At 35.5% G+C, this 42,958-nt stretch carries 46 protein-coding genes and 2 tRNA genes; 7 read left to right on the top strand and 41 right to left on the bottom strand.

Translation table 11 applies throughout. The features are described from left to right. Window positions 1–431: 431 nt before the first annotated feature. The 8 genes from rpmG to DW196_RS08440 all read right to left on the bottom strand — a co-directional run bounded on the left by rpmG (window position 432) and on the right by DW196_RS08440 (window position 9,249). Window positions 432–581, bottom strand: coding sequence for a 50S ribosomal protein L33 (gene rpmG / locus DW196_RS08475; protein ID WP_071457069.1), 150 nt, complete (start codon window positions 579–581; stop codon window positions 432–434). Window positions 582–725: 144 nt separating this feature from the next. After that, on the bottom strand, window positions 726–2,843 hold the full coding sequence (locus DW196_RS08470; RefSeq protein WP_118250942.1) for a penicillin-binding transpeptidase domain-containing protein: 2,118 nt from the start codon (window positions 2,841–2,843) through the stop codon (window positions 726–728). 184 nt (window positions 2,844–3,027) lie between these two features. Then, window positions 3,028–3,522, bottom strand: coding sequence for a dihydrofolate reductase (locus DW196_RS08465; RefSeq protein WP_118250941.1), 495 nt, complete (start codon window positions 3,520–3,522; stop codon window positions 3,028–3,030). A gap of 27 nt (window positions 3,523–3,549) precedes the next feature. After that, window positions 3,550–4,497, bottom strand: coding sequence for a thymidylate synthase (locus tag DW196_RS08460; protein WP_118250940.1), 948 nt, complete (start codon window positions 4,495–4,497; stop codon window positions 3,550–3,552). Between the two features lie 23 nt (window positions 4,498–4,520). Then, window positions 4,521–6,410, bottom strand: coding sequence for an ABC-F family ATP-binding cassette domain-containing protein (locus DW196_RS08455; RefSeq protein ID WP_118250958.1), 1,890 nt, complete (start codon window positions 6,408–6,410; stop codon window positions 4,521–4,523). A gap of 161 nt (window positions 6,411–6,571) precedes the next feature. Beyond that, window positions 6,572–7,126 carry a ribosome hibernation-promoting factor, HPF/YfiA family gene (gene hpf, locus DW196_RS08450; protein WP_071457073.1) on the bottom strand — a complete coding sequence of 185 codons (555 nt, stop codon included), beginning with the start codon at window positions 7,124–7,126 and terminating at the stop codon, window positions 6,572–6,574. 132 nt (window positions 7,127–7,258) lie between these two features. Further along, on the bottom strand, window positions 7,259–7,948 hold the full coding sequence (locus tag DW196_RS08445; protein ID WP_118250939.1) for a ComF family protein: 690 nt from the start codon (window positions 7,946–7,948) through the stop codon (window positions 7,259–7,261). Then, window positions 7,945–9,249 carry a DEAD/DEAH box helicase gene (locus DW196_RS08440; protein WP_118250938.1) on the bottom strand — a complete coding sequence of 435 codons (1,305 nt, stop codon included), beginning with the start codon at window positions 9,247–9,249 and terminating at the stop codon, window positions 7,945–7,947. The genes DW196_RS08445 and DW196_RS08440 overlap by 4 nt, the downstream gene beginning before the upstream one ends. A gap of 97 nt (window positions 9,250–9,346) precedes the next feature. Between DW196_RS08440 and DW196_RS08435 the strand changes: the two genes are divergently transcribed. After that, window positions 9,347–10,270, top strand: a complete 924-nt coding sequence (locus tag DW196_RS08435; protein ID WP_118250937.1) for an alpha/beta fold hydrolase — start codon at window positions 9,347–9,349, stop codon at window positions 10,268–10,270. A gap of 41 nt (window positions 10,271–10,311) precedes the next feature. Here the strand turns inward: DW196_RS08435 and DW196_RS08430 are convergent, their stop codons facing one another. Then, window positions 10,312–10,866 (bottom strand): hypothetical protein, encoded by a 555-nt coding sequence (locus DW196_RS08430; protein WP_118250936.1) that lies wholly within the window; start codon window positions 10,864–10,866, stop codon window positions 10,312–10,314. A 50-nt stretch (window positions 10,867–10,916) separates the two neighbouring features. Between DW196_RS08430 and DW196_RS08425 the strand changes: the two genes are divergently transcribed. After that, window positions 10,917–11,561, top strand: a complete 645-nt coding sequence (locus tag DW196_RS08425; protein WP_118250935.1) for a YigZ family protein — start codon at window positions 10,917–10,919, stop codon at window positions 11,559–11,561. Window positions 11,562–11,585: 24 nt separating this feature from the next. Here the strand turns inward: DW196_RS08425 and DW196_RS08420 are convergent, their stop codons facing one another. The 28 genes from DW196_RS08420 to DW196_RS08285 form a co-directional block, all read right to left on the bottom strand. Further along, entirely contained in the window at window positions 11,586–12,293 is a 708-nt protein-coding gene (locus DW196_RS08420; RefSeq protein ID WP_079344997.1) for a GntR family transcriptional regulator, read from the bottom strand. A 135-nt stretch (window positions 12,294–12,428) separates the two neighbouring features. Further along, window positions 12,429–12,620: a hypothetical protein gene (locus DW196_RS08415; RefSeq protein ID WP_071457081.1), complete on the bottom strand. Its 192-nt coding sequence runs from the start codon at window positions 12,618–12,620 to the stop codon at window positions 12,429–12,431. Window positions 12,621–12,722: 102 nt separating this feature from the next. Further along, a tRNA-Gln gene (locus DW196_RS08410) sits at window positions 12,723–12,794 on the bottom strand. Between the two features lie 5 nt (window positions 12,795–12,799). Then, window positions 12,800–12,880: transfer RNA gene (locus tag DW196_RS08405), tRNA-Tyr, on the bottom strand. A 78-nt stretch (window positions 12,881–12,958) separates the two neighbouring features. Beyond that, on the bottom strand, window positions 12,959–13,165 hold the full coding sequence (locus tag DW196_RS08400) for a DUF2969 family protein (protein WP_118250934.1): 207 nt from the start codon (window positions 13,163–13,165) through the stop codon (window positions 12,959–12,961). Window positions 13,166–13,245: 80 nt separating this feature from the next. After that, a complete protein-coding gene (locus tag DW196_RS08395; RefSeq protein WP_118250933.1) occupies window positions 13,246–13,896 on the bottom strand; it encodes a CBS domain-containing protein in 651 nt (216 codons plus the stop codon). A 4-nt stretch (window positions 13,897–13,900) separates the two neighbouring features. Continuing rightward, on the bottom strand, window positions 13,901–14,605 hold the full coding sequence (locus DW196_RS08390; RefSeq protein WP_118250932.1) for an ABC transporter ATP-binding protein: 705 nt from the start codon (window positions 14,603–14,605) through the stop codon (window positions 13,901–13,903). Then, complete coding sequence (locus DW196_RS08385) at window positions 14,605–15,381, bottom strand: ABC transporter ATP-binding protein (protein WP_118250931.1); 777 nt, start codon at window positions 15,379–15,381, stop codon at window positions 14,605–14,607. The genes DW196_RS08390 and DW196_RS08385 overlap by 1 nt, the downstream gene beginning before the upstream one ends. Beyond that, window positions 15,374–16,327 (bottom strand): branched-chain amino acid ABC transporter permease, encoded by a 954-nt coding sequence (locus tag DW196_RS08380; protein WP_071457851.1) that lies wholly within the window; start codon window positions 16,325–16,327, stop codon window positions 15,374–15,376. The genes DW196_RS08385 and DW196_RS08380 overlap by 8 nt, the downstream gene beginning before the upstream one ends. A gap of 9 nt (window positions 16,328–16,336) precedes the next feature. After that, a complete protein-coding gene (locus tag DW196_RS08375; protein WP_071457085.1) occupies window positions 16,337–17,212 on the bottom strand; it encodes a branched-chain amino acid ABC transporter permease in 876 nt (291 codons plus the stop codon). 63 nt (window positions 17,213–17,275) lie between these two features. After that, window positions 17,276–18,448, bottom strand: coding sequence for an ABC transporter substrate-binding protein (locus tag DW196_RS08370; RefSeq protein WP_118250930.1), 1,173 nt, complete (start codon window positions 18,446–18,448; stop codon window positions 17,276–17,278). 147 nt (window positions 18,449–18,595) lie between these two features. Continuing rightward, complete coding sequence (gene yidD / locus DW196_RS08365; RefSeq protein WP_071457087.1) at window positions 18,596–18,880, bottom strand: membrane protein insertion efficiency factor YidD; 285 nt, start codon at window positions 18,878–18,880, stop codon at window positions 18,596–18,598. 60 nt (window positions 18,881–18,940) lie between these two features. After that, window positions 18,941–19,120, bottom strand: a complete 180-nt coding sequence (locus DW196_RS08360) for a DNA-directed RNA polymerase subunit beta (protein WP_071457088.1) — start codon at window positions 19,118–19,120, stop codon at window positions 18,941–18,943. 30 nt (window positions 19,121–19,150) lie between these two features. Beyond that, window positions 19,151–20,449 carry a UDP-N-acetylglucosamine 1-carboxyvinyltransferase gene (gene murA, locus DW196_RS08355; RefSeq protein ID WP_118250929.1) on the bottom strand — a complete coding sequence of 433 codons (1,299 nt, stop codon included), beginning with the start codon at window positions 20,447–20,449 and terminating at the stop codon, window positions 19,151–19,153. A 102-nt stretch (window positions 20,450–20,551) separates the two neighbouring features. After that, on the bottom strand, window positions 20,552–20,794 hold the full coding sequence (locus DW196_RS08350) for a DUF1146 family protein (RefSeq protein ID WP_071457090.1): 243 nt from the start codon (window positions 20,792–20,794) through the stop codon (window positions 20,552–20,554). A 54-nt stretch (window positions 20,795–20,848) separates the two neighbouring features. Further along, the gene (locus tag DW196_RS08345) at window positions 20,849–21,268 is read right to left on the bottom strand and encodes a F0F1 ATP synthase subunit epsilon (RefSeq protein ID WP_071456700.1); all 420 of its coding nucleotides are present in this window, start codon (window positions 21,266–21,268) and stop codon (window positions 20,849–20,851) included. Between the two features lie 18 nt (window positions 21,269–21,286). Beyond that, window positions 21,287–22,690, bottom strand: coding sequence for a F0F1 ATP synthase subunit beta (gene atpD / locus DW196_RS08340; RefSeq protein WP_071456699.1), 1,404 nt, complete (start codon window positions 22,688–22,690; stop codon window positions 21,287–21,289). 21 nt (window positions 22,691–22,711) lie between these two features. Further along, window positions 22,712–23,626 (bottom strand): F0F1 ATP synthase subunit gamma, encoded by a 915-nt coding sequence (locus tag DW196_RS08335; protein ID WP_071456698.1) that lies wholly within the window; start codon window positions 23,624–23,626, stop codon window positions 22,712–22,714. Window positions 23,627–23,642: 16 nt separating this feature from the next. Continuing rightward, the gene (gene atpA / locus DW196_RS08330) at window positions 23,643–25,181 is read right to left on the bottom strand and encodes a F0F1 ATP synthase subunit alpha (RefSeq protein WP_071456697.1); all 1,539 of its coding nucleotides are present in this window, start codon (window positions 25,179–25,181) and stop codon (window positions 23,643–23,645) included. Between the two features lie 36 nt (window positions 25,182–25,217). Then, on the bottom strand, window positions 25,218–25,757 hold the full coding sequence (atpH, locus tag DW196_RS08325; protein WP_158080136.1) for an ATP synthase F1 subunit delta: 540 nt from the start codon (window positions 25,755–25,757) through the stop codon (window positions 25,218–25,220). Further along, entirely contained in the window at window positions 25,750–26,271 is a 522-nt protein-coding gene (atpF, locus tag DW196_RS08320; protein ID WP_071456695.1) for a F0F1 ATP synthase subunit B, read from the bottom strand. The genes atpH and atpF overlap by 8 nt, the downstream gene beginning before the upstream one ends. Before the next feature lie 59 nt (window positions 26,272–26,330). Then, window positions 26,331–26,543, bottom strand: coding sequence for an ATP synthase F0 subunit C (atpE, locus tag DW196_RS08315; protein ID WP_071456694.1), 213 nt, complete (start codon window positions 26,541–26,543; stop codon window positions 26,331–26,333). Between the two features lie 37 nt (window positions 26,544–26,580). Next, window positions 26,581–27,303: a F0F1 ATP synthase subunit A gene (gene atpB / locus DW196_RS08310; RefSeq protein WP_071457823.1), complete on the bottom strand. Its 723-nt coding sequence runs from the start codon at window positions 27,301–27,303 to the stop codon at window positions 26,581–26,583. A gap of 459 nt (window positions 27,304–27,762) precedes the next feature. After that, window positions 27,763–28,227 (bottom strand): SsrA-binding protein SmpB, encoded by a 465-nt coding sequence (smpB, locus tag DW196_RS08305; protein WP_118250928.1) that lies wholly within the window; start codon window positions 28,225–28,227, stop codon window positions 27,763–27,765. Window positions 28,228–28,237: 10 nt separating this feature from the next. Further along, entirely contained in the window at window positions 28,238–30,586 is a 2,349-nt protein-coding gene (gene rnr, locus DW196_RS08300; RefSeq protein WP_118250927.1) for a ribonuclease R, read from the bottom strand. A gap of 8 nt (window positions 30,587–30,594) precedes the next feature. After that, a complete protein-coding gene (locus DW196_RS08295; protein ID WP_118250926.1) occupies window positions 30,595–31,338 on the bottom strand; it encodes a carboxylesterase in 744 nt (247 codons plus the stop codon). 81 nt (window positions 31,339–31,419) lie between these two features. Beyond that, a complete protein-coding gene (gene secG, locus DW196_RS08290; protein WP_071456690.1) occupies window positions 31,420–31,656 on the bottom strand; it encodes a preprotein translocase subunit SecG in 237 nt (78 codons plus the stop codon). A 93-nt stretch (window positions 31,657–31,749) separates the two neighbouring features. Beyond that, a complete protein-coding gene (locus DW196_RS08285) occupies window positions 31,750–31,926 on the bottom strand; it encodes a 2-hydroxymuconate tautomerase (protein WP_079345035.1) in 177 nt (58 codons plus the stop codon). A gap of 199 nt (window positions 31,927–32,125) precedes the next feature. On the opposite strand from DW196_RS08285, the gene DW196_RS08280 reads away from it, so the two are divergent. Together DW196_RS08280 and DW196_RS08275 are read left to right on the top strand one after the other, a co-directional pair. Further along, the gene (locus DW196_RS08280) at window positions 32,126–32,950 is read left to right on the top strand and encodes a transporter substrate-binding domain-containing protein (protein ID WP_118250925.1); all 825 of its coding nucleotides are present in this window, start codon (window positions 32,126–32,128) and stop codon (window positions 32,948–32,950) included. A gap of 2 nt (window positions 32,951–32,952) precedes the next feature. Beyond that, a complete protein-coding gene (locus tag DW196_RS08275; protein WP_071456687.1) occupies window positions 32,953–33,600 on the top strand; it encodes an amino acid ABC transporter permease in 648 nt (215 codons plus the stop codon). Window positions 33,601–33,651: 51 nt separating this feature from the next. Here DW196_RS08275 and DW196_RS08270 read toward each other — a convergent pair whose 3' ends face one another. Beyond that, the gene (locus DW196_RS08270; protein WP_071456686.1) at window positions 33,652–35,619 is read right to left on the bottom strand and encodes a sucrose-specific PTS transporter subunit IIBC; all 1,968 of its coding nucleotides are present in this window, start codon (window positions 35,617–35,619) and stop codon (window positions 33,652–33,654) included. A 215-nt stretch (window positions 35,620–35,834) separates the two neighbouring features. Here DW196_RS08270 and DW196_RS08265 point away from each other — a divergent pair, with 215 nt between their 5' ends. Beyond that, window positions 35,835–37,313 carry a sucrose-6-phosphate hydrolase gene (locus DW196_RS08265; protein WP_118250924.1) on the top strand — a complete coding sequence of 493 codons (1,479 nt, stop codon included), beginning with the start codon at window positions 35,835–35,837 and terminating at the stop codon, window positions 37,311–37,313. A 16-nt stretch (window positions 37,314–37,329) separates the two neighbouring features. Continuing rightward, window positions 37,330–38,313, top strand: coding sequence for a LacI family DNA-binding transcriptional regulator (locus DW196_RS08260; protein ID WP_118250923.1), 984 nt, complete (start codon window positions 37,330–37,332; stop codon window positions 38,311–38,313). A gap of 39 nt (window positions 38,314–38,352) precedes the next feature. Here DW196_RS08260 and DW196_RS08255 read toward each other — a convergent pair whose 3' ends face one another. From DW196_RS08255 to DW196_RS08245, 3 genes are read right to left on the bottom strand one after another with little or no spacing between them, the layout of a single operon-like run. Continuing rightward, a complete protein-coding gene (locus DW196_RS08255) occupies window positions 38,353–39,063 on the bottom strand; it encodes a lactate utilization protein C (protein ID WP_118250922.1) in 711 nt (236 codons plus the stop codon). Next, window positions 39,056–40,528: a LutB/LldF family L-lactate oxidation iron-sulfur protein gene (locus DW196_RS08250; RefSeq protein WP_118250921.1), complete on the bottom strand. Its 1,473-nt coding sequence runs from the start codon at window positions 40,526–40,528 to the stop codon at window positions 39,056–39,058. The genes DW196_RS08255 and DW196_RS08250 overlap by 8 nt, the downstream gene beginning before the upstream one ends. Next, a complete protein-coding gene (locus DW196_RS08245) occupies window positions 40,528–41,286 on the bottom strand; it encodes a (Fe-S)-binding protein (RefSeq protein WP_071456681.1) in 759 nt (252 codons plus the stop codon). The genes DW196_RS08250 and DW196_RS08245 overlap by 1 nt, the downstream gene beginning before the upstream one ends. A gap of 439 nt (window positions 41,287–41,725) precedes the next feature. Here DW196_RS08245 and DW196_RS08240 point away from each other — a divergent pair, with 439 nt between their 5' ends. After that, window positions 41,726–42,940: an iron-containing alcohol dehydrogenase gene (locus DW196_RS08240; RefSeq protein ID WP_118250920.1), complete on the top strand. Its 1,215-nt coding sequence runs from the start codon at window positions 41,726–41,728 to the stop codon at window positions 42,938–42,940. Window positions 42,941–42,958: the final 18 nt, after the last annotated feature.

Here is a 42,958-nt window from a genome sequence, read left to right as displayed (position 1 = left end):
ATTCTCTGTGAAGTGTCAGATAAGTTGGGCGACGTTCAACTTCAGGCAATTGACTAATGGTTTGATACGTTCCGTTTTTAACGGATTGATAACATCCACATTTCTGGCATTGCTTATCTTTATTCACTAATCTTCCTGTCATCATGTTAACTGAGCGGTTGTTTCTCACTTAATGAGACAATCAATCCCCATTAAAAATAAGAGAATCATCGGTTAAATTGAGTAGTTTTCTTGTATTATTATTCATAGGGGTATTCTCCTTTGTAATGTTAGTTATAGCCGACTTAATTTTACCAATAAGAATATCCCTTTTTCTATGCCTAAAACCAAAAATCACATTGATAGCATTTAATCTATCAATATGATTTAGCGTAGAGACAAAAAAGCTAGAACCCTTACTACACAAGGCTTCTAGCTTATAATAGAAAAAATTATTTTGTTTCACGGTGTAACGTCACTTTACGTTCACGTGGACAATATTTTTTAACTTCTAAACGTTCAGGATTGTTACGTTTGTTTTTATTTGAAAGATAGTTTCTTTCTTTACATTCTGTACATTCTAAAGTAATATTTACGCGCATTATTTTTTCCCTCCGAAATAAATTAAGATATTCAAGTATCACTTGACACTTGAATATCATATCATGTTTTAATTGAAATTTCTAGTCTTTTTCGTAAATTCGTTAAGGAGTTCTACTTTACAGATTACAATACGTTTTTTAATTTTATTGTTTATTATACTCTTCATTATAGGCATTAATAACTTCTTTTAGTATTAACCTATTTGTCGCCATGTCATCATCACTAATTTGAGGAATCATCACGCTAACTGCTACTTTTGGATCATTATATGGGGCATACCCAACAATAGTACTATTAATAACGGAAATCGTTTTATTCGTTTTAGGATCTACTGCAAAGGTTTCAGCAGTACCTGTTTTAGCAGCAATCGGAAGACTAGCACCCTGTAAAACAGTTCCTGTTCCCATTGACCCGTTAACTACTTGATACATTCCTTCTTGAATAATCTCAAATTCGTTTTCTTTTCCTTCAATCTTATTCATTACTTTTGGCTCTATTAATTCTTTTTCTTTTCCTAAATCACCATTATCGCCATTGCCATAAATACCTTTCACAACATGTGGCGCGTAACGTGTACCACCATTTGCAATAGTAGACACATATTGAGCTAACTGCATTGGAGTATAGGCTTCATAGTTACCAAAAGATAAATCAAGAGCATTTGCCATAATGCCTGGTAAGAAGTTTCCATTTTTATCTTTGTAGTTTGTGTTTAGTACACCCACCGATTCTTGTGGAATATCAATACCTGTTTTGGTACCAAGACCGAATTCTTCATATGTTTTACGCAACTTATCAAACACACTAATATCCATTGGTAACGACATTCCTGGTGAGTACTCAACCCCCATCATTCCTAATGCAATACGCATCATATACACATTTGAAGACACTTCAAGTGCTTGTTCAGTTGTCAAAGGTATAGAAGAATAGTGATTAAATAGTGATGATTTCGTTGTGCCATCACTAAATACGAGTGGTTCGTCGACCATTGTTTGATTACCTTTTATGATACCATTCTCATATCCTGCCATAACAGTTGCTGCTTTAATTGACGAGCCTGGAACAAACGCTTTATTAATTGTTCCAAGCGAATCATCAATTAATTCCCCTGTATCAGGGTCTTTACTTAATCCGACCATCGACAACACATCACCATTATTCGGGTCTGTTACCACAACATATACCCCTGGTGAATAAGTTGCTTTACCTGCTTGCTCCAATGACTCAAACTGACGCTTAGCAATTTCTTCCACTTTTCTTTGGAAATCTAAATTAATCGTTAGCATTAAGTTATCGCCTTTTTCACTTGCCTTAACCTCTGTTTTAGAAACTATTTTTTGATTTTTATCTGTCACGACTTCTGATTGACCTTTTTTACCTTTTAAAGTATCTTCATAAGATTTTTCTAGGTAACTTAGCCCAACACGATCATTTCTTTGATACCCTTTTTTAAGGTATTCATCAATCTCATCTTCAGGTAATCCTTGTTTTTCTGTTGAAACTGTTCCTAAAATCGAACGAATTTGGTCTTTTTCTGGATAATCTCTTTTCCAATCTGTTCCAGCTGATAATCCTGAAATAGCAGCTGTATTTTCCCCTACCTTAGCAATTTCTTCGGGCGTGACATTATCATTTTTAATGGTCACTGGTTGTAAAGCTGCCGCTGAATTGATTCGTTTAAAAACAGATGCTTCTTTCATTTGCTGTTCATCAAAGTTTATTTCATCATTATTGACTTTATCCACTGTTTTTGCGTATAAATCACTATTAGATAACTCTTGGCCATTAGAACTTACTTTATCACTAACGGTTAATCGTTTCTGGGCTTTTGCTAGGTTATCTGGATTAGCTAACCAATAATCTTTTTTATCACGCTCAGTTAGTTTATCTGGCTCAATATCAATCAATTTAACGATGTCTTGACTTACTTTTCTAATATCATTTGCGTTCATTCCAGCAGATCGTGTAAAAAGAATTGCCTGTGTTGCTTTATTTCCGACTAAAATATTTCCATTCGAGTCATAAATATACCCCCTAGGTGCATTCTCTTCTACTATTTTCTTTTGCCCACTTGCGACAATGTTTTTGTATTTTTCTTGATTTTTAATTTGCAAATCAGACAATTTTACTATTAACATCGTAAATAAAATAAACACAATAAAAAACAAAATATCTAGTCGAATTGGAACATGAGATTTTGTTTTCTTTGTTTGTTTATTTTTACTAGATAAAAATTTGCCCTTATTTCTTTGATTCATTCATTAATTCTCCTCATTAATGAAAGTATTAAAATACTCCATTATTGTCTAATCATGTCATAAAGTATCTCATTTGTTAATCTATTTTTCAATAAAAAATAGACGACTTGATATTTTTTTAATATTTACTCCATGATCTAACTAAAAAGACTGTGAACTCATATATTCTACAGTCTTTTTATCATCATTTTTGGTGGCGTTGGTATGTCTCAAAATCATGTGGATATGGATTATCATCGTTAACAGAGCCTTCGCTGGTACTAACAATATTCCACTCTCCCCAATCAATATAAGGAAAATAAGTATCTCCTTCAAATGTCGATTGAATCAACGTACGATATAATACATCAGTGTAAGGCAAGAATGTTTTATAAATCTCACCACCACCAGTGATAAAAGTAATCCCATCAAATTCTTCAGCATATTTCAATACATCATCTACCGAATGCATGACAATCGCACCATTTCCATCATAAGATTGGTCTGATGTTAACACAATGGTTTGACGATTTGGTAATAGATTTTTGCCCATCCCTTCAAACGTTTTACGTCCCATAACAATTGTGTTGTTTTCTGTCATTTGTTTGAAAAATTGTAAGTCATCTGGTAAATACCAGGGTAGTTTGTCATCTTTCCCAATTAATCCATTTTCATCTTGAGCCCATATTGCTGCTATCATAATTCTTTATTTCCTCCCAAAATTCCCCTACACCGCAATCGGTGCCTTTATACTTGGATGTGGCTGGTATCCTTCAATCTTGATATCATCCATGTCAAAATCAAACACTGATTGTTTTTCTTTATTTAACCAAAGTGTTGGTAACTCTCTTTGTTTTCTTGAAAGTTGTTCTGTCATTTGCTCGATATGATTACTGTACAGATGAGCATCCCCTAATGTATGAACAAACTCTCCCACTTCAAGATTTGTTTCATGTGCAATTAAATGGGTTAATAAAGCATAACTTGCAATATTAAACGGAACACCTAAAAAGACGTCTGCACTACGTTGATACAATTGACAACTCAATTTTCCATCTGCTACATAAAATTGGAATAAAGTATGACAAGGTGGCAAAGCCATTGATGGCACGTCTTCTGGATTCCACGCTGAGACAATCAAACGTCTTGAGTCAGGCGTGGTACGAATCATGTCGATGACATCTCTTAATTGATCAATTGTGTCACCTGTTGATGTTTTCCATCGTCGCCATTGAGAACCATAAATATTTCCCAACTCACCATATTTCTTGGCAAATTCATCGTCATGTAATATGTTTTCGATAAACAGGGTCATCTCTTTTTGATAGACTTCATTAAACGCGTCATCCACTAAACAACGACGACCAAAATCGGTCATATCGGGTCCTTTGTAGTCTTCACTTTTGACATATCTCTCAAATGCCCATTCATCCCAAATATGATTATTATTTTCTATAAGGTATTTGATGTTAGTATCACCTTTTAAAAACCATAATAATTCACTTTTTACTAGTGAGAATGGCACACGTTTTGTTGTGAGTAAGGGAAATCCTTTACTTAAATCAAAACGCATTTGATACCCGAAAAGACTTTTGGTTCCAGTACCAGTTCGATCAGTTTTTTCGTGTCCTTTTGTTAATATTTCTCGGCCTAATGCTAAATATGATTCTTCCATAATAACCCCTCAAAAATAATCTATTAATCGACAAACTCGCTAAGGTATTCCCAGCGTTCTAATTTTTCTTCTAACGTCTGTTCAGTTGATGTTAGTGTGGCTTGCAATTCCTGTAATTTTACCGCGTCACTGCTATTGTCTAACATTTGTGTGTTTAACGTTTCAATCGTTTCTTCTAACGTTGCGATGTCTTCTTCAATGGTTTCCCATTCGATTTTTTCTTTATAAGTTAATTTCTTTTTCTCAGAGTCATCTGAGATTGGCGTGTCAATTTTTTTGTTACGAACTGACTTCACCTTTTCATTGGATGCATTTTGATCAACTCGCTCAACGTAATCACTCATTGACCCAAAAAAGGTCGTCATATTTCCTTGACCATTGAAAATTAATAACTTATCCATCGTTTTATCAAGGAAGTATCTATCATGACTGACTGCAATGGCAGCACCTTGAAAATCGGCTAAATAATCTTCTAAGATAGTCAACGTCTCGACATCTAAATCATTTGTTGGTTCATCTAATAATAACACATTTGGCTGCTGAATTAAAATACTCAAAAGATACAACCGACGTTTCTCTCCACCAGAAAGTTTACTTATGAGTGTACCATGCACTTGTCTTGGAAATAGAAATCTCTCAAGCATCTCTGTCACGCTGATGACAGAACCGTCTTGCTGTTTCACTTCTTCGGCAATTTCTTGTAAAAACGAAATAATTCGTTTACTCTCATCAAGATTGTCGTTTGTTTGCGTATAATAACCAATATTTACAGTCTCACCTAACTCAACTACCCCACTATCAAGTGGGATTCGTCCGGCAATAATGTTTAATAAAGTTGATTTTCCTGAACCATTTGCGCCAGTAATACCCAGACGTTCATGAGATTGAACTAATAATTCAAAGTCTTTTAATATAATACTTTGATTGATTGTATAGTTGGCGTTCTCAATTTCAATGACTTTTTTACCAAGTCGTTTTGTTCCAGCTGAAAATTCCAGACTTCCTTTATCACTTGAGCCACTTACTTTATCTTTTAAATCATGGAATCGATTAATTCTAGCTTGTTGTTTGGTTCCACGCGCTTTAACCCCAGCACGCATCCAAGCCAGTTCTTGTTTAAATAATTGCTTATTTTTATGTAGGCTTTTTTTCTCATTTTCTTCTCGTTCTGAACGTTGTAATAAGTAAGATTGATAATTACCTGTGTACTCATATAATTTTCCATCAGATAACTCAAAAATACGGTTTGTTACACGATCTAAAAAGTAACGATCATGCGTAATCACGATAAGCGCACCTTGATAATGTGTTAAATAATCCTCTAACCATTGGATTGTTTGATAATCCAAGTGGTTGGTGGGCTCATCTAAAAGAAGTAAATCAGGTGATTGGATTAAGACTTGTGCCAATCCTAAACGTTTTTGCTGACCACCTGAGAGTTCTGATACTTTTTTATCTAAAAATAAAATGCCTAATTTATTTAAAATAGTTTTTGCACTTGTTTCAGCTAACCACGCATCTTCTTTATTCATGGCTTCTTCTGCTTTTTCGTAAGCTTTTTGCACTGCAACATTCTCACCATCTTGTGCTAAATCGACCAAGGCTTTTTCATAAGCATGAATAGCTTTCATCACTGGCGTATCATCTTCAAATACTGCATCTAATACAGAAATATCTTCTGAAAAAACAGTGTCTTGTGATAAATAACCAATTTTATAATCATTTGGATAATCAATTGACCCTTTTTCTGAATGATCTTTTCCTGATAATATCTTCATCAATGTCGATTTACCCGTTCCATTGATTCCAATTAACCCAATACGATCTTTTTCTTTAATCAAAAAAGAAACGTCATTCAATAATTGCTTAGTTCCATAATTTTTATCTAAATTATCTGCTCGTAACAGCTTCATTTGATCACCCATCTTCATTTAATCCTAACTAGTTTATCAGATTTATCTTACCTCCACAAGTTGACAACACTTACTCAACTGTTTTATCTACCATAAGTATATAGAAAAAAACATCTCGTAGAAAGTTTTTCCACTTTCTACGAGATGTTATCTTATATTTTTTAGTTTGTTTCAATTAAGCCATATTTGCCATCTTTACGTTTGTAAACGATGCTTGTTCCATTTGTTTCAGCATCTTCAAATATAAAGAAGTTGTGACCTAACATGTTCATTTGTAATACAGCTTCTTCGCTATCCATAGGTTTTAATGATAAACGTTTTGTACGAACAATTTCTAAACTTGGTTCGTCCATTTTTTCTGTAGAATCATTCGGAGCAAATACCAATTCTTTTGTTACATCTAAAGCTGTTTCTCTTGATTTACGGTTAATTTTTGTTTTATACTTTCTAATTTGTCGTTCTAATTTATCGACAACTAAATCAATACTTCCATATAAATCTGGAGAGGTTTCTTCAGCTCTTAATACAAGATATGGTAATGGAATAGTTACTTCCACTTTAGCATTTTTATCAGAATAAACTTTTAAATTCACATGTGCCGTTGATTCAGGCACATTTGTAAAATATTTTTCTAATTTGCCAATTTTTTTCTCTACATATTCTCTTATGGCTTGAGTAACTTCAATGTTCTCGCCTCTTACATTGTATCTAAACATAACTATTACCCCTTTCATCTATCACTAAAACTAGAAAAATAAGGTTTTTTTAATTCCCTTCATCTTTCTACCCCTATTATATCGAACTTGTCATAAAATGACAAATACTTTAGTAGAAAACGCTTTATTGTATCATCTTGCTAAAGAAAACGTTATGACTTTTTTAGCCTTTTTATCCATAAGATAACGTTTTGCTTGCATCATCGTGTTTCCAGTCGTATACACATCGTCTACCAAAACAATCACTTTTCCATCAACGCTATGAGTATCTTTTTTTGATATGTTAAAAAACATACTAGTTTTAAGTCTATCCTGTCGTGATTTAGCTGATTGTTTTTTATGATGTTTTGATTTTTTTAAGATTAACTGATAGTCAATCTTTGCCTCATCTAGTAACAAAGCCACTTGATTAAACCCTCTGTCTAAATGACGCTTTTTTGATAATGGCATGGGAATTACCACATCATACGACAATTCACTCAATCTGTTTTTGATATCCTCACTAAAGACAGCAGCAAGCGATTGATTGCCTTGAAACTTATATTGCGACATAAAGTCACTCATAGTATCGTCATACTTAAATAAGGCGATATGCGGTTCTAATATCATACCTTGAGCTTGCCAATACTGACAATCTGTACAAACCTTTGTCTTACTCTCACCATCACAGTACTGACATTGTCCACATTGTCCTGTCTCTATTGGCGTAAACTTATCTTTACATGATTCACAGCAGGCTATAGATGTTGTCATATCTCCAAAAAGTAGTTTCTTTAAACTCATCTGTCTGATTATATCTCGTCCACAAAGTACACACATCATAATGGTGACCGCCTATTCATCTGCTTGATCTCTTTTATAGCTTGTTTTATCGCAGTCGTTTTTCCTTCGTGTAAGAACAGCACCTTACCAACTGCTGAATCCCTGCTTCGTCCCACTCGTCCTGCAATTTGAATTAATGTCGCGCGGTTAAACACACGATGATCCGCACACACCACCATCACAGAAATACAGTGAAAGGTGACACCACGCTCTAAAATCGTAGTGCTCAGTAGTATATCAAGCTCACCTCGTCGCATTTTTTCGACAGTTTCTTCTCTTGTTTTAGAGGACGCATAGACAACACCCATTTTTTTGTCCGGCCATCTCTTTTTTAACACATTATAACTATCTAATATCAATGAAATATCAGGAAAAAATACAATCAGTGGATGTGTTTGCTTATCTATTGTTTGAATTAACTTTTTAGGCAGTGTTCCTTTTCTTAACTGAGTTGACAATTTTGGGCAGTAAAACGTGTTAGGTACAGGCAAATCTCTACCATGAAATCGTCTTGAAACCACACTTCTAGTTGTATTTTGATAATTTTCTAGATTCTTATTACTCGTTGCGGTCAAAAAAACCATCATTCCCTGTTTTACCAAGGCATTCTTCGTAGCATATTGTAATTCAGCTGAATTGACATAAGGAAAGGCATCAGCTTCATCAATCACTAAAATATCAAAATAATGAAAAAATCGCATCAATTGATGTGTGGTACAAATAACGAGTGACGCACCATCAAATTCCTGTTTAGACTTGCCGTATAACAAATTACTTTTAATTGATGGAAAAGCCGCTTGTAATCGAGGGAATAATTCTAAGCACACGTCTATCCTTGGCGTAGCGATACCTATTATCTTGCCGTCTGTTAAAGCTTTTTCGATTAAGGGAAACAACATTTCTGTTTTCCCCGCACCTGTTACAGCATGGACAAAATGATTGGTTTGATTGTCGTAAGCTGTTAGTAGGTCATTTGCCACACGTTGTTGTATCTTAGTTAAATCTCCTCTCCATTCACAACACCTCTCTCGTTTAGCTTGTTTTAATTTTCTAGGAATACGGTAAAGAAACGCGTCACTTTTGACTTTTCCCATGTTAATACAATACACACAATAGTATTCCGTACTTGTTTGACACTGCGAGCGATGGTTTTCGTGACCACATCTTTGACAAACAACAAATTGCCCATCAATCGACATCCCCGCTACTTTTTTTATCTGTTTATCATTATCAACTACATGCCTTAATGACTTTGGTATATCGCTTTTAAGTAGTTGTCTGCCATATAGTGTTTCATCCATCTATCATCCCTCCCACAAATAAAATACGCAATAGGCTAGTGACGAACTGCCAAATAGACTATAATGAGAATAAGTTATTTACGGAAAGGATATCATTATGAAGAAAACATTTGTTATTGAATCTTTAGATGGAAACACTGATTTAAATGGGATAGTTTGGCACCCATCAACGAAAAAACCTAAGGCAATTTTGCAAATTGTTCATGGCATGGCTGAATATATCGAGCGATATGCCCCACTTGCAGAATATTTAGCTTCACATAATATCCTTGTCATTGGTCACGATCACTTAGGTCATGGTGAATCAGTTGATATGGATGATCCTTTACATGGATTTTTCTGTGAGGGCGATAGTGCCTCTATCGTGGTGGAAGATACCTTCCAAATTACTCAATACGCTAAAAGTCGTTACCCTGACACACCTTTATTTATTTTAGGGCACAGCATGGGATCATTTGTAGTGCGAAATTACTTAAAAAAATATTCCCAACTAGTAAAAGGTGCTATCTTAATGGGAACTACAAGCAGACGAAATGATGTTAAAATGGCATTGAAATTAGCTAAAGGATTAAATACCGTCTCACCTAGAACGAAAAATCCGGCCTTAGATAAATTAATGTTTGGCTCATACAACCAAGCATTTAAACCAGCTCACTCACCTTATAGTTGGTTATCAAAAAATCCGGAAAATGTTGAAAACTACGAAAAAGATGACCGATGTGGCTTTATTTTCACCAATAACGGCTACTACACTCTTTTAAGTTTAGTTCACGGTGCCACAAAAAAACATTGGTACAATACGATTCAACGTGACTTACCTATTTTAATTATAAGCGGAGAAAAAGATCCAGTTGGAAACTATGGTAAAGGACCTAGAAAAGTCGCACTTGAATTAAGTGACAACTATTTTAAAGACGTAACACTTCGTCTATATCATGACTTACGACATGAAATACTGAATGAAAAAGAATCCCTTGATGTCACACTAGACATTTATGATTGGGTGTCTCACAGACTATAGAAAAAAGCATGAAGCGTTTATTACCGCCTCATGCTTTTTTATTATTCTTTTTCTTTAAAGGTTGATAAAATATCATTTAACCCTTGAATGGTTTTTTCTGTTGGGTTTGCTTCGCTCGTCCATGCCCCTAAATTAATAAAATAATCTGGTGTTTCGATTAAATATATACGATACGTCAACACACGGTCTTTTGCGTCTTTCATTTCGACTCCAAGATAATACGTTTCTAAATCATTCAACATTTTTTTCTCAGGCTCTACCACAATAGTGGCTTTTGATTCACTTAACTTTTTCAAATAATCATTTTTATAATCATCTAGTGACTTATCTTTCTTTTCTTCAAATCCTGCAGACATAAATGACTTTGAATCTTTATTTCCAACTAAAAATGCAATCGACTTATCACTATTTGGAAATTTACGCCAGCCATCAAGCATGTTAAACTGATACTGATGATGATCATATTCTAGTGTGTAAACAAGTTTATCATCCTTTTTATCCGTTGATTTACTTGTCGAACTACTATTAGTGGATGTACAGGCACTTAAGACGAAAGTTAAAACCAATATAAGTAACCCTATTCGTTTTTTTTGCATAACCATTCTCCTTTTTAACACATATTACTAATAACTTTGGGGGTTTAAAGATGCTATCAAATTACTATACCATAAAACAAGACGGTGATTATGAAATCGTCATAAAAAAATCATCCTTTATTTGTCATTTAAGACGCATTAACAATGAAGATGAGGCAAAAGAACACATACAACAAATAAAAAAAGAGCATTGGAAAGCCAATCACAATTGCGTGTCTTATGTTTTAGGCGACAATCAGGAAATTCAACGTTCAAGTGACGATGGTGAGCCAAGTGGTACAGCAGGTGTCCCAATGCTTGAAGTCCTTAAAGTTAAAGAGCTACGTAACGTGTTAGCAGTTGTAACACGTTACTTTGGTGGAACAAAACTTGGTGCTGGTGGCTTAATTCGCGCGTATAGTTCTTCTGTTTCCGAAGCCATTGAACACGTAGGTCTTGTAGAAGGCAAACTTCAACAAGAAATGATTATTACGGTGGACTATTCCTCTCACGGAAAATTAGAACACTTTTTAAATAATCACCCTGAGTACACTCTATGTAACACACAATTTAGCGATACTGTGACTCTATACATTATGGTTGATGAAAAAAATGTTCAACTGTTTGAAGAAAAATTAACTAATTTACTTAATGCTCAATATTCATCCCAAAAAGGGAGACTTGATTATTTTGAGATGCCAATAAATAAATCCTAGAGTCTATTTCTCCAGGATTTATTTTTATTTTTCTAAGTAAAATTCAAATCGTTCACCTGCATACTGGCTTCGCACGTATTCAAACGGTGTCCCATTGTCAAAGTAAGACACTTGGCGTAAACGCAATACCGCATCGCCTTTTTTAAGCTCTAAGTAATGCGCAATTTTTTCTGATGCATTGAGTGCCGATATTGTTTGAGACGATTTACCAATCACACGATGCCCTTGACTAGCCAGTACGTTATAAAGCGAGCGTGTTATCTCTTCTTTACTAAAATCCTCAATCAAATGATGGGGAATACTGGCTACTTCAAAGCAAATCGGAATATCATCTGAATAGCGAATTCGCTCCATCTTCAATATTTTTTGATCTTTTGTTAAACCTAATTTTTCCATCTCGCTAGAACTAGGTGCAGTGACAAAATAAGATAATGTTTGGCTTGATGGTTTGCTTCCTTGCGAGCGTACGATATCTGAAAAGCTTGTTGTTCCAATCATCGTCTCTTGAACTTTTTGTCTAGCTATATAAGTTCCTGAGCCAATTTTTCGCTCTAATATCCCCTCATCTGCTAACGTTTGGATAGCTTGTCGAAGTGTCATGCGACTGACACCAAATACTTCAGATAATTCCCTCTCAGAAGGTAATCTGTCCCCAATCTTCCAGATACCGTCTTCAATTTCTTGTTTAATTTTATCATGTATCTGAATGTAAACAGGCAACTTTGGAGTCATTCATTCACGTCCTTTTAATTTCATTACCTTTATTATAGCGATTTTTATAATTAATGACAACACCATTAGATAACAACTCTTATAAACAAAAAAAGGCATAGATTTCTCTACACCTTTGTATAACTTGTAATTATCTTAATAACGATTTTTTGCACGCCATTTACGATGACTTTGTTTCAACTTATCAGATTTACTAGGCTCAACAAATTCCTTTGTTGGAAATACCATTTGAGCTTTGTCTTTAATGTTTTCTACTACTTCATTACTTGTTAAAATATCACGATACTCTAAAATTTGAGATACTAATTTTTCAGATAATTCGCTCATGTGATTAAATCTCCTTTATAATTAATTTTCTATCATATATATGTATCATACCACAAAAGAAAATAAAAAAAAATCTAACACCGACATCAGCGTTAGATAATACTGGGCTAGCTGGATTCGAACCAACGAGTGACGGAGTCAAAGTCCGTTGCCTTACCGCTTGGCTATAGCCCAATAAATGGAGGGGGGCAGATTCGAACTGCCGAACCCGAAGGAGCGGATTTACAGTCCGCCGCGTTTAGCCACTTCGCTACCCCTCCGTGTCAATCAAGGTTAATTACCCGACTTCCATATAATAACGAATTTCAAAAAAAAAATCAAGTACTTTTTTAAATTTTTTAATTATTTAAATTCCAATGTTTCAAAACTTCTTCATACGCATCATCTTGTGACTTAAATACTCCAAGGATGCCATCTGTTGTTTCTACTTGAAATTTTTCATCAACAGTTTTAGCTACTTTACCAATCACTTTTTTACCAATTAATAACTCATCGTGACCGTTTACTTCTTTAATTTCAACTTCAACAGGTTTATTTTTTTTCATATCGATCCCGTCCCTTCACACATCGAACTTATATAGAATAACATATTATTTTCGGTTTGTTAAGAGAAAAGAGAAGCTTTTTAGCTTCTCTTTGTTTCTAAACACAGTAACCAATCGTAATTGTTTGATTCTAACGTATTTTTTAGTTTTTCTGCATCTTTTTCAACAATTTGTATCACAATAATCACGTCACTTTGTTTTCTGTAAACCACAATTTGTACGATATTAAACTGATTTTCTGCTAACACTTTAGTTAAATCAGCCAACACACCTGGATGATCGTCTTTAATCGAAATAGCCACCCGTGTGCCATCTTCTCCGTATCCTGTAATCGCTAAGAAAGCATCAAACGCGTCGGTATTTGTGATAATCCCTTTAATAATATCTTTTTCATCAATGACTGGTAATACACCGATATTGTACTCACACATAATTTTGATAGCTTCTTCAATAAATTCATCAGCCTTGATAGTGTGAACGTCTTTAATCATCACATCGTCTACAGTCATTTTATTTAACAAATAATTCACTTCATACACACTTAAACTCGTTGCTTTTGATGGCATCGCTTCTTGAATCGTTCCTTCAGTGACCAATCCAACTAATTGATTATCTTTAACGACTGGCAAACGGTGAATATTTTGTTGTTTCATTAAGTCCATCGCTTGAAAAACAGGTGTTCCAGGGGAAATCGTAATCACTTCTGTTGACATATAGTCTTTTACTAACATAACACTATCCTCCTAAATATGCTTTCTGTACTTCTTCACTCTCTAATAACTCTTTACCGCTCCCTTTAAGCACAACTTGACCTGTTTCTAATACATACCCTCTATCAGAAAGTTTCAACGCCATATTGGCATTTTGTTCGATCAAAAGAATGGTTGTTCCTTGCTTATTGATACGCTCGATAATATTAAAAATCTCACGGATAAAAATTGGCGCTAGTCCCATTGATGGTTCGTCAAGTAAAAGTAAATCAGGTTTCGTCATCAACGCTCGCCCCATAGCAAGCATTTGTTGTTCTCCACCTGAAAGTGTTGCGGCATCTTGTTTTAATCTTTCTTTCAATATAGGGAATGTCTCAAAAATATAATCTAAAATTTCTTTTTTCTCATCATGATTATTATGAATAAAACCACCAAGCTCCAAGTTCTCCATAACCGTCATCCCCGCAAAAATATGACGACCTTCTGGCACTTGGACTAAACCACTTTTCACAATAGCCGGAGCTGATTTTTTCGTTAGATCTTCATTATTAAATATCATCGAACCACATGAAGGCTTAACTAAGCCTGATAAACTTTTTAAAATAGTCGTTTTACCAGCTCCGTTAGCCCCAATTAAACTGACGATTTCACCCTTATTTACTTCAAAAGACACATCTTTTACTGCCTGAATCATGCCATAATGCACCGATAAATTTTCAACTTTTAACATTACTCTTCACCACCTAAATACGCCTGAATAACGCGTTTGTCTTGCTTAATTTCTTCTGGTGTTCCAGAGGCAATTAACGCCCCATACTCTAATACATAAAGTCTTTCACAGACTTCCATAACTAAGGACATATCATGTTCAATCAAGACAATGGTCAACCCAAATTCCTTTTGAATGCGTTTGATTAATTGGGTTAATTCTTCTGTTTCCTGAGGGTTCATACCAGCAGCTGGTTCATCTAAAAATAAAATGCTCGGTTTTGTTGCTAAAGCGCGGACAATTTCCAAACGACGCTGTTCCCCATAAGGTAAATTTTTCGCTAAATTATCTTTCTTGTCTTCTAATTCAAATAGACCTAATAATTTCGTTGCTTCTTCTCTCATTTTATCTTCTTTTTTATAAAAAGAAGGCAACCGTAACATGCCAGATAACACACTTTCTTTAGCATTGGCGGTCATTGCAATCAAGACATTATCCAGAACACTCAAATCTTTAAACAAGCGAATATTCTGAAATGTTCGACTGATACCTAGTTGAGCTATTTTGAAAGGAGCAATCCCGTTTAATTTCGTTGTTTTGCCATCATGAGTTAACTCAATCGTACCTGAACTTGGTTCATACACACCTGTAATCAAGTTAAAAAGGGTTGTTTTCCCCGCTCCATTTGGACCAATTAAGCCGATTAATTCATTGTCACCAAAGTGCAAATTCAAGTCTTGAATAGCGGCTAACCCACCGAAGTTTTTTGTTAAATGACTAATATTCAACTCAGACATGTTGTTTTCCTCCTTTGCTTAGAAGTTTTTTCACTGAAAACTCTTTTGTTCCTAATAAGCCAGAAGGTTTGAAAATCATGATGATAACTAGAGCAAACGCATAAATTATCATACGAATGGCACCAAAATCTTGTAGATACATATTCAATACACCAAGTAAAACGGCCGCTACAACAGTTCCTGTCATGCTTCCAACTCCACCAAATACCACGATGATTAGAATATCAATTGATTTCATAAAATCAAAGTTCCCTGGCACAATCGTTTGAACATAGCTTGAATACATACCACCAGCTACAGCTGCAGTCATCGCACCAATCACGAAAGCGACAACTTTATATTTTGTCACATTCACACCCATTGATTCCGCTGCAATTAAATTCTCACGAACAGATAACGTCGCGCGTCCTGCTGCACTATGAATATAATTTGTCACTAAAATTAACGTAATACACACAAACAAGTAAACCATTGACCACGTAACAAATGGCGGAATACCAAATAATCCAGCTGGACCATTTGTAATGTGATCCATATTCATAATTAATGAGCGGATAATCTCAGAAACTCCAAGTGTTGCAATCGCTAAATAATCACCTGACAAACGCAGTGTTGGGATACCAACTAAAAGTGCCACAATTCCCGATAGAATACAACCAAGAGCTAATCCGGATAGAAAGCCAACAATAGTTGGAATTTTTAATGTCATAATCGCCGTTGTGTAAGCACCGATTGCCATAAACCCAGCATGACCTAAAGAAAACTGACCAGAAATACCAATAACTAAGTTTAGTCCAACAGCTAATATGATATTAATGCCAATCATGACGAGTGTTGTTTCGATAACAGGTGACATCAATCCAGTTGAGTAAGTTGTTGCCAAAATGGCAAAAACAACGACCATTATTGCTAACCAAATACCATTTATTTTCAATCGTTCTTTCATTGTTATCACCTACACTTTTTCCTTAATATTTTTACCTAGTAATCCGGATGGTTTAACGAGTAACACAATAATTAGAATCAAATAAACCACTGCATCACGATATGCTGTAAATCCTAACGCACTAACGACCGTTTCGATGATACCAATCGCAAACCCACCGAGTGCGGCACCAGGAATAATCCCGATTCCACCAAATACGGCAGCGATAAACGCTTTAAGACCAGGCGCAACTCCCATCATTGGGTCAATACTGTTGTAGTAAAGACCAATTAATACACCTCCAGCAGCAGCTAATGATGAACCAAGAGCAAATGTAAATGAAATAGTATAATTAACATTTATCCCCATTAATTGAGCTGCTTCAGGATCAACACTTGCTGCACGCATCGCACGTCCCATTTTTGTTTGTTGCACGATAAATTGTAATAATAGCATTAAGAAAATTGACGTTGCAATAATCACGATTTGAATTTTACTAATTTGGAAAATCCCTAAATCATAAGTTGTATTTTTCATCAGCTGTGGGTACGGACGAGTGTCTGCTCCCACGAAATAAATCATTAATGATTGCAGTAAAAATGATACCCCAATCGCTGTAATAAGTGCTGCAATACGTGTCGAGTTTCTAAGCGGACGATAAGCTAAAAACTCAATTAACATCCCTAAAATCGCACAGATAATCATAGATGTTAAAAGTGTCAAAACTAAACCAAAACCGAAGTTATTAGCCACATAGTACCCAATAAAGGCACCAATCATATATATTTCACCATGAGCAAAATTGATTAACTTTATAATTCCATACACCATTGTATACCCTAGGGCTAATAGTGCGTAAATACTTCCTAATGAGAGTCCATTGACTAATTGTTGAAGGACATTCATTGTTTCCCCTCCTTTTTAAAAACCAAGGAACCTTTAATCAAGCTCCTTGGTTTTCATAATTTCTTACGGATTTACAACTTCTGCTGTGTTTTCTTCGCCTTTTTCAAGTCCGATTACGACAGCTGGTTTTTTCGGGTTGTGATCTTCATCCATTGTCATTGTTCCAGTAACACCATCAAAGTCTTTCAATGTAGCGAGACCTTTTGTTAAAGCTTCACTTGTGTTTTCTTTTTCAGCTTCTAGAGCTGCTTTAATCATATATACTGAATCATAAGTTAAAGCATTAAATGAACTTGGTGCTTTACCATATTCTTCTTTAAAGGCATCAATAAATGTTTTTACTTTATCAGAAGCAGGTGCTTTTTCAGAGAAATGTGCTGTGTAATAAATATTACTCATATTTTCAGCTCCAGCAATATCAATTAATTTAGAGTCTGAGAATCCATCAGCTCCAATAATTGGTTGTTCAATTCCCATTTCACGAGCTTGTTTGATAATTAAACCAGCTTCTTCGTAATATCCTGGTAAATAAATGAAATCAAAATCTTTGTCTTTGATTTTTGTTAAGATTGCTTTGAAATCTTTGTCTTTGGCATTGAATTTTTCATCTGCAACAATGTCACCTTTAAATGTATCTTTAAATGCTTTCGTTAATCCTTTAGCGTAATCACTTGATACATCTCCAATAATCACTGCTTTTTTCGCTTTCAAATTATCAGTTGCATAGTTAGCTAAGATAACCCCTTGGAACGAATCTTGGAAACATGTTCTAAAAATATATTCTTGCACTTTATCATTTGCTACAGTGATTGAATCATCTGTAGCTGATGGTGTGATAATTGGTACTTGAGCTTTTGTTGCGTTTGGACTAGCTGCTTTTGTCGCACCTGATGTTGCAGGTCCAATTATCCCAACTACATTGTCGCTTGTTGTTAAACTTGTTGCAATTGTTGCTGCTTCGGCCGTATCACTTTTATTATCTTTGATGACTAAATCAATTTTTTTACCGTTAATCCCACCGGCTTCATTAATTTCTTTCACTGCAAGTTCGGCACCTTCTTTTTCCTGATTACCATACCCAGCAGCTGTACCAGATAATTCCATGTTTAAACCGATTTTAACCGTCTCTGCATCTTTGTCTGCTTTGTTATTGCTTTGTGCTGCTCCCCCACCAGGTGTTCCACAAGCTGATAGCAACAATGTTGCACCCATAAGCATTCCCATAATTTTTTTCATTTTATATTCCTCACTTCTACATTAGATTTAAATAAGATATTTATTAATATAAATTAATATTGGTTATAAGTCAACAGAATTTTCAGACAATTCTAAAATAAAAAAATAGACCGTTAAATTTAAACAGTCTAATCAACAATTTGTCATTTACTTGTTCATTTTATTCTTTCTGCTATACGGACCTCGATATGTCTCATCAGGGTTTTTTCTGACACTGAATTTTTGTGGAACATAGTCAATACCACCCTTTACAAATGGATGACATCTCAAAATCCGTCCAGTTCCCATGATAAATCCTTTAAATGCTCCGTGATAGTTTACCGCATCAATCATATATTGTGAGCACGTTGGATGGTATCGACAACTTTTAGGAAACAAAGGTGAAATAAACTTTTGATAAAAACGTACTGGTAATATAATTATTTTTTTCATTGACTCTTCCTACCAATTTAAAAAATAACCACCAACACAATCGTTGATGGTCATTAGTTATTATTTTACAAAATCTAAAATATGTTGCCATGTTGCTGGATTAAAGGCATCACTTGATTGCCCTTTTCCAACATAAACATAACCAATAAAAATCCCTAGGAAAAATAACCCGATTAATACAGCAATCAGTAAAATGACCAATAAGACCTGAATTAATACTCTTTTGGTAATTGAATTCAATTAATTTTCCTCCTTAACAACGGGATAACGCTAGCTAACTACTTCAACTGAAGATTCTTTAACACTATCTTCATCAATTCTTTCAATTGTGGCACCAAGTTTAGCTAATTTTTCATGGAATTTGTAGTACCCACGATCTAAATGTTCTAATCGCATCACACGAGTTTCATCACTTGCAACAAGTCCAGCAATAATTAATGCTGCAGCAGCACGTAAATCTGTCGCACTCACTTGAGCACCTTGAAGTGTTGGCACACCACTAATGTAAGCCACACTATTAGATGTACGATATTGAGCACCCATGCGTTGTAATTCATCTAAATGTTGGAATCGATTTTCAAAGACTGTTTCAGTTAAGACACTATCTCCTGAAGCTAATACCATCAACACGCTCATTTGAGCTTGCATGTCTGTTGGAAAACCTGGATGAGGCAATGTTTTAATATCAGTTGGTTTCAAGTACTCAGGTCCAATCACACGAATACCGTTTTTTTCATTGATAACATCAACACCCATTTCAACTAATTTTGAAATTAGTGGGCTATTATGTTCTGCAACTGCATCTTCAATAAAGATATTTCCTTGTGTTGCAGCTGCGGCTACCATAAATGTTCCAGCTTCAATACGATCTTGAACCACACTATGTTTGGTCCCATATAAATCTGTCACACCTTCGATACGAATCGTTTCAGTTCCTGCTCCGACGATTTTAGCGCCCATCTTATTTAAATAGATGGCTAAATCGACAATTTCAGGTTCTCTTGCAACATTTTCAATAATCGTTGTACCTTTTGCTTTTACAGCTGCCATCATAATATTTTGAGTGGCACCCACACTTGGGAAATCTAAATAAATTCTTGCTCCGACAAGTTCATCAGCAACAGCTTCAATGTAACCGTTTTGTTGCGTAATTTTTGCTCCTAAAGCTTGGAATCCTTTTAAATGCAAATCAATTGGTCTTGTTCCAATAGCACATCCACCAGGCATTGCGACTTTCGCACGACCTGTACGAGCTAATAATGGTCCCATAACAACGATTGACGCTCTCATTTGACTCACGTACTCAAAAGGTGCTTCCGTTTCTAATTCTTTTGTCGCATCAATTTTGATTGTATTTTCTTCTTCAATAAATTCGATATCTGTGTTTAAATATTTAATCACGTTATTCATTGTAAAAACGTCTGAAAGAATTGGTGCATTGGTAATTGTTGTTTGGCCTTTATTAGCTAGTAATGCTCCGGCTAATATTGGCAATACAGCATTTTTAGCTCCTTCAATTTTAACGTTTCCTTCTAAGCGATTTCCACCGCGTACTGCAATATATTCCATTAATTTCCCCTCCATAAATATAAGGAACTTAGTACAAATCTTAGTAATTATAGCACGATTTTATGGAAAAAGAAATTACTACATACGTTCTTAATTATTTTATTAGACAATCATTCCCTCAAAGAAGTTTCTCACTAAGAAAATAACCTCTAAAAAGAAATTACTAACTTGAAAACCTATCGCAACTGATAAGAATACATAAGCAAGTTTGATTTGTCTATCGTACTGTATTCCTTTTTTAAATAATATATCTAGACGTAGCGAATTAATAGCCCAAAACGTTAAATAAATAAAAACAAAATGACTCATAATTCGAACTAACGCATCCACACCAAATACTGACATTGTTTCCCCCCGTATTTTTATAAATGAGAAGAAGGTAAAGAAACAATCGTTTCCTTACCTTCTTTTATTCGCCACATTAAGCCGATTTAACGCTCGATAAAGCGCCACTTCAGCTCTAGCCATATCAATTGATTGATTTTGCTCATTTTTTGCAGCTTCAATTTTTTGTTCTGCACGTTTCCTAGCTTGTTCAGCACGTGAAATATCGATATTTTCTTCTGTTTCAGCACTGTTGGCAATAATTGATACCACGTTATCACGTACTTCAATAACACCACCATTAACAGCAATCCAGTCGTTAATATCTCCTTCTCTATCAATACGCACAGCATCAATTTTTAAAGGGGCAATCAAAGGGCAGTGCTTAGGTAAAATCCCAAGCGAACCTGCCTCTGTGTTAGCCACTAAAAAGTTAGCTTCATGCTCATAAATCAATCCATCTGGCGTTACAATGTTAACCATAAAGGTACTCATAATCACTTTCCCTCCTTGTTAGTAGCCCATTTTTTCTGCTTTTTCGATAGCTTCTTCAATGCGGCCTACACTTCTGAACGCTTCTTCAGGTAAGTGGTCATATTCACCATCTAAGATTGCTCTAAATCCTTTAATTGTTTCGTTTAATGGAACATAACTACCTGGTTGACCAGTAAACTGTTCAGCTACGTGGAAGTTTTGTGATAAGAAAAATTGGACACGTCTAGCACGACCTACAATTACTTTCTCTTCATCACTTAACTCATCCATACCAAGAATTGCAATAATATCTTGTAATTCTTTGTAGCGTTGTAATAAACGTTGAACTTCAGTAGCTACTTTATAGTGCTCTTCTCCAACAATGTCAGGTTCTAAGGCACTTGATGATGATGCTAATGGATCTACCGCTGGATAAATCCCTTGTTCAGTCAAACGACGTTCCAAGTTAGTTGTTGCATCCAAATGCGCAAAGGCTGTTGCTGGAGCCGGGTCAGTATAGTCATCGGCAGGAACATAAATCGCTTGAATTGATGTAATTGATCCATCTTTTGTCGAAGTGATACGTTCTTGTAGTTGTCCCATTTCCGTTGCTAATGTTGGTTGGTAACCAACGGCTGAAGGCATACGTCCTAAAAGGGCTGATACTTCAGAACCCGCTTGAGTAAAACGGAAAATGTTATCAATAAAGAGTAACACATCTTGTTTTTCTTCATCACGGAAATATTCTGCCATAGTAAGACCTGTTAAGGCTACACGCATTCTGGCACCAGGTGGCTCGTTCATTTGTCCGAACACCATGGCTGTTTTCTTGATAACGCCAGATTCTTTCATTTCGAAGTAAAGGTCATTCCCCTCACGAGTACGTTCACCTACACCGGCAAACACTGATAACCCACCTAATTCTTGAGCGATATTGTTGATCAACTCTTGAATCAACACTGTTTTACCTACTCCGGCACCACCGAATAATCCGATTTTACCACCTTTTAAGTAAGGAGCAAGTAAATCAATTACTTTGATACCTGTTTCTAAAATTTCAGAGTTAGTACTTAATTCATCAAAAGAAGGTGCTTTTGCATGAATGCTATCTCTTTCTACTTCTTCACCAATTGGTTCACCTAAGTCAATGGTTTCACCAAGTACGTTAAAGACTCTACCTAATGTTTCAGGACCAACTGGAACACTGATAGGACCTCCTGTATGAAGAACTTCCATTCCTCTTTGTAGTCCGTCTGTAGATTCCATTGCAATTGTTCGAACGATTCCATCGCCAATTTCAAGAGTTGTTTCTAATACAACTTTTTCTTTACTTCCAGCTTTATAAACGATTAATGCATCATTTATATCAGGTAATGCTTGGTCTAATGGAAAAGCCACGTCAACAACGGGACCAATGACTTGGGCTATTTTTCCTACTTTCATCTCAACAATTCCTCCCCGTCATTATTCTAAGGCAGCTGCTCCACCAACAATTTCTGTGATTTCTTCTGTAATGGCCGCTTGACGTGCTCTATTATAAGAAATGGTCAAATCATCAATAATGTTTGTCGCATTTTCTGTGGCACTCTTCATGGCGGTCATCCGTGCAGCATGCTCAGCAGTTTTAGAGTCTAAAACTGCTCCATATATTAAACTTTCAGCGTAAAGGGGCAGTAACGTATTTAAAATAGCGTCTGCTGAAGGCTCAAGAGTATACTCTTGTTCGTACGTTTCAGCTTCTTTAGCATCTAAGTCAACGATTGGTAAGATTTTTTCAGCTCTAAATGATGATGATAGTGTGTTGACATGATGGTTATAACATACATATAACTCATCAAACATTTCACTATTATACATTTGTAAAGCAGAGTTTACGATACGTCTTACTTCACTATAACTTGGGTAGTCGCTTAATCCTCTTAATTCATAAGCAACTGGAAAATCACGATGCTTGAAGAAATCTGAACCAGTTCCTCCAATAGCCATTAACACCACATTCATGCCATCTTCTTCGTCTTTTTTGATGATTTCTAACATATTTTTTAAAATCGAACTGTTATAACCACCCGCTAGACCTTTGTCAGACGTCACAACGATATACCCGATTGTTTTAACTGGTCTTGCAATAAGCATTTGTTGATACATTTCCATATCTTGCTCAAAACCAGAAAAATCAGAGTTATCAATTGCAGCTAACTGTGTCGATGCCAAATGAGTTGTCATACTTCTTACTTTAGAAGCATACTCTTGAAAGCGTCTTGATGATTGTTCAGATTTCGTCAATTTAGAAGCTGCTACCATTTGCATAGCGCTAGTAATTTGACTGGTCTTTTTTGTTGAAGCTATTCTCTTCTTAATATCAATAAGTGAGCCGCCCATGTTCAATCACCACTTTCTAAGATTGTTTTACTTCGTCTGCAACAGAGAATTCACTTGAACTAAAAATCCCTTTAAATTCATCAATTGCTTTATCCATATCTTCAGGATTTGGTAATCCCTTTGTATTACGGATTGTATCAAAGATTGCTGGATAGTTATTATCCACGTATTCAAATAATTCGCGTTCAAAACGTAAAATATCTACTACTGGAATGGTATCTAGGAATCCATGAGTCAATGCATAAAGAATTAAGACTTGTTTTTCAACAGCTAATGGTTCATGCACATTTTGTTTCAAAACTTCTACAGTTCGTTTACCACGGTTTAATTTAGATTGAGTTGCCTCATCTAAGTCAGAACCAAATTGGGTAAATGCTTCTAATTCACGGTAACTTGCTAAATCTAGACGAAGTGTACCTGCAACTTTTTTCATTGCTTTAATTTGAGCAGATCCCCCAACACGTGATACTGATAACCCAGCATCAATCGCAGGACGAACACCTGAGTAGAACAAATCACTTTCTAAGAAGATTTGTCCATCAGTAATAGAGATAACGTTCGTTGGAATATAAGCAGAGATATCTCCGGCTTGTGTTTCAACAAATGGTAAGGCAGTCATCGATCCGCCACCTAATTCATCACTCAATTTCGCTGCTCTTTCAAGTAAACGAGAATGTAAGTAGAATACATCCCCAGGGAACGCTTCACGACCTGGTGGACGACGTAATAGTAATGAAATTTCACGATAAGCTGCTGCTTGTTTTGATAAATCATCATATACGACTAATACGTGTTTTCCATTATACATAAATTCTTCACCCATACTTGCTCCAGCATAAGGTGCTAAATAAAGTAAAGGGGCTGGTTGTGATGCACTGGCAGACACAACAATCGTGTAGTCCATTGCACCATATCTTTTCAAGATTTCAACTTGGTTACGTACAGTTGATTCTTTTTGACCAATTGCAACGTAAATACAAATCATGTCTTGATCTTTTTGATTTAAGATTGTGTCAATCGCAATGGTGGTTTTACCAGTTTTACGGTCACCAATGATTAACTCACGTTGTCCACGTCCAATTGGTACCAATGCATCAATTGCTTTCCATCCTGTTTGTAGTGGTTCTGATACTGATTTACGAGCCATAACACCAGGAGCTGCTGCTTCAATTGGTCGTGTTTTGGTTGTAGCGATTTCGCCCATACCATCAATAGGTTGACCTAAAGGATTAACCACGCGTCCAATTAATGCTTCACCAACAGGTACTTCCATAATACGTCGTGTACGTTTTACTTTGTCGCCTTCACGTATTTGTTCAAAATCCCCTAAAATGATAATACCGACACTATCATTTTCTAAGTTTTGAGCCATACCATAAACACCATTATCAAACTCCAATAATTCTCCCGACATGGCATTTTCTAATCCGTAAGCACGAGCAATACCGTCACCAACATAGGAAACTGTTCCAACTTCATCTACTGTTAATGATTCTTCGTATTTAGCAAGTTGTTGTTTAATATGCGAACTAATTTCTTCCGCTTTTATACTCATGTATCTCACCTCTCACCTTGTCGTTAAACATAAACATCAAGCCAATAATTTAGCATGAATGTTATTTAATTCTGTTCTCACACTTTGATCAATGATTCGATGTTCTGATTCGACAATCATTCCACCCATTATGCTTGGGTCTAATTTTGGTCTTAAAACAACTTTATTTGCATGAAATTGTTTTGCCAAGCGTTTTTCTAAATCATGTCTTTGTTCTAGTGATAGTGCAACGGCTGTTGTCACTGTCACGACAATAATACCAAATTGGTCATAATATAGATGCTCGTATTCATCAATGATATCAAGCATTTCATTCATACGACCATAGTCATAAACAGTATGGATGAATTTTGCCATCGTATCACTAAAACTATTTTCCAAGTCTTTTACGATGTTTACTTTTTCAAAAATTGATAAACGATCATCTGATAAAATGTCACCTAAATCCGGCACTTCATGGTAAACTTCTCTAAGTTGTAACAACTCTTGATAAATTTCATTAACCATGTTTAATTGTGTTGCTTCAGTAAATAGAGCCTTACCGTAAGTTTTTGCGACACTAAATTTCTTATTCATTGTCATCAACTCCTAGCTTATCAATACTTGATTGAACCAACTCTTGATGAGCACTAGCCGACAATTCCTTTTTAAGTATTTTAGAGGCAATTTCCACAGACAAGTCTGCCACTTCTTTTTTAGCATCTGCCAATAAGCGTTCTCTTTCAAGACGCAAATCTTCTTGAGCTTGCTTTTTCATTCTTGTTGCATGTTCTTGAGCTTCTACGATAATTGCATGAGCATTATTTTCAGCAACATCTTTTGCTTGAGCAATAATACTTTGAGCTTCAGTACGAGCTTCTTTTAATTCCACTTCTCTTTGTTTGGCTAAATTAGCAGCGTCTATTTTTGATTGTTCTGCACTATCAATATCGCCAGCTATTTTGTTTTCTCGTTCGTCTAACATAGTCGTTAGAGGTCCCCAAGCAAATTTCTTTAACGCTAATAACAATACAAGAAATGAAACAGAGACAAATAAAATGGTACTAAACGTAGTTTGTCCAGAACTAGCAATCACTAATTGATTCATCATGTGATTACGACACATCCTTCCCTGAATTTCATCTAATTAACTTTTAAATCTTGTATATGTTATTTGAATAATAATAACAAGGCAATTACGACACCGATGATAGGAATCGCTTCAATTAAGGCAACCCCGATAAACATTGTACTTCTTAATTGACCTGATAATTCTGGTTGACGTGCCATTGATTCTAATGTTTTAGAGATAACTTTACCATTACCATAACCTGCTCCGATAGAAGCTCCTAAAACTGCGATAGCTGCTGCAATATATTGCATAACAATTCTCCTCCTAAAAATGTTTTTATACGTTTACTTATACTTCTTCAATTTCTACTTTATGTGAGATATAGACCATCAATAAAGTAGCAAAAATAAATGCTTGGATTCCACCAATGAAAAGCGAAAAGGCTTGCCATATCACTTCAAGTGGCAGAGCCAAAATAAATTTCGTTGGACTACTTGCTCCTAATCCGGCAATTAACGATAGTAATACCTCACCTGCAAAAATATTACCATAAAGACGTAAACCAAGTGTTAATACATTGGTAAATTCCTCAATTAACTTAATTGGTAATAAAAAACCCACTGGTTTCATATAACTGTTAACAAAATAACTTTTAACACCCTGCTTCTTAATTCCATAATAGTTAGCTAAAATAATGGCTATAAATGCCAATGTTAGTGTCACTGTTGGATCTGCAGTCGGGCTCTTCCAGAAGGAAACATCACTTGGAAACAAAGTTACTTTTGTAATGAGTCCTAAAGTGTTAGATACTAGTACGAACATGAAAAAAGTAAATGCCAATAAATGATATTGTTTGATTTCGTTTTTTTCAACGTTATCACCTACGATACCGCGAACAAAATCAACAAGAGCTTCCATGACATTTTGTTTACCAGTAGGTTTAAGCTTTAAATTTCGTGTACAATAATACACTAATCCAAAGACAACCAAACAAGTCAATATCGTCATTGTTACGACCGTTCCATCAAATGTTAAACCTCCAATGGTAAACAACCAGGATTTTTCTTCCACCACATTTCACCCCTTTTCTTCTCAATATTAAAACAAATTCAGAAGTTTTCTAGCTTCTGTAACAGTGTATGAAAAAATGTTTGTAGATACATTCATTTTTCCACATAATGGTCCATTGATAGACTGTCACTATCGAGACTATAATACCACCAAATGATAAATAACACAAAGTAATTCGGTATAATTCTCACAAGTTTCATACAAAAAAAAAGACAAATGAAAACTCGGTTAAAACATACTCAGAATAATAAAAGTTATTGCATTTTTTTAACTAACTATTTAAAAAAAATTGATTTTTGTCTCCTTATTAATCACCTCCATAAAAAGCATAATAACACTTACCAAAAATATTACCTTTACACACAGAATTAGTCTTTGATTGTTTGATAATTCACTATATTAAGTGCCAACTACTAAAAGACTCCGAACATTTATAAAAAAAGACAAACAACTGATAAACTATCGTTGTTTGTCTCTAAGCGCCCGATTAATCTCTCGGTTCATGTCTTTTCGTTTTAAGTCTTCACGTTTATCATATTGCTTTTTACCTTTAGCTAAACCTAAAAGTACTTTTGCAAACCCATCTTTGATATAAATCTTTAATGGTATCAGCGTCACACCAGGATTTTTCATCTCTGTGCCGATTTTAATGATTTGCTTTTTGTGTAGTAATAGTTTTCTTGTTCTAAGCGGGTCATGGTTAAAAATGTTCCCTTGATCATACGGGCTGATGTGGACATTCATTAGGTATGCTTCTCCATCACGTACACGTGCAAACCCATCTTTCAAGTTAACACGACGTTGTCTAATTGATTTAATCTCTGTTCCTTTTAACACGATACCTGCTTCAAACGTTTCAAAGACCGAATAGTCATGACGAGCTTTACGATTTTGAACAATTAAATTTCCTTCACCTTTAGGCATGGTTAACCCCTCACTTTTTCTTTTTCTTCGGTTTTTTCTTCACTGATTTATAGAAAGGTTTCTTCCCTTTCTTGCCCTTTTGACCTTTTTTACCAAAGTCAGGCTTATCTGCCCCTTTTTTTCTACTGTCATTACGGCGACTGGTTTGTTTGTTCTTTTTGTTATGCTTTGGTATATCGATCGTTTCAGTTAAGGGCTCAGCTGATAACAATTCAAAATCAATCTCTCTTGTGTCAACATCTGCTTTTGTTAATTTGATATGGACTTTTTGACCGATTTTATAAACCTTACCAGTTCTTTCACCAACTAAAGCCATGTGACTTTCAATAAAGTGATAGTAATCATCTTTAAGTTGATTAACGTGAACCAAACCTTCAATCGTATTTGGCAACTCGATAAACAAACCAAATTTAGTGATTGAAGTAATAATACCATCAAACTCTTCATCTACTTTGTCTTGCATAAACTCAGTTTTCTTCAGTTTATCTGTTTCACGTTCAGCCTCAACTGCTCGTCTCTCCATTTTAGAACTGTGGTCTGCAATATCAGGAATGGCTTCTTCCCATTTTTGTTTGACTTTATCTGTAATTTTACCTTTTTCATAATCTTTAATCAATCGGTGAACCAATAAGTCAGGATATCGTCTGATTGGCGACGTAAAATGAGTGTAATCATCTGCGGCTAACCCATAATGTCCCACTGGATCTTCAGAATATTTTGCTTGTTGCATACTGCGAAGTAGCATCATACTCACAACCGGTTCTTCTGGTCGGTCACTAACTTGATCTAATACTCGTTGCAATTCTTTTGGAGACACAGCATCTTTTTTTCCTTTAACCATGATACCAAAGTTTGTCATAAACTCTAAAAAGCGTTGCACTTTCTCTTCTTTTGGATGTTCATGGATTCGGTAAATAAATGGTAGCTGTCTGTCTGTATAAGTTTTTGCTACAGTTTCATTTGCAGCTAGCATAAATGACTCGATTAAACGCTCGGCAGCTTTTCGCTTACGAAGTTTAATATCAATTGGGTGTCCGTCACTATCCACCACAATATATGCTTCTCTATCTTCAAAAGAAATCGCGCCACGATTAGCACGCTTGCTCTCAAGAATCTCATGTAACTCATTCATCAGATGAAACATCGGAACAAGTTCACTGTATTGTTTGATTGTCTCATCGTTTGTTCCTTCAATGATATCATTGACTTCATCATACGTCATACGTGCATTCGAATGAATCACTGTTTCAAAAATATCATGTGATACCACATCTCCATCTGGTGTGATTTCCATCTCACAAGCCATTGCCAAGCGGTCTACATCAGGATTCAACGAACAAATACCATTTGATAATTTTCTTGGTAACATTGGAATCACGCGGTCTGTTAAATACACACTCGTTGCTCGGTCACTTGCTTCTGCATCAAGTGGACTATTTTCTGTCACATAGTGAGACACATCAGCAATGTAGACACCCAAGAAGAAATTGCCATTATCTAATTTTTCCACTCGAACGGCATCATCTAAGTCTTTTGCCTCTGCCCCATCAATCGTCACAACGACTTCATCTCTTAAATCAACTCGATGAAGTAAGTCACTTTCAAGAACCTCATCAGGTAATTCTTCTGCTTGTTTTAACGTTGCTTCATCAAATTCTGTAGGAATACCTAATTGCAATACAATCGATAAAATATCCATCCCCGGATCATTTTTATGTCCAATGACTTGTTTAACTAATCCTTCAAAACTATTTGTATAACCAGCTTCAGGATAATGTGTCACCTCAACAGCCACAACACTTCCATCTTCAGGTTTAATACCTTCTGCCGCAACAAAGACTTTATAGCGACTTAATTTCTTATCTTTTGGCGTTACGACACCATACAGGCCAGTTTCTTGTTGCTCACTTTCTGTAAACAACGTAAAAATACCGACAATTTGGCTCATACCTCGCTCGATAATTTTAACTACTTTTCCTTCTGATGCTTGGTCTTCCAATGGATTACCTGCTTTTAATATCTCGATTTCAACTTTATCTCCTTCAAGAGCATAACCAGTCTCATCTCGACTAATAAAGACATCTGTATCCTCGCCATCAACCGTCACAAAGCCAAATCCTCGTTCATTCGAACGAAACACGCCTTCAAGAACCGTTTCTTTTGTGACTAATTTTATTTTTCCTTTTTGATTAAAGGTAACAAGTTGTTCTCTTTCCATTTGTGCAATAGCTTGAACTAACTCTTTAAAGTCATTACTTTTTTGTAACCCTAGCATCTCTGCTAATTGTTCAACTGAAAATGACTTTTTTTTACTAGATGTCATCGCATCTATAATGGTTTCTTTTAATGTTTTTCTCATACTTCCTCCTATTCCCACGATAATTTATGGATAAACTGCACCACATCTTTTTCAAACTGAATTTTATCATGGCTCACTGTGATGACATGTGTACTGTTTGGGTACCAATGAACATCGACAAATGCTTTCTCCATAATTACTGCAGCATCATAAACACCTTTTGCTCTGACCATCTCATCTTTAGCCGATTGAGCAAGAAAAATGTTTTTCTCTATTCTAGGTAATCCCTCACATACTGATTGTACGGTTAGACTGATATCTTTAAGTTGGATATCAAGAGGGTCTTTTATACTATCCAATTTTTTTGTCTTTTCTTCTAAAGAAAGATTTAATTTATCATAACGATACTCACAATACTTTAAAAAATTCGGGTAAATATTGGTTGCATCACTAGGGTCTAGCGGAGAAGAAAACGTTCCCCCTCCAACAAACGTGTCAGGATAGGTCTCGATTAATTTCATCGCAAACAAACCTCCCATAGACAGACCAAAAACGGCAATTTTTTCATGACCCTCTTCTTTTAAAAACTCAACAGCTCGTTTAGCATCTTCCCACCACACATTTGCGGTTTGATCTAATATATCCATCGGCTCCATTGTGCCATGCCCTGTAAACATGGGACAATATACTGAAAAGCCTTCTCTCTCAACTCTTCTAGCTAATGCTCTCACGTCATTTGAACTTCCTGTATAAGCATGAAATAACAACACAGCCTTATGACTTACCTTTGAATAAAATGGTTCTACTTTCATTGTTTAACTCCTCCCAAACACATCTACCAAATCATTATAACAATAAAAAAATCTCCTGTCATAACAGGAGATACACTGACATTATTTTGATGACAAATACGCAAGTGCAATAGCCACTGCCACCCATGCGAATCCTAATACTGTTGTCGCACGTTTCATAAACGCTTCGAACCCACGTGCTTTTGTTTTTCCAAATAATTCACTAGCACCACCTGAAAACGCACTAGCAGCACTATTTTGCTTACTTGGTTGCATCATCACAGCGATAATAATTAAAATGGATAACACTAACATTAGGGTTAATAAGAATTGATACATATTAACTCTCCTTCTCTTGAACTATAATCATCTGTTCAATTTTATCATACCTTTTTCAATATTACTAGTCTGAATAAAGTACATTGTCTAGTGTTATTTCATTTTACCGCCGACTGCATAGTCACCTTTTTTCATATCAGAAATCACGATATGAACGTTTTCCGTCTTCGCTCCTGTGTTTTTCACAATTGCTTCGGTCACGTCTTTCACTAACGCTTCTTTTTGTTCTGCTGTTCTACCTTCAAGTAATTCAATATGAACTAATGGCATATCTCAACACTCCTTGTTTTTTCTTTTATTATACCAAAGATCATGTTAAACATCTAAGATTCCATAAAAACAATATTGTTTCACAAAACCTTGATAAAGGAACTATTCTCTGAATAAATTCACTAAATAGGTCAATCTAATAGATTTTCATCAGTCATCTGTTTATACTCAACCTGATTAATTTTGAAGGAGAGACAAAATGAAAAAAACGTTATTATATTTATCAGTAGCATGTTTGGTTATATTAGGTGGGTGTAAAAATGACACAAAAAAAAATCCAACTAAAAAAGTAGCATCAGACGAATTAGTTGTTGCGACATCAGGTACACTATTTCCAAGTTCATACTACAATGACAAAAATGAGTTAACCGGTTATGACGTGGAAGTAACAAAAGAAATCGGTAAAAGACTAAACAAAAAAGTGACCTTTAAAGAATTTAACGTCGATGGCATGTTATCGGCTGTTCAAACACATAAAGCAGACATCGCCGCAAATGACTTTTCAATCAATAAAAAACGTGAAGAGAAATTTAGTTTATCTGAACCAATCAAATATTCTTTTGGTAGTATGGTCGTTAGAAAAGAAGATAATTCAGGTATTTCCTCTTTAGATGATGTAAAAGGTAAAAAAGCAGCAGGCGAAGCTTCTACTACCTATATGAAAGTAGCCGAATCATTAGGTGCCACCCTAGTAAATTATGACAACGCAACAAATGATCAATACATGACTGACTTAGTCAAGGGACGCACAGATGTTATCTTAAATGACTATTACTTACAAAAAATGGCTGTTGCTGCTCTACCAGATATGCCTGTTAAAATATTAGAAGATGTCTATTTCAACCCATCATCTTCAGGTCTTGTCATTAATAAAGATAACCAAGAATTAAAAAAAGAAATTGATTCAGCTATCACAGACATGAAAAAAGATGGAACCTTAACAAAAATTGCTACTTCTTTTTATGGAGAAGATATTTCTAAAAAGCCAACTGTTAAGATATCAAAAACAATTGAGGTTGAGTAAACATGATAATTGATACAACGTTAATGATTGAGTCAATTCCTTTTGTATTAAAAGGATTGCCCTATACTTTGTTGATTAGTGTCGCATCATTTTTACTAGGTTCTGTTTTAGCCAGTTTGATTTACCTGTTAAGATTGTTAAACAATGGTCTCATCAACGCTATTTTAATCGTCTACTCTTCATTTTTTAGAGGAATTCCGGCGATTGTCTTGCTCTTTGCTCTTTATTTTGGTTTACCTATGCAAATTAATCCCGTCCTAGCGAGTATTCTCTGTTTTGGACTCACAAGTAGTGCTTTTTTATCTGAAATATTTAAAAGTTCGATGCATAGTGTGAATCATGGACAATGGGAAGCCTCACGAGCACTCGGTATGAAAAACACGTTAATCGTCAAAGACATCATCATGCCACAAGCTATTCGAATTGCCATTGCTCCTATGAGTAACGTTGCCATAGATTTAGTTAAAGGCTCATCTCTTGCAGCCATGATTACCGTAACAGATATTTTCCAACAAGCTAAAATTATTGGTGGGAGAGAATTTAACTTCCTATCCATGTACTTTTTAGTTGCTTGTATCTACTGGATTTTATGTATTTTGATTGAAAAAATCCAATACAGTCTAGAAAAAAGATTTCCAATACTATCATAAAAAAAGAAACACGTTTATTCTGATTATCTATCAAAATAAACGTGTTTTCTATTAATTTTCTGTTGGCTGAGTCACTACTAAAATATCTTCTTTAGCAGACACTTCTTTTTTATCTAAAGCTTCAACACTACTGAAGGCATTTGTGTTTGTCACAATCATCATGACTGTTGAGTCATAACCTTTTTCTTTCAATACTTCTAAATCAACCGTTCCTAGTAAATCACCTTTTTTGACGATGTCACCAGTTGTTTTTTCAGTCGTAAATCCTTCACCATTTAATTGAACTGTATCAATTCCAATGTGGATTAGAACTTCTGCGTGTTTGTCCGACATAATACCATAAGCATGTTTAGAGTCGTACACAACCGTTAGTTCACCATCAACAGGCGAGTAGACTTTACCATCTGTTGGTAAAATCGCAATTCCTTTACCCATCAATTCTTGTGAGAATACTGGGTCATTCACATCTTTCAATTGAACCACTTCACCAGTGATAGGTGCTTCTATTACATCATCTTGTACTGATTCAACTACTTCTTCAGGGTCTTCGTTGATTTCAACTGCTACATTATCAGATGTTTGTGTCGGTGTTGCTTCTGCAAGTAAATGACTATTTTTCTTACCATATAGATAAGTCGTGATAAATGCTACTACAACACTGATGACAATCCCAATCAAGTAATAAGGAATTGATTTTGGTGCGATCGAGATAAACCCAATCACACTAGCTGGCCCCATAGCCACTGCTAATACGTGGAAAAATCCAATAAAAGTGGTTGCCACACCTGAAGCAATCATCGCACAGATAAACGGAAATTTAAGTTTTAAGTTAACCCCAAAAATAGCCGGCTCTGTGATACCTAATAGAGCTGAAATACTTGCTGATGTTGCTAAACTTTTTTGTTTTTCATTTTTTGTTAAGAACATAATCGCTAATGCTGCCCCACCTTGAGCAACGTTCGCCATAGAAGCAACTGGGAAAATAAAAGATCCGCCCGTTTTCGCTACATCAGCTAACAGAGTTGTCTCGATAGCTGGGAAACTTTGATGCAACCCAGTGATAACAATTGGAGAGTAAAATAGTCCGAAAACACCTAATCCAATAGCTCCAGTTGTGTCATACAACCAAACTAAAGAATCTGTTAGTCCATCAGAAAATCCTCTCATAACAGGTCCAACAAAAGTAAATGTCAAAAATCCTGTGATAATCAATGCTAACATCGGTGTAAATGTAAAGTCAAAGGCATTTGAGATATGTTTATGGAAGAATTTCTCTAACGTCGCTAAAATCCATGAAACTGCTAAAACTGGTAATACAGAACCTTGATATCCGGCTTGAGCCACATCCATACCAAAAATATGCCAATAGTTCATCGTGCCATCTGCAATCGCATTTGCCACACCATAACCATTTACCAAGTCTGGCATAACCATTGCCATACCTATTGCTGCCCCTAGATAAGGGTTCCCACCAAATCGTTTTGTGGCAGAAAAACCAACAAGGATTGGTAAGAATGCAAATGGTGCTGACGCTAATAAATTAATAATTCCAGCATAATCTTCTAAAACAGGATACATTTGGACAACAGATTGTGCACCAAATAAGTTTTCCGCTGTTAAGACATTGTTTAAAGCCATTAACAAACCGCCCGCAACTAACGCTGGAACGATTGGCACAAAAATGTCAGATAAAACTTTGATAAACGTCATAACAGGATTCTGTTTTTTATCTGATACAGCTTCTTCCTTCACATCAGACGTTGACACTTCTTTCACATTTGTGATTGCAACAAGTTCTTTGTAAACCTTGTCTACATCTCCTGCGCCAATAATAATTTGAAACTGGCCATTAACCTCAAATGTCCCTTTGACTGCGTCAATATTATCAAGAGCCACCTGATTAACTTTCCCAGAATCTTTTAACACTAACCTCAAACGTGTGGCACAATGAGCTGCAGCTTGTAAATTACCTTTTCCTAAGGCATCACTAATCTCTTGTGCGACTTTTTTGTAATCCATCGTTTCTCCTCCTACAAAAATGTTTATGCTTGAAATCGCTTTTCTTGATAAAATTATGGCATCTTTCCTTATAAATGTCAAACGTTTATCAAAATATTTTTATTATCATTTAAAACCTTCTATGTAACAGGATCCATAAAATTGTTATACGTTTGACAATACTTAACAAATACCTTACTATTTATGTATCGAACACGCTTACCGGGAGGATAATTATGGCATTAAAAAAAGAATGGACAACACCTGAAAGATATCGTCATTACAATGATTGGGAGACAGAATACATCGATGAACTAGTTGATACAGTCACAAACTCTCCCTGGAGATTAGGGTTTCATGTACAACCAAAAACCGGACTATTAAATGATCCAAACGGCTTTTCTTATTTCAATGGAAAATGGCAACTATTTTATCAAGCTTACCCAATTGGCCCTGTTCACGGGGTAAAATCTTGGGCTCACTTAACATCAACAAACTTACTTAATTGGGAATATCAAGGGTTAGCCTTACAACCTGATATGGCTTTTGATAGTCATGGTGTCTACTCAGGCTCAGCTCTTCCTGTTAATGACAAACTTTTACTTGCTTATACAGGAAATGTTAGAGATGAAAATTGGGGCCGTCATTCTTATCAATTAGGTGCCTATCTTTCAAAAGATAACTCTATCGAAAAATTTGATAGACCTTTAATTTCTGAACCACCAAAAGGCTACACTCACGAGTTTAGAGACCCACAAATCATTCCGTTTCATGATGAATACTTATTAGTTATTGGTGGTCAAACAAAAGACAAAGAAGGAAAAGCTCTGACTTATTCAAGTCATGATTTAAAACACTGGACACTAAATGGTGAGTTACACTTTACTGAGAAATCAATGGGATTCATGGTGGAATGCCCAAATCTTGTTTTTTCAAATGACAAAGCGCTCTTAATTTTTTGTCCGCAAGGGTTAGATAAATCAGTTTGTCATTACGACAATATCTACCCAAATATGTATGTCATTGGTGATGAGTACAATCTTGAGAATAATGTCATCACAAACCCTTCTGCTTTAAAAAATCTGGATGAAGGTTTTGATGTGTATGCCACACAAGCATTCAACGCACCAGATGGACGTGCTTTGGCTATTAGTTGGGTTGGCTTACCTGAAATTGAGTATCCGACTGATGATTTTGGTTGGGCTCATTGTCTCAGTTTAGTCAAAGAATTAACGATAAGAGAAAATGTTCTTTATCAACAACCTGCACAAGAATACAAAGAACTTAGAACCACTCAAACTGACTTTACAGAAATCAAATCAATAAATTACGAGGCAAAATCAGCTCGTTACGAATTAGTGATTGATTTTAATGAATCAACGAAAGGGTTAGTCACACTAATGTCTGATAAAGATGGCGCTACTGGATTGACTATTTCCTTTGATACAACTTGTGGTAAAATGATTATCGACCGAAGTAGCGTAGGGGAATCATTTGCAAGTGAATACGGCTTTAAAAGAGAGTTTTCGATTAGTAAAAAACCGCTAACATTACAAGTTTTTGTAGACGAATCTCTTGTCGAAGTCTTTGTAAATGATGGCGAACAGGTAGCTACAGCTCGTGTGTTTCCTAAAGCAGACAACACTTATATTCATGTGGACTCTGATAGCCAAATTGACGCTACTTGCTATAACCTACGTCAAACAAATCAATAAAGGAAGATAACATGACATGGCAATCAAATTAACTGATGTGGCAGAAAAAGCTGGTGTTTCACCAACCACTGTATCACGTGTAATCAATAATTATGGTTCACTGAGCCAAAAAACAATTGATAAAGTCAATCAAGCGATGAAAGAGTTAAACTATCAACCAAACAGCTTAGCTAGATCACTCCAAGGAAAAAGCACTCAACTAATTGGGTTAATTTTTCCAACGGTATCCAATCCGTTTTACGGTGAATTGATTGATAAAGTCGAGTCAAAATTATTTGAACGAGGATATAAATGCATCATTTGTGATAGTGCCAACAATAAAGAAAAAGAACGAAACTATATCAATATGTTATCGGCAAATAAAGTTGATGGTATTATTGCCGGAGCACATAATTTAGGAATTGCTGAATATGAAAATATCGAGTTACCTATCGTGTCTTTTGACCGACATTTGGCTGACGGGATTCCAATTGTTGGGAGTGATAATTTTCAAGGTGGCTATCTTGCAACAGAGACTCTATTTCTAAAAGGGGCAAGAAATATTGCTATTTTAACGGGATCTCAACGCTCAAACTCACCAACTAATAGACGACTGAATGGGTATCTTTCGTTCATGGAAGAACATCAATTAACACCTAAAGTATTTAAGTTTGACCAAAGCTATCAGTCAGCTGCCTTAAAAAACATCGAAATCAAACGAATTTTAGAAAACGAAGACATTGATGGATTGTTTTGCACGGATGATTTAACAGCGATCTTAGTTTACAACCAGTGTCAACAACTAGGTATTTCGATTCCTGAAGATATGAAATTGATTGGCTATGATGGAACAAAGTTTATCAGAACTTACTTCCCTCAACTAACCACTCTCGCGCAACCAATGACTGATTATGCCGATATCTTAATTGACTTGTTAATGCAACGAATTGATGACGTAGAGAAAAAGTTAGAAGACCATTATTTTTTACCAGTTACTTTTGTACAAGGACAAACAGTTTAAAAAAGCATGTAGAAAAATCTCTACATGCTTTTTGCTTGTCTATAAATCATTTAGTACAACATAATACATTTTTAATGGGCCATGAAGACCAACCACTAATTGCATTTCAATATCTCCAGAGTTTGAAGGACCTGAAATAAAATGAATGGCAGAACCTACTGATTCACCTTTTTCAATTTTTTCAGAAAAATAATTAGCTGCTTGTGTCGAGCGAGCCACAATACTGCTCTTTTTAATCAACGAGATATAATGTGTTGGTAAAAAGTGTAGCGAACGTCCTTGACCTGGTGTTGTTTCTACCACAATTGAGCCAGATTCCGCTAGCATAAAATCAGCATTAGCAATCACGACATTGGCTTCTTCTGCTTTTTTTATGTTACTATCACGAAACTCTTCTCCCTCATCCCAATAAGAAATATCAGAGCTATATTCTGTTTCTAGAAAATCTAATAACTCTTTAGAAAAACGATCATCTTTAGGTAATAAAATATTTCCATTTCCTGATTGTTCAATCAATTTTTTCAATGTATTATGTAACTCACTTGATGGAATATCTAACAACTCAGTATGAATATCTTTGACTTTTTCTTTACAAATGCCAAGTAGTTCGTCTACATTCTTATCTGCTAAGTGTGTTTGTGGCAAATCATTTATTGGAATGTATGGATGATCTGCAACATTTAAAGGTGTTGTGCCGAGTTTTTCATGTAGGCTAGCTAAAAATTTATCACGGTTATGAATATTAGTCATTGTCTGCACCTGCCTTATGATCTTTAAACCATTTTCTAAAGCTATCTTTGTATTTTGGTGGTCTTGGTAAATCTCTGACATCTGTCCAACCTTTTACTAATCCAGGCCCTTTATTAATAAAGCCTCCAAACTGGTACATATTTGTAACAGAAGTTGGCGATTTTTTACTTAATACACCCATTCCATCATGTGCCATATGAATCGCTGAATTAAATAAAAATGGTGAGGCAGTTCCACTACCAATGACTTTCATTTGGAAATCTTCAAATCCGTGTTTCATTTTCAAATCATCTGTCATCACCTTACGATGCTCGATTAATAATTCATGTAGTGGAATCTTAACAGGACATGTTTCTGTACAAGCACCACACAAACTTGATGCGTAAGGCAACTCTCCAAACTGTTTGTATCCACCCAGCACTGGAGATAAGACAGCACCAATTGGTCCTGGATAAATAGACCCATAACCATGCCCACCAATATGACGATATACAGGACACACGTTCAAACATGAACCACAACGAATGCATTGTAGGACTGGTTGGAAAGCTGTTCCTAAAGCGTTGGAACGACCATTATCCACGATAATCACGTGGAAGTCTTCAGGTCCATCTGATTCATCTGCTCGTTTTTGTCCAGCAAACGTCACATAAGTTGTTAAACTTTGACCAACCGCACTTCTAGCCAGTAAGTTATCCAACACTTCGGCTTCTTTCATCGTTGGGACAATCCGTTCCATTCCCATTAAGACAATTTGTGTTTTTGGAATACTAATCGTCAAATCAGCATTTCCTTCATTTGTGTCTAAGTTAATCATACCACTATCGGCAATCGCAAAGTTACAACCCGTAATCCCCACTTCTGCTTCAAGGAAAAATTTTCTCATGACTTCACGGGCACATCTAGCTAGATTAACCGGATCATTATCTCCTTTGTAGCCAAGTTTTTTCTCAAAAACCGCACGAATTTGTTCTCTATTTTTATGAATACTTGGAAACACAATATGTGATGGTTCATCCCAATCATCCATTTGCAAAATAAATTCTGCTAAGTCAGTTTCCATCACACTTACACCATCAAGTGTTAGAAGCATAGGATCAACATCGACTTCTGTTGTAACCATTGATTTTGATTTAACAATTTTTTTTGCTTTTTTCTCTAAGACGATTTGTTTGACATACTCATTCGCTTCTTCTGCTGTTTGAGCAAAATAAACATGTCCACCTTGTTTGGCGACATTGTCACTAAATTGTTCTAGGTAATCGGGTAAGTATGCAATGGTATGTTGTCTGATACTCTCACCTAACTCACGCCACTCTTGCCAATTACCTAACTTATCACGAGCACCTTCACGTTTTACCCATTGCTCGTCTTGCGCTTTAGCCACAGCTTGTTGCATAAACACATCTTTTTTACTATCTTCCAATCGCTCTTTAAATGGTTTTGTACTTGTTGTTAATCCCATTAGTTTGCCACCTCGCTAGATAATTGAATTCGACTAGTATCGACATTTGAATTTAATACTTCTGCGATGTGCATGATTTTAATCGGATTACCATCTCGGTTAAACTTACCACCGATATTCATTAAGCAACCCATATCGGCACTGATTAAAGTATCTGCTCCCGTATTAATAACGTCATTCATTTTTTCTGTGACCATCTGCTCAGAAATCTCTGGCATTTTCACTGAGAATGTTCCACCAAAACCACAACAATTTTCAATATGGCCTAATGGAATCATTTCTAACCCTGCCACATTATCCAATAATACAAACGGTGCTTCTCTTTCTCCTAACAGACGTGTCATGTGACAAGAACGATGATAGGTTGCTTTTCCTTCATAACAAGCACCTACATCTGTTAGTCCTAATACTCGGTAAATAAATTGACTAAATTCGTATGTTTTCTCTGCTAGTTCAACTGCCTTAGGATAATACACCTCATCATCCTTCAACAACTCAGGATACTCACGTAACATACCCACGCAAGATCCTGCTCCACCTACTACGTAATCTGAGTTTTCAAATGCTTCTAATTGATTAATGAGTGTTGCTTTACTCTTCTTTTCATAACCACTATTAAACGTTGGTTGACCACAGCAAATTTGTTTTTCTGGAAAATCTACCTCACATCCTAATCGTTCTAGTACCTCTACCATGGCTATTCCAACATTTGGAAACATTAAATCGACGACACAGCTAGTAAATATGCTTACTCTCATTCTGATTCCTCCAAGCAACAACTTGTTTTTTAATACAACCTTATTTTACCACTTTCAAACAAATTCAAACAATTTTTTACTGTTTTTATAAATAATTTATTAATTTAACTACTCCTAATTGTATTTAATAAACAAAAATATAGATTAAACTAAATATAAACATCATAAAAAAATCTAAATAAACACATTTTTTCTATATAAATAAATTAATAAATATAATATATACTTTAAAACTTATATAAGTAAAATAAATATGGGATTTTATGTTTTATGCATAAAAAGAAACAATGAAAGTTAAATAACATATATCACACAATATAGAACATTGATGACAAATCGCAAAACAATTCATTTAACCAAAACATAACCAAAAAAGTTATATTATTGACAAAACAAATAAAACATAAGACAATAAATTCATAGAAATGGGGAATAGATGATGAAAAACTTTGATTTTCATGCACCAACAAATATATTATTTGGAAAAGATCAAATTCAGCAATTACCGAAAGTATTAAACCAATATGGAAAAACTGTTCTACTAGCTTACGGTGGGGGAAGTATCAAACGTAGTGGGTTATACGATAAAATTTACGAATTAATCGGTGAAGAGACAACAATAGTCGAACTTAGCGGTATTGAGCCAAATCCAAGACTAGACACTGTCATAAAAGGAGTTAAACTATGTAAAGAGCATCAAGTTGATGTAATTTTAGCAGTTGGTGGTGGATCAACTATTGATTGTTCTAAAGCTGTTGCAGCGGGTGTCTTTCATGAAGGAAACCCTTGGGATTTTATCACAGACAAGGCTGTTACCATTGAAAAAGCTTTGCCTATAGTGACAATATTAACGATTGCCGCGACAGGTTCAGAAATGAACGGGGGAGCAGTTATCACAAATGAAGAAACCAAAGAAAAATTAGGCTTCCATAGTCGTTTAGTGATTCCAAAGGTGTCTATTTTAGACCCAACTTATACATTCTCAGTGCCTACTTATCAAACAATGGCTGGCTCAGCAGATATTTTTTCTCATTTAATTGAAAATTATTTTAATCAAACGCTAGATACAATGGTTCAAGATGGCATTGCAGAAGGGTTAATGAGAACTGTATTACACTACACGCCTACCGCTCTTAAAGAACCAACAAATTATGAAGCTCGTGCTAACTTAATGTGGGCAAGCTCTCTTGCTCTTAACGGTTTGACAGGAAACGGAAAATTTGGAGTATGGTCATGTCACCCAATGGAACATGAGTTAAGTGCTTACTATGACATCACTCATGGTATTGGCTTGGCTATCTTAACACCAAGATGGATGGAACATGTCCTAAATGATGATACTGTTGAACGATTTGCTTTATATGGTCATCGTGTCTTTGATTTAGAAGTAAATGATGACTTGTACATCACAGCTAAAGAAGCTATTAAACTTACGTATGACACTTTTGTTGATTGGGGTGTGCCAATGACATTGCCAGAAGTGGGGATTGATGAGTCTCTCTTAGAAGAAATGGCTGAACAAGCAGTGCATCACTCTAACATTAGCACGAAAGCATACGTTCCTTTGAGTGTAGAGGATGTCCTAAAAATATATACAAACTCCCTTGTGCCAATGATTTTTGGCTCTTTGTCAACTACTGTTGGTAAGAGTTAAAACGTTAGAATTTAGGAT

Origin of the sequence: Vagococcus sp. AM17-17 (assembly GCF_003471765.1) — a bacterium.
In the GTDB taxonomy this organism is placed as follows: domain Bacteria; phylum Bacillota; class Bacilli; order Lactobacillales; family Vagococcaceae; genus Vagococcus; species Vagococcus teuberi.
Note: the sequence above shows the minus strand (reverse complement) of the source record. Positions and strands in the feature narration are given on the sequence as shown.

What these genes read in the sequence shown, in the direction of transcription:
- rpmG (WP_071457069.1), bottom strand. Translation starts at nt 581, where the DNA reads ATGCGCGTAAATATTACTTTAGAATGTACAGAATGTAAAGAAAGAAAC.
- DW196_RS08470 (WP_118250942.1), bottom strand. Translation starts at nt 2,843, where the DNA reads ATGAATCAAAGAAATAAGGGCAAATTTTTATCTAGTAAAAATAAACAA.
- DW196_RS08465 (WP_118250941.1), bottom strand. Translation starts at nt 3,522, where the DNA reads ATGATAGCAGCAATATGGGCTCAAGATGAAAATGGATTAATTGGGAAA.
- DW196_RS08460 (WP_118250940.1), bottom strand. Translation starts at nt 4,497, where the DNA reads ATGGAAGAATCATATTTAGCATTAGGCCGAGAAATATTAACAAAAGGA.
- DW196_RS08455 (WP_118250958.1), bottom strand. Translation starts at nt 6,410, where the DNA reads ATGAAGCTGTTACGAGCAGATAATTTAGATAAAAATTATGGAACTAAG.
- hpf (WP_071457073.1), bottom strand. Translation starts at nt 7,126, where the DNA reads ATGTTTAGATACAATGTAAGAGGCGAGAACATTGAAGTTACTCAAGCC.
- DW196_RS08445 (WP_118250939.1), bottom strand. Translation starts at nt 7,948, where the DNA reads ATGATGTGTGTACTTTGTGGACGAGATATAATCAGACAGATGAGTTTA.
- DW196_RS08440 (WP_118250938.1), bottom strand. Translation starts at nt 9,249, where the DNA reads ATGGATGAAACACTATATGGCAGACAACTACTTAAAAGCGATATACCA.
- DW196_RS08435 (WP_118250937.1), top strand. Translation starts at nt 9,347, where the DNA reads ATGAAGAAAACATTTGTTATTGAATCTTTAGATGGAAACACTGATTTA.
- DW196_RS08430 (WP_118250936.1), bottom strand. Translation starts at nt 10,866, where the DNA reads ATGCAAAAAAAACGAATAGGGTTACTTATATTGGTTTTAACTTTCGTC.
- DW196_RS08425 (WP_118250935.1), top strand. Translation starts at nt 10,917, where the DNA reads ATGCTATCAAATTACTATACCATAAAACAAGACGGTGATTATGAAATC.
- DW196_RS08420 (WP_079344997.1), bottom strand. Translation starts at nt 12,293, where the DNA reads ATGACTCCAAAGTTGCCTGTTTACATTCAGATACATGATAAAATTAAA.
- DW196_RS08415 (WP_071457081.1), bottom strand. Translation starts at nt 12,620, where the DNA reads ATGAGCGAATTATCTGAAAAATTAGTATCTCAAATTTTAGAGTATCGT.
- DW196_RS08400 (WP_118250934.1), bottom strand. Translation starts at nt 13,165, where the DNA reads ATGAAAAAAAATAAACCTGTTGAAGTTGAAATTAAAGAAGTAAACGGT.
- DW196_RS08395 (WP_118250933.1), bottom strand. Translation starts at nt 13,896, where the DNA reads ATGTTAGTAAAAGACTATATGTCAACAGAAGTGATTACGATTTCCCCT.
- DW196_RS08390 (WP_118250932.1), bottom strand. Translation starts at nt 14,605, where the DNA reads ATGTTAAAAGTTGAAAATTTATCGGTGCATTATGGCATGATTCAGGCA.
- DW196_RS08385 (WP_118250931.1), bottom strand. Translation starts at nt 15,381, where the DNA reads ATGTCTGAGTTGAATATTAGTCATTTAACAAAAAACTTCGGTGGGTTA.
- DW196_RS08380 (WP_071457851.1), bottom strand. Translation starts at nt 16,327, where the DNA reads ATGAAAGAACGATTGAAAATAAATGGTATTTGGTTAGCAATAATGGTC.
- DW196_RS08375 (WP_071457085.1), bottom strand. Translation starts at nt 17,212, where the DNA reads ATGAATGTCCTTCAACAATTAGTCAATGGACTCTCATTAGGAAGTATT.
- DW196_RS08370 (WP_118250930.1), bottom strand. Translation starts at nt 18,448, where the DNA reads ATGAAAAAAATTATGGGAATGCTTATGGGTGCAACATTGTTGCTATCA.
- yidD (WP_071457087.1), bottom strand. Translation starts at nt 18,880, where the DNA reads ATGAAAAAAATAATTATATTACCAGTACGTTTTTATCAAAAGTTTATT.
- murA (WP_118250929.1), bottom strand. Translation starts at nt 20,449, where the DNA reads ATGGAATATATTGCAGTACGCGGTGGAAATCGCTTAGAAGGAAACGTT.
- DW196_RS08350 (WP_071457090.1), bottom strand. Translation starts at nt 20,794, where the DNA reads ATGTCAGTATTTGGTGTGGATGCGTTAGTTCGAATTATGAGTCATTTT.
- DW196_RS08345 (WP_071456700.1), bottom strand. Translation starts at nt 21,268, where the DNA reads ATGAGTACCTTTATGGTTAACATTGTAACGCCAGATGGATTGATTTAT.
- atpD (WP_071456699.1), bottom strand. Translation starts at nt 22,690, where the DNA reads ATGAAAGTAGGAAAAATAGCCCAAGTCATTGGTCCCGTTGTTGACGTG.
- DW196_RS08335 (WP_071456698.1), bottom strand. Translation starts at nt 23,626, where the DNA reads ATGGGCGGCTCACTTATTGATATTAAGAAGAGAATAGCTTCAACAAAA.
- atpA (WP_071456697.1), bottom strand. Translation starts at nt 25,181, where the DNA reads ATGAGTATAAAAGCGGAAGAAATTAGTTCGCATATTAAACAACAACTT.
- atpH (WP_158080136.1), bottom strand. Translation starts at nt 25,757, where the DNA reads ATGAATAAGAAATTTAGTGTCGCAAAAACTTACGGTAAGGCTCTATTT.
- atpF (WP_071456695.1), bottom strand. Translation starts at nt 26,271, where the DNA reads ATGATGAATCAATTAGTGATTGCTAGTTCTGGACAAACTACGTTTAGT.
- atpE (WP_071456694.1), bottom strand. Translation starts at nt 26,543, where the DNA reads ATGCAATATATTGCAGCAGCTATCGCAGTTTTAGGAGCTTCTATCGGA.
- smpB (WP_118250928.1), bottom strand. Translation starts at nt 28,227, where the DNA reads ATGCCTAAAGGTGAAGGAAATTTAATTGTTCAAAATCGTAAAGCTCGT.
- rnr (WP_118250927.1), bottom strand. Translation starts at nt 30,586, where the DNA reads ATGAGAAAAACATTAAAAGAAACCATTATAGATGCGATGACATCTAGT.
- DW196_RS08295 (WP_118250926.1), bottom strand. Translation starts at nt 31,338, where the DNA reads ATGAAAGTAGAACCATTTTATTCAAAGGTAAGTCATAAGGCTGTGTTG.
- secG (WP_071456690.1), bottom strand. Translation starts at nt 31,656, where the DNA reads ATGTATCAATTCTTATTAACCCTAATGTTAGTGTTATCCATTTTAATT.
- DW196_RS08285 (WP_079345035.1), bottom strand. Translation starts at nt 31,926, where the DNA reads ATGCCATTAGTTCATATTGAATTACTTGAAGGTAGAACAGCAGAACAA.
- DW196_RS08280 (WP_118250925.1), top strand. Translation starts at nt 32,126, where the DNA reads ATGAAAAAAACGTTATTATATTTATCAGTAGCATGTTTGGTTATATTA.
- DW196_RS08275 (WP_071456687.1), top strand. Translation starts at nt 32,953, where the DNA reads ATGATAATTGATACAACGTTAATGATTGAGTCAATTCCTTTTGTATTA.
- DW196_RS08270 (WP_071456686.1), bottom strand. Translation starts at nt 35,619, where the DNA reads ATGGATTACAAAAAAGTCGCACAAGAGATTAGTGATGCCTTAGGAAAA.
- DW196_RS08265 (WP_118250924.1), top strand. Translation starts at nt 35,835, where the DNA reads ATGGCATTAAAAAAAGAATGGACAACACCTGAAAGATATCGTCATTAC.
- DW196_RS08260 (WP_118250923.1), top strand. Translation starts at nt 37,330, where the DNA reads ATGGCAATCAAATTAACTGATGTGGCAGAAAAAGCTGGTGTTTCACCA.
- DW196_RS08255 (WP_118250922.1), bottom strand. Translation starts at nt 39,063, where the DNA reads ATGACTAATATTCATAACCGTGATAAATTTTTAGCTAGCCTACATGAA.
- DW196_RS08250 (WP_118250921.1), bottom strand. Translation starts at nt 40,528, where the DNA reads ATGGGATTAACAACAAGTACAAAACCATTTAAAGAGCGATTGGAAGAT.
- DW196_RS08245 (WP_071456681.1), bottom strand. Translation starts at nt 41,286, where the DNA reads ATGAGAGTAAGCATATTTACTAGCTGTGTCGTCGATTTAATGTTTCCA.
- DW196_RS08240 (WP_118250920.1), top strand. Translation starts at nt 41,726, where the DNA reads ATGAAAAACTTTGATTTTCATGCACCAACAAATATATTATTTGGAAAA.